Consider the following 42,907-nt stretch of genomic DNA (forward strand, 5'->3'; position numbering starts at 1 on the left):
AGCAGCTGATTTGTAATCAGCAGGTCGTGGGTTCGAGTCCCTCCATCGGCTCAAAAGTCTCCCCTTAAAGGGAGACTTTTTTGTTTTCAAATACTTTGTGTACTAAATGCTCTTCTAACTGCTTTTTATTTTTTACTTTTAGATAACCTAAATCTAACTTATATAGAAAGGTTATTATTAAAAATACGCTGAAGTATGTTTTTGAGAGTTCAAGCAGATTGGTTTATCTATTTGGAGATAGTATATTTTATTATAGCTATTGCTGTGGCTGTACGCATTATCTATGATACAGACTCTATCTCGAAGACATTAGCTTATCTGTTGTTAGTTTTCTTTGTGCCTATCTTTGGTATTTTATTTTATTTTTCTTTTGGGATCAATTATCGACGAAGAAAGATGTATTCTAAGAAGCTTAAGGTAAATGATGAGTATAGCACTAAATTAACAAAACGTCTAAATGACATTCACCTAGATCAGAGACAACAAGGAAACCCTATTGTACAAAGGAATCGTTCTTTCATTAAGATGTTGTCTAGTGCGACTATGGGAGAAGGTCCATTATTAGTGGATAATAAAGCCGAAATATTAGAGAATGGAGAAGAGTTCTTTCCAAGACTAATAGAAGACTTAAAAGCAGCTAAAAGTACGATTCATATCGAGTATTATATTTATGAGAATAATGATATCGGTAAGGAGATAGAAAGTATCCTGATCAATAAAGTAAAGGAGGGGGTTAAGGTACGTTTTATCTATGATGACTTTGGGTGTAAAAGCATTCGAAAGAATATTGTCCGCAATCTTCGTGCGAATGGAGTCGAAGCCTATCCCTTTAATAAGATTATTCTATTAGCTTTTGCTAACCGTATGAATTATCGAAATCACCGCAAAATAGTGGTGATAGATGGAACGATAGCTTATACAGGAGGGATAAATATCTCTGATCGCTACGATAACCGTAAGAAAGATTCTAATCAGTATTTTTGGAGGGATACGCATATTAGAATAAAAGGTTCGGGAGCTTATGGGTTACAATATATCTTTTTGGCAGATTGGAATTTCTGTAGTAAGCAAGACTTAGCCTTTGATGAGAAGTATTTCCCTATTCATGATAATGATGAGATAGGAGTGCCGTTACAGGTTATTTCGTCTGGACCTGACTCAGATGTACCTTCTATTCTATATAGTGTCTTAAAAGCGATACAAACTGCTGAAAAAGAGATCTGCATCACTACGCCATATTATATACCTGACGAATCATTACAACTAGCTATTAAAATGGCTGCATTAAGTGGTAAGCGCGTTAGAATGATACTGCCTGGAATTACAGATTCTAATATCGTGAAATGGGCTTCGGAGTCTTATTTTCAAGAGTTATTAGAGTTTGGTGTAGAGATTTATTTATATAAGAAAGGATTTATCCACGCGAAGACCTTTGTTACAGATGCAGGAGTGAGTTCTATAGGTACATGTAATTTAGATCACCGTAGCTTTGATTTGAATTTCGAGGTGAATGTTGTGGTTTATGACGAGGCTTTTGCACGTAAAATGAAAACAATGTTTGATAGAGACTGTAGAGATTCTATTAAACTAGAGTTACACAGGTGGAATAAAAGATCTTGGAAACAACGTCTTAAAAACAGTTTTATTCGTTTGTTCTCTCCTTTATTATAGCATGTGTAGACATCAAATAAAGTGAGTAATGAAGGATAAGTAAACTTTAAATAAGGATACTATGAATTTACATTTGACATTTGATAAATATATAACACATCAACATCCCTTTGAGAATGATTATGAAGGGAAGGTAATCACCACATTAATAGAATCAAGAGGAAATAAGAAAGAGCATAAGCAGACTATTCTGTATATACACGGATTTTGTGATTACTTCTTTCAGATACACTTGATGGATTATTTTAATGAGCATGGAGTAAACTTCTATGCAATAGATTTGCGCAAGTATGGTCGTTCGTTATTGCCTCATCAGCATCCGAATTATTGTAAGTCGATGCGAGAGTACTTTCCTGATATCGATTATGGAATAGAGTATATTCTAAAGGAAAAGAGAGATACCCAACTATTTTTATTAGGGCATAGTACAGGAGGATTATTAGCAACGTATTATGCTATGTTTGGGTTGTTAAAAGAAAGGTTGTCAGGACTAATATTAAATTCTCCTTTCTTTGATTTTAATGTACCTTTTTATGTAAAGCCTTTTATGGGGAGTGTTGCTAGGAGTAAAGTGAGTAAGGATATCTTTGCTAATGCAGAGCAGATGCCTGAGTTATATGGTAAGACATTGCATAAAGATCATGAAGGAGAATGGGAGTACAAGAAAGAGTGGAAACCAATAAATCCTTTTGCTGTATACTATAGTTGGATATTAGCAGTGCAACATACACAGGAGTTAATTCAGGAGGTAGTATTGCATGAAGACTTTCCTATTCTACTAATGTATAGCGATAAGTCTGGAAGTACTTCAAAATGGACTGCTACTTCTATGACATCAGATATCGTCTTGAATGTAAAAGATATTGAGAAGATAGGTAGTAAGATAGGACATCGTGTAGAGAAAGCTGTAATAGAGGATGGAATGCATGACTTATTTCTCTCGAAGAAAGAAGTTAGAAATAAAGCAATGTTTAGTGTATTACAGTTCTTAGAGAAGCACAGATAGATATTAAAAGTAAAAAGCTGTTACCATTTAAGGTAACAGCTTTTTTAGCAATAATTGAAAAAAGTTGTTGTTGATTGGTTGGTAGGGGAGCTTTTTAGAATAATCCTCCAGCACCTCCACTTTCTTTTGTATTCGAATCTCTGTTCTTTCTTTGTAATGCACGTCCTTTTCCTCCTCCGAACATATAGTTTACTCCGATGTAAACTGATCTACTTTCCCATGTAAATTGTCCATTAGAAGCATAAGGGTACTGAGAACTGTATTTGAACTTCATAGTATTGAAGATATCATTGAATCTTGCACTGATACTTAATTTGTTTTCAAGTAAAGAGTATCTAGCTCCAGCATCTATTTTATACATCTCTTTAGAGTCCATTGTGATACCATCTACGGGACCTCTATAGAATCCGAATAAGTTAAATCTTAAGTTTTTAGTCGCTTTGAAGTTACTGTTTAAACGAGCATTGAATGCACTAGCAGTAATATCGCGTTCGATAAAATCCATTTGATTTGTCGTACTGTTTAACTGAGATACAAAACCAGTCTGTTTAATACTAGAGAAATCAATACCAGGTTGCATATCCCACCATGGAGTTAATTTGATATTAGCAGAAAGTTCAAATCCATAAGCATCATTAGACTTATAGTTATCAAAAGTCATTAATAAAGCATTTGGGTTATCATTGTCTGGGTCATCGTAGATAACGTGGTTGATTTCTTTATTGATCTTTCTATAGTACACTCCAGCAGTCACACTACTTTTGTTATTAAACATTCTTGTGTAATTTAATTCTACAGAGTTCGTAAACTGTGGTTTTAATTCAGGATTACCTACCATTGTCATTAATGGAGTAGAGAATTGTCTAACAGGGTTAGTCTGAGAAATACTAGGTCTATCTACACGTCTACTATAACTTAAGTTAAACATATCGTTATCTGTCATAGAATACCCTAAGTATACAGACGGATATAAGGTAACGTAGTCATCTTTAAAAGTAGTTGTTCCTCCTAATTTAGATTCTACTTTATAGCTTTCTAATCTTGTTCCTACTTGGTAGTTAAACTTACCATAAGTTTGACCAAAGGTTACATAAGCAGAGAAGATATCTTGGTTGTATTCATTGTTAATCTTTTTATTCTTCTCAGGAATCAAAGGATTGTTAGAATCAAAGTTGTTATCTGCTCTAGAAATTCTAGCTTCTGCTCCTACTTCTAATTTAGTATGATCGTTTAAAGGATTTACATAATCAATGTTGATTGTTGTTAAATCACTTTTATCATTGTTTCTATCTTGATATAATTGGTTAGGATTTTTACCTATAATCGTATTGTAATCTCCGTCATTTGTAGATTTGTTACGACTAAAGTTTCCTTCGATATCTAAAGTATGACCTTTTTTCTCAAATAGATGTTTATAAGCTAAGTTATACGCACTATATCTATTATCTCCATCATAAACAGTTTTTTGGAAGATATCTTCGAATAAGTTCTTAGGATATGTAGTCGCGTTATCCATATCTGTTGTTCTATCATTTGTACTTTGGTTAGTATAGAATGACAATGTATTGTTATCGTTGATATAATAATCCATACCTACTTTATAGAAGTAGTTCTTGTTCTTATTATTCATACGAATCTCTGTAGGAGACATAATATCCGTACGTAGCATATCCCCGTCATTTTTATATTTTCCATACGAGTAGCTACCATTAGCGAAGAAGTTTAACTTACCTTGTCTATAGTTAGCATTGATAGAGTTAGTATTCTTAACAGTATGAGCAAATGTAACTCCTGTGTCTACAGAACCATTAAAGCCGTCCATTGTATTTTTGTGTAACACGATATTGATAATACCTGACATTCCTTCAGGATTATACTTAGCACTTGGGTTAGTGATTAACTCAATGCTCTTAATAGAAGTAGAAGGAATTTGTTTTAATACTTGTTCAGAAGACATATTAGTAGGACGCCCATCGATAAGGATACGTACATTCTCATTTCCTCTTAGAGATATCTTACCATCTTTATCCACATTTACAGATGGGATATTATTCATAATCTCACCAGCAGTAGCACCAGCAGTAGTTAAGTCTTTACCTACATTGATTACTTTTCTATCTATCTTTTGTTCTATCGTAGATGATTCAGCGATAATATTAACTCCTTCTAAAGTTGTCGCCTCAGGAGATAAGTTAATCGTACCGAAGTTATAAGTAGCCTCAGTTAACTCAAATTCTTTAGTATATGTTTGGTAACCGATAAACTGTACTTCTAGTGTATATTTTTTTTGAGGAACAGTTAATTCGAATTTTCCATTGTCATCAGACATAGCACCTGTTACAATAGTCTCTCCATCTTTAATAGAGACAGTTGCATAAGGAACGGATTGATTAATTGATTTGTCAAAAATCGCTCCTGTGATTTTTCCTTTTTGTTGCGCATAAATAGAGCAAACCATGGTAAGGAAAAGGATAACACTTAATTTGAATTTCATAATAGTTCTTTCGTTAAGTTTATTTCTAATAATTGATTAAGGTTTATATAATAGTCATACTTTTGAGTAAAATGTTACAACAAAAAATGTTTTATTTTATATAAAATATTTATTTTTATTTGTAATTTATTGATATTCAGTTTTTTATTTTACTATTTAAAATTATTATAAATGAGATATACAGTGTTTTGTGGTTCTAGTTCAGGTACTAAGGATATTTATTATGAACAAGCTTTTACATTAGGAGAACAATTAGCTAAACATCATATCGGGCTTGTATACGGAGGCGCTAAAGTGGGATTAATGGGAGCAGTAGCTGATGGTGTTCTTAAGGAGAATGGTGAAGTTATCGGTGTATTACCTAGTTTTTTGGCAGATGTAGAGTTAGGCCATAAGGGATTAACAGAGTTAATTATGGTTGAAACTATGCATGAACGCAAAGCTAAAATGGACGAATTATCTGATGGTGTAATCACAATGCCTGGTGGATATGGTACCTTAGAAGAATTCTTTGAAATGCTAACATGGGCTCAATTAGGATTACACAAAAAGCCTATAGCCTTATTAAACATAGATGGATTCTATAATCCTCTATTAGAAATGATAGATACGATGGTAGTTATGGGGTTCTTAAAAGAGATTAATAAAGATATGATTGTGGTAGCTGATGAGGTAGAAGAGCTTTTAGAAAAGATGAAAGCTTACGAAGCGCCTAAAGAAGGTAAATGGATTCAAAAATAAATAATATGAATAAAGCCTCATTAATAGATAATTTTGAACGCAAAGGCGTTACATTAACACAACAAGAGAAGGAATTAATACTTTCTTCTTTTCAGACTGTTTATGTAAAGAAGAAAGACTATCTATTAACAGCGGGTGCTGTATGTGACTTCGAAGCCTTTGTAGTACAAGGATGTTTTAAAGAATACTGTTTGGACGAAAAAGGAGAAGAACACATCATACATTTTTCTATAGAAGATTGGTGGTTAGCAGATCTAGAAAGTTATAATTATGAACGACCATCTAAGATATTTATACAAGCTTTAGAAGATAGCGAAGTATTACTCATAAAGAAAGAACGCAAAGAAGCGCTCTATGATGAAATACCTATCTTAGAAAAGATCTATAGAAGGATGACTCAGCAGGAGTGTATCGCTCTTCAACGTCGCATTGTAAATAAGTTATCAATGGATGCTACTGCAGAGTATGAAGATTTCTGTAAGCGTTATCCGTCCTTGGTACAGCGTTTAACTAATATTCAGATAGCTTCTTATCTTGGTATTTCCCAAGAGTTTTTGAGTAAAATACGCAGTAAGAAAAAATAATAATTATTGAACTAGTTCAATGTTTTTGATCTTAGAGCAATTTAATTTTGCTTTAAAATTATAGAACAATGAACAACAAAATAATAATAGCTTCATTGGCAATAGCGTTGTCAGTAGGAGCATGTCAGTCAAAGACAGAGAAAGAATCTATTCCATCAGAAATAGCAGAAAGTACTAGTGCTAGCCACACTAGTACCTTAATTGGGCATAAAGCAGAAATACAGTTCCCAGAGATGAAAGCTACTATTGAGTACACGAGTACAGATACCTTGCATTGGAGCACAGTAGGTGAGAATGGAGCAGTAAATGAAGGCGATGAGAAAATGAGCTACAAAGCACTTGGCGAGGACTTACACTTTCTGAACTGGATAGAACAAGATGGCTTTACAGTTAGTCAAATCATCAATACGAAGACAGGAGAAGTAACTGCTTTTTGGTCTTATAACGGAGCTGATCAGAAACGTGAAAGTCAGTTCGTAACAGGAACTTTTAGATTAATTGATTAAAGAAATCAATTATTAACAGATGTTTTGGACATCAATGCCCTTTACGTAGTTCTATTTTTTGTATTTTAGAGCTTTCGAAAAGGAAAATATGATGGAAAAACAAAATAACAACATTGCAATCTTAGTGGATGGGGACAATGCTCAAGCTAAGTTGTTGGATAAGATTTTAGAAGAAGTTTCTAAATATGGGAAGGTGACTGTCCGTCGTATTTATGGAGATTGGACAACACCACAAATGAATAGCTGGAAGGAATTACTAAATGACTTGTCATTTTCGCCTATACAGAAGTTTAATTATACTAGTGGCAAGAACTCTACAGATAGTTCACTCATCATAGATGCTATGGATATTCTCCATGCTAAGATGGTAGATGGATTCTGTATCGTATCTAGTGACAGTGACTATACTGGTTTAGCTAAGCGTATCAGAGAAGAAGGTATCTTTGTGATGGGAGTAGGAGAGAAGAAGACTCCGAATGCTTTCGTTCAGTCATGTGAGATATTTACCTACTGTGAAACCTTAATGCCTAAAGTAACTACAGCAGTGAAAGAAGCGAATGGCAATGCTAAAAAGGTAGAAGTCACAGATGATGACGATACTAAATCATTGACTAAGAAAGAGTATAGACTGATAGATAAAGCATTCGATATGTCTGTAGATGAAGAGGTAGAAGCTTATATCGCTACAGTAGGAGGTAACCTTCGTAAGCTTAATCCTAGTTTTGATGCCAGAGACTATGGTTTTAGAAACTTGACAGAGCTTTTTAAACATCTAAAGACATACGATGTAATTAACAATAATGTTAAGGGGTTAAATCATCCCTTAGTAAAGAAAAAATAACCTTCGGGTTATTTTTTTTTGCTTAAAAACGAATGGTATGGTCTATAAACTTTAAATTGCAAATGGTTACATATTGACAACAATAAAAAATATCAACTCAATACAATTTATATTATGACTATACAAGAATTAGAGGGTATTCGCAAGCAATTCGAATACTATAGAATGATCGTAGATAAAACAGTTTTAGTTCTATCTCAAGATGAATTAAATCAAAAGGTCAATGTAGAGAGTAACTCTATAGCGATGTTAATGCGCCATATCACAGGTAATCTGCTTTCTCGTTTTACTAACTTTTTTACAGAAGATGGAGAGAAGCCATGGAGAAACAGAGATGATGAGTTCGCAGATGGGATTTATGACAGACATGAACTTATAACGAATTGGGACAAGGCATGGAATGTTCTCTTCAGTACCATAGATAGTATTAATGAAGAGAACATTAATACAGTAGTAAAAATCAGAAACCAAGACCATACGGTAGCAGAAGCTTTATATCGACAGTTAGCACATTACCCTTACCATATAGGGCAGATCGTATTTATCGGAAAGATGATACGCAATGAAGAGTGGAAGTCTTTAACCATTCCTAAAAATAAATCAAAAGAATACAATCAAGACAAATTTGAAAATCCTAATTCAGAGACTCATTTTGTAGATGATTATCTAAAGAAGTAAGAGATAATTTTTTAGATTCCTAATTTTGAATGAGAATTAGTAGAGTCGTTCAGTGCAATATTTTATATATTTGTCAAAAGACGGTAAAAAACTACAATATGAAATTAAATACAATGGCCTGTATCGTATTGGCTTCCGCTATGTTATTATCATGTGGAGACAAGAAAGAGACAGAAAAAGGAGTAAGCGAAGTGACTACAACAGAAAAGTTTGATTACAGTGTGGATCAGTTTGGAGATATCGAAGTATTGAGATATCAAGTACCTGGATGGGACGATCTAACATTAAAAGAAAAAGAATTAGTGTATTATCTAAGTCAGGCAGGGTATGCTGGACGTGATATCATCTGGGATCAGAACTATAAACACAATTTGACTATTCGTAAAGCATTAGAGAATATTTACGAAAACTATAAAGGAGACAAAGAATCAGAGGATTGGAAAGAGTTCGTGACGTATGTGAAGAGAGTATGGTTCTCTAATGGTATTCACCACCATTATTCTAACGAAAAGATAAAACCTGGATTCTCTCAAGCTTATTTCTCTATTTTATTAAAAGAGACTAACACTACATTAGATCAGAATGTAGCGAATGTACTATTTAATAATGTAGATAGTAAAAAAGTAAATCTTGATTTAGCGAAAGGTCTTGTAAAAGGATCTGCAGTTAACTTCTATGGAGAAGGGATTACAGAAGATGAGATAGAGGCATTCTATAATGCGATGAAGAGTCCAGACCCACACCGTCCATTATCTACAGGACTAAACTCTAAAGTAGTAAAAGAGAATGGTAAGTTAGTAGAGAAAGTATGGAAGAGTGGTGGAATGTATGGAGCAGCTATTGATCAAATCATCTTTTGGTTAGAAAAAGCTGTTACAGTTGCAGAGAACCAAGAGCAAGCAGATGCACTTAAGTTATTAATCAAATATTACCAAACAGGAGATCTTCAACTTTGGGATGATTATAACGTTGCATGGGTGAAAGCTACTAAAGGAAACATTGATTACAACAGTGGATTTATCGAAGTATATGCAGACCCATTAGGACATAAAGGATCTTACGAAAGCGTTGTTCAAATCAACGACTTTGATATGTCTAAGAAGATGGCTGTTCTTTCTAAAGAAGCACAGTGGTTCGAGGATAACTCTCCATTAATGGCAGAGCATAAAAAGAAAAATGTAACAGGAGTATCGTATAAGACAGTGATCGTAGCGTCTGAGTCTGGTGATGCATCTCCAAGTACACCTATCGGAGTGAACTTACCGAATGCAGATTGGATTAGAGCAGAGCACGGTTCTAAGTCTATCTCTTTAGGTAATATTATCGATGCATATAATCATGCAGGTGGTTCGGATAAGTTAAAAGAGTTCGTTCACGATGAGGAAGAATTACAATTAGAGGAGAAATATGGTGAGTTAGCAGATAAGCTACACACAGCTCTTCACGAGGTAATCGGACATGCATCTGGACAAATCAACAAAGGAGTAGGACAACCAAAAGAAACACTGAAGAGCTATGCTTCTACATTAGAAGAAGGACGTGCTGACTTAGTGGGGTTATTCTATTTATACAATCCTAAGTTACAAGAGTTAGGATTAGTTGACGATTGGAAGTCAGTAGGTAAAGCAGCTTATGATGGATATATCCGTAACGGATTAATGACGCAGTTAGTGCGCTTAGAGCCAGGTGCTGATATCGAAGAAGCTCACATGCGTAACCGCCAATGGGTGAGTGCTTGGGTATTTGAAAAAGGAAAGAAAGATAATGTAATTGAGAAAGTAGTTCGCGATGGTAAGACATATTATAATATTACGGATTATGATAAGTTACACGATCTATTCGGACAGCTTTTAAAAGAGACTCAACGTATCAAATCTGAAGGTGATTATAAAGCAGGACAAGCGTTAGTAGAGACTTATGGTGTGAAAGTAGATCAAGCTATCCACAAAGAAGTTTTAGAGCGTAATGCTAAGTTTAACTCTGCTCCATATAGAGGATTTGTAAACCCATACATTGTACCAGTGAAGAATGATAAAGGAGAGGTGACTGATTATGTAATCGAACAACCTAAATCATTTGAAGAGCAAATGTTGCGTTATGCTAAAGAATATGGTTTCTTACCACTTGTAAACTAATTACAAGAAGATTATACAAGAAAGTCGGTTTATTATAAACCGACTTTTTTTATTTTTTTACTATAATGATATCTCCCATGCACATCTCTATAGGACGATTATGAGGAGTATATTCTACCCAATCTACAGGATCACTACTTTCACAGTCTATCATCAGGTGATAATAAGACATACCATGAGTAGTATCAGGTAGAGCATGTACATCATAGTGATTAACCGTGTCTAACTGATGATCTTCTACCATCGTTAGCCAAGAGATAGACTTGTCTAATTGGGCTATTAGGTATTGATTAGTGGTATCACCATGTTTTAGCTCTATGATTATGTCTTGTTTCTGTTTTTGTAGTAGAGAGATAATATCTTTCATATACGATAGGATATAAGTTATAGCGTGAATGTATGTTGTATAAACTCAGTCGGGCGTTGTCCCATCAGTTTAGTGAATACATTACTGTAAGACTGAGCACTGTTATACCCTACGAGTAACGCTATCTCATTGATAGTATATTGTCCTTCACTCAGCAGTTCTATAGACTTGATGATACGTGCCATCTGTATATATTTAGCGATACTGATACCCGTTTCTTTCTTAAACTGACGTTCTAAGGTACGAATACTCATAAAGGACAGTTGAGCTAACTCATCTATAGTGATAGTAGATTGATAATGTTTATGTATATAAGCAGTTACTTCTAGTAGTGCATTGGTACGTGGTACGGGAGTGATAAGAGGTACAGCATTCTGTACAAAAGAAGGCAATTCTAATAAGATAGCTCTTAAGAACGTCTGTTCACTCTCCTCATATTCCATATTCATAGACCACTTCTCAGTGTACATAATCATTTCTCTTAATACACTAGGTATAGAGAATAGGTATAACTCATCATAAAACGGAGGTAAGTCATCCACATCGAAGTATAGTGTATGTAGAGAGATATGCTCAGACGCATGCGTAGTCTTATGCGGCATATTGGATGGGATATAGGCCACATGATTTTGAGGTAATAAGAATTGGCACGACTCTACGTGTAGATGTTGATATCCTGATTCTACATATACGAGTTGAGCTTTCTTATGATGGTGAAACTCATTGTTGTGCTTCCAAAGCTCAGCATGCCAAGAAAAACCTTTCTTTCCAACTTGATCGACTAATTGTGATGTATTCATTCTTGTCGTTTTAGTTATGATTTATGGCGAATATAAACATTTATAATCATTTAATTTTGCACCTAGAAATAACAATGTGTAAATAATAAATTAAATAACAATGGAAAATAAGATAGAAGAGATATCTAAAATGAAGAAATTACTGATGTTGTTAGGTATCATATTTATTGCTTCTAATCTAAGAGCTCCACTTACATCTGTAGGTCCTGTTATATCAGAGATAAGTAAATCACTAGCTCTGTCTAACACTACAGCAGGATTAGTAACGACGATACCCTTAATGGCATTCGGATTCTTATCTAGTATGGTGCCAAAGATCTCACGTAGATACGGTATGGAGCTTGTATTATTAGGATCATTAATTCTATTGAGTATAGGATTAGTCATTAGACCTTATGGTAGTTTAGTTACTTTGTTTTTAGGAGCTGCCTTAGTAGGGATAGCGATTACAGTAGGTAATGTATTGATGCCAGCTTATATCAAAAGTAATTATCAGAAGAATGTAGGGACCATGATGGGAATATATTCAGTAGCTATGAACCTAACAGCAGCGTTAGCAGCAGGGTTTAGTATTAGCTTGGGTAAATTCACAGAGATGGGATGGAAAGGTTCGATAGGAGTATGGTTAGTACTGAGTATCGCGACTATATTGATTTGGCTTCCTCAAGTAAAAAAGAAACAAGCAATCGAAGGAAGTAATAGAGGCTTCACAGAAGAGAAAAAAGTAAATATGTACTCATCTAAGCTAGCATGGGCAGTTACAGTATTTATGGGAGTACAGTCTCTACTGTTCTACTGTTTAGCAGCATGGTTACCTAAAGTGGCTATCACATGGGGTATACCTAAAGAGGATGCAGGATGGTTATTGTCTTATATGCAGTTCGCACAGTTGCCTATGACATTCATTGGAGCTATTATAGCGAGTAAGTTATCTAATCAAAAACTGCTAGCTATCGGTACAGGAGTATTGTTTGCCATAGGGATAGCAGGTTTATTGATCTTTAAGGTAAATATGATCGCGCTATGGTGTGTATTAATCGGTACAGCGAGCGGATTAGCCTTTAGTTTATCGATGCTATTCTTCGTATTGCGTACAAGTAGCACTACCCAAGCAGCAGAATTATCAGGTATGGCACAGTCTATCGGATACCTAATCGCAGCATGTGGGCCTCCTGTATTTGGAGCATTATTCGATGTGACACAGTCTTGGTCTATGTCCTTGATGTTTTTATTAGTGATGTCTATTACTTTGATTGTATCAGGAGGTATCGCAGGTAAGAACGACTGGGTCAAGTAATCCTTTATCAACTAAAGAACTTTCTGTATAACCATAGTAATCCTGTGCCTACTACAGATACGATAATCATAGAGGTAATCGGCATAAAGAATGAAAAACCTGGGCGCTGGATACGGATATCACCAGGCAATTTGCCAAACCAATCCAGATTAAACGAAGTGAATTGTATCAATAGACCTATGATGACGATGATACAACCGATAAATATGATTGTTTTTCCCATAAGAGTAAAGGTATAAAAATACATGCACTTCCCTTTAGGAAACTATTTAATTATTGTTAAGGAGACAGGTATTAGGGTGTTTTAATAGTATCTTTGAGTATAGAGTTATTTAGGTAACTCCTCATTTAAAAAGATAAGATATGAAAGTAGAGATATGGTCGGACATTATGTGTCCGTTTTGTTACGTCGGAAAGAAGAATTTTGAGAATGCATTGGTACAGTTGCCTTTCGCAGATAAGATAGAAGTAGAGTGGAAGAGCTTTCAGCTAGATCCAGACTTACCTGTAGAAGGGTTGGATATGTCTACTAAGGAGTACCTAGCTAAGCGCAAAGGTATGCCAGAGCAACAGATACAAGGGATGCTAGAGAACTTAAAACAAGCAGGTAAAGCAGTAGGTATCGAGTTTAACCAAGACCAATCTATTCCTGTGAATACGATTAGAGCTCATCGCTTTGTACACTTTGCACAGTTACAAGGAAAAGGGAATGAGGCTAAAGAAGTAGTGTTTAAAGCTTATTTTACAGATGGAAAAAATGTAGGTGATATTGAGGTTTTAGCTGCTTTAGGTACTGAAATAGGACTGAGTGCTGAGGAAATCAAAACATTTTTAGCTACTGATGGACAACTAGAAGAAGTGAATGCAGATATTACAGAAGCACGTGCTCTAGGGATATCAGGAGTGCCATTCTTCGTATTAGATAGAAAATACGGTGTATCAGGAGCTCAACCTACAGAGTCTTTTGTAGAAGCACTGACACAAGCATTCCAAGAAAGCCAACCTAAATTCGAAATGAAAGGTGGTAGTGATGCGGCAGCATGTGGCCCAGAAGGATGCGAGATATAAGTACCTATAGTTGATTTATAAATACGAACAGCCCATTTATACAGTGTATGAATGGGCTGTTTTATTATTAGATATATTTTAATCAAAGTCTATATAAACAAAGTAATCATACTTGTTTTTAGGTTTTTCGTTTTTCTCTAAACCGTCTAAGTATAGCTTTGCAGGAGTGCCTTTATTGAGAAATTGCTCATGAAGTTTATATAACAACTCTAAGGCAGGAAAATTTTGGTTATTATCTGCTTTTAAAGTTGCGTGAATAGTACTATAAAATTCGGGTCTATCTGATCCTGCCTCTTTCCAATGTGGTAGTAATTCGAATTTGATAATTTCTTCATTATTGTATTTGTCGTCTTTAGAATACATGATTGCATCGTAACAAATCACTACCTCTGGCTGATCTATTATAATCTCAGTAGGATCCCAATTGTCGGAGTTTCCGAAGTTTCTAATTTGCTTAGCAATTACTTCTTGGTTTAGTTCTTCTCGGGTTTCAGGTAATTCTTCTGAGAAGTCCCATATCACATTGTGAAATATTCTCTTTTCCATCTTTTTATTTTAAAGATAGTAAAATAGTAACCTCTATTAAATTGAAGGAGAATAATGTTTGAATAGTGTAAGGAATTTATTCTACTCTAATAAGAGCATTCTATTGAGGAAGTCTTCGATCCTTGGTAGGTGTGTCATTGTATTGCATATACGCCCATTCTCCTCGGTATAGATTGTTGAACACAAGATCTTTGTACTTATTGTTGATACTGAACAGTCTTACTTGTACACGAGAAGGAGTGTAAACTTCTTGTTCTTCAGCAGAGATATGTTCTGCTATAAAGGGAGGTTCAGTTATCTCGTGGTAGCGCACTACTAAGGCTAATACCCTGTCCTCTTTTTGCCAAGTATAGACGATACAGTCATACACCATAAAAGCGATTTTCTCTACAGGTTCTCCTTCTTTAGAGATGATATAGTCACGGAGTTGTATAACCTTGTTTTCGTCACCTTTTAGGTCAGAGCAGGCTACCCCGATTAGGTCTTTATTTAGACTCTGTAGCATATCTACCTTATCGAAGTAATAGTCCCCATACTTCGCCACACTGTCAGACTCTATCCACATCCTCATACTATACTCTTTGCCGATTATGTCTCTAAGAGAATCATTATATCTCTTAGGAGCTACTCTATAGTGTGTGATCTCTATAGGTTTAAGTTCTTTAACTACTGTCATCACACTAGCATCTGCATCAGCTGTGATACTCCCATCGTTATTGCCATTAAAAGCATAAAAGTCCTCTACTGGGAAGTTATAATCAAATGTCTCAATATCCATCTTAATGTCTCCAAATTTCTTAGGCTCTTGACAAGAGAGTAGAACTATAGGAAGTATGAGGTATAGTAAGCTTCTTTTTATCATAGTGGTTTAAGTAAAGTTGTTAGATAAGCGAATAGGTATTAGAATCAATATTAAATTGAAAACGAATTGTTTAATTTAAAATTGTGTGTGAGTATGAATGTCTTTTTACTGCCATTTTAGACAGGGTGGTCGGCATGTGGTCGGCTAGTGATGGGCATTTGGTCGGCTTAAAAGTGCCAAAAATAGCCTATCACTATCCTATCACAAGGGTAGCAGTATGGAATCACGTGGAAGAAAGTCGCTATAATTCTTTTGTATCATCGGTTTTGATACAAAAAAATGAGGAAGCTAATCCTAAAATAGACTGAGAAACCTCTATATAGTTAGTATCTTTGAGGCACTAGAAAACAAAGAAAGATACATGGGATTGAAGATTCTACATACAGCCGACTGGCACTTAGGGAAGAGATTAGATAACTTTAGCCGTCTAGACGAACAGCGTATAGTACTAGACGAAATCTGCGAGATAGCAGAGCGCGAAGCAGTGGATGTAGTCTTAGTAGCAGGAGATTTATTTGATACGTTTAACCCTCCAGTAGAAGCTGTAGAATTATTTTATAAAACACTTAAACGCTTAGCGAAGAACGGAGAGAGACCTGTCATCGCTATAGCTGGTAATCACGATAGCCCTGAGCGTATAGATGCGCCAGATCCATTAGCACGAGAGTGCGGGATTATCTTAGTCGGACTGCCTCATGCTGAGGTTACTCCTTTTGAGATCGAAAATCAGTTTAAAATATCGAAGTCAACAAATGGTTTTTTTGAATTGAGATTAGATCGATTTAAACAACCGATACGTATACTACACACTCCTTATGCGAATGAGGTAAGGCTAAAGAAAGCACTAGACACAGAAGATAAAGGAGCAGCTCTTAATGAGGTGTTAGGCGAGAGTTGGCAAGCTTTAGCAGATAAGTATTGTAAGACTAAAGGGGTGAATCTATTGATCTCGCATCTGTATATGATGAACCGAAATGGAGAGTTATTAGAAGAACCTGATGGAGAGAAGCCTCTGAAGGTAGGTAATGCAGATATTGTATACAGTGACATTATTCCAGAGCAAGTGCAGTACACGGCACTTGGGCATTTACATAGAGCACATCAGGTGGGGGTAGAAGATAGACCTGTGGTTTATTCGGGGAGCCCATTGAGTTATAGTTTTAGTGAAGCAGGTCAGCAGAAGTATGTGATGATCTTAGAGGCAGAAGCTGGCAAACCTATTACCTATACGAAGGTGGCACTAGAGAGTGGAAGACAACTGTCACGAGTGAAGTTTAATAGTGTAGATGATGCTGTGGAGTGGTTAGTAGCAAATCCGTATCATCTAGTGGAGTTAACCATAGTAAGTGATACCTTCTTAAATGGAGATGATATCAAGAGGTTATACACTGCGCATGATGGTATTATTACGATTATTCCACAAGTAACATTGGGGGATAAAGGAGAACAAGCGAATGTAAAACAGGTGAACTTAGAGCAAGATATGCAAGGATTGTTTAGAGATTACTTTAAACAGCGCAATAAAGGGCAAGAGCCTAATGAGGAGTTGATGGATTTATTTAACGAGATATTAGATTAGACCAGTATGATACCAATTAAGTTAACTATAGAAGGACTGTATTCTTATCAAGAAAAACAAGTTATTGATTTCACCAGTCTTATAGAAGCAGGGTTATTCGGTATATTCGGTAAGGTAGGATCGGGAAAGTCTTCTATTTTAGAAGCTATTTCTTTTGGGCTTTACGGAGAGACAGAGCGTATGAACTCTCGCGATAACCGTGCATATAATATGATGAACCTAAAGTCTGACCGTTCGGTAATAGACTTTGAGTTTTATAATTTTAAGGATGAGAAATACCGCATCTATAGAGAGTTTAGAAGAAACTCTAAGCGCTTCGAAGATGTAAAGAGAGGTGAGGCAACACTGTATAAGGATGAAGATGGTATCTGGATACCTCAGAAAGAGTTGAATATACAGGAAGTAGTGGGGCTGAGCTATGAGAACTTTAAGCGTACTATCATTATCCCACAAGGGAAGTTCAGAGAGTTTATAGAATTAGGTGGGAAGGACAGAACGAAGATGATGCAAGAGATATTCGGCTTAGACCGTTTTGATCTCGCTGATAAGACTAAACGATTATATAGCTCGACTAAGGAGAGTCTGAATTTAATAGAAGGAGAGCTAAAGAGCTTTAGCCAAGTCACAACGGAGCAGATAGCAGAGCAGAAGGCGTTACACCTACAGGAGACGGAGAAGTTTAACCTACTGAATAAGACTTTTAAGGAAGAGAACGACAGTTATCAAAAGGTCAAAGCAGTGAAGGATGACTTCGAAGCCTTGGCGATAAAGAAAGCAGAGTTAGGTTTATTAGAAGTAAAGTTGCCTGAGATAACTGCTCAAAAGAACGAATTGTCTCAGTATGAGCAATTAGATAAAGCATTCTCTGCTGTACTGTTAGACCAACAAAAGACAGCTGATAAGGCAGTGAATCGAGAGACTCGATTAGCTATATTAACAAAAGAAACTACAGAGCTACAAAGTCAGTTTAAGAAAGTGACAGATGAGCTTAAGGTAGCAGAACAACAGTATGCAGGTTTAGAACACCTCAAAGCAGAGTTGTATGAGTTGAATTTGATCAAAGAAATCAAGAAAGCTAATCTCGCTAAGGAGGCCTTATTAGAGCGTTATCACAAAGGGAAGTCTTTTGTGGTAGATGCTGAGAAGGCATTAGAAGGGAGCAAACTTGCTTTAGCACAAAAGGAGATAGAACTAAATACTGCCAAAACAGCTAGAGTAGATACAACGATGCTGATGGCTATAGAGGCATGGTTCGGTCAGCAATCTTTTATTCACAAAGGGATTCAGGATGTGCAACAGCATATGAATGCCCTGCAGACTGAGTTGCAAATAGTAGAAAAGGATATCATAAGTCTAAAGTTAAAGGATATCAATCATTGGGAACAAGAGATTGAGAAGTACAGAAACCACTTTGAACAAGAGATTAATACGATAGAAGTAGAGTTGCGCAATCACAGAGTAGCACAACAGTTAGCACAGTATGCTAATGAGCTTCACGAGGGGCAACCTTGTCCTTTATGTGGTTCTGCACAGCACCCTCATATTCTTCAGGGAGACGATGTGTCTTCTGCTATACAGCAGTGTGAACTTCGTCTAAGTGATATAAAGGATAAACAAGGGCGACTAAAGAAATACGAAAGGAAAGCAGCTGGTCTTTTTGATAAAAAGAAACTCTTAACAACACAGTGGCAAGAAAGCCAACAGAGAGAACAACACTTCCAACAGGAGTTAGTCTCTCATCAGCAGAACTTTGTTTGGACAGTGATAGAAAAGGGGAATGAAGCACAGTTTATCGAGTTAAAACAAAGAGCTGAGTTAGCGAATAAGCAAGTAGAAGCTCTGGAAGCACAGTTTACTACAGTAGGAAAAGAAGTAGAACAGCACAGAGGACATGTAGATAAGTTTACCAAAGAACTAAATGCAATAGAGGTAGAAGGTGCAAGTCTAGAGAGTGAGATCAAGTCTAAGAGTACACAGATTATAAGGTTGCAGATAGAGACTTATCTAAGTTTAGAGGAGACTTTATTAGCGCAACAAGTACAGCAACGAGAAGCTAATGTAACCTTAGTAGAACAACGCTATAAAGATCTAACGAATCAATATCAGATGATGTCTCCTAAGTTGGCAAGCTTACAGACAGAGAGCAATAGTGTACTGGTAGAGTTAAATGAACTGAAAGTAGCTGTTGATCAGTTTAACGAACAGATTAAGGCTTTATTAGTCACTCATCAAATACAATCTGTAGAGGAAGTACGTAATGTGTTAGATAAACAGATTAATGTAGTAGAACGCAGAGAACAGATACAAGCATTCGAAGTACAACTAGAGGTGGTTCGCAATGCAGTGAGTACTTTACAAGTGAAGTTAGAAGGTATCTCTTTTGATCAAGAGAAGTTCGCTAAACAGCAAGAAGTAATAACGAAGTTAGAACTACAGGTCAAAGAAGCGACAGAGGCTGTAGCTAAGTTGGCAGGGGAGATAGATCGTTTAGAAAAAGACTATGCGAAGAAGCAGAACTTACAGAAGCAGTATGATGCAATAGAAAAACGGGTGAAGAATCTGAATACGCTATTGACTATGTTTAGTGGAGCTGGTTTTGTAAATTATGTGTCAGCTATCTATTTAAAGAACTTATGCGATATGGCGAATGCTCGTTTCCATCGATTGACGAATAACCAATTGAGCTTACAGTTAAACGAAGCGAATGAGTTTGAGATCATAGATTATTTAAATAATGGAAAGGCGAGAAGTGTGAAGACCTTATCTGGAGGACAGAGCTTTCAGGTGTCTTTATCTCTAGCGTTAGCGTTAGCAGAGAGTGTACAGAGTCTGTCTAAGTCAGATAGAAATTTCTTCTTTATAGATGAGGGGTTCGGTACGCAGGATAGTGAGTCAGTTAATATTGTATTCGAGACGTTGAGCAATCTACATAAAGAGAATAGAATAGTAGGTATTATCTCTCACGTAGATGAACTACAAGAGCGCATCCCTATGTCTCTATCCGTTGTAAAAGATGAAGAACGAGGTAGTGAGGTAGTAATAAATTATTAGTAAATCTTATTAGATACTACAGTCCAATCAGTGATGATTGGGCTTTTTTTATGGTATAGTTTTAGTGGCTTAATACGTTGATTTATAGTTTGTATTGTTTTTAAGTAACTTTTAAATTACCTTTGAAGTGTTAAAATAAATTAATAGCACCATGAAAGAAAATAGAGATGTGAAGACTTGGTCACAATTAAAAGATGAGGTGTTTGGTGTAGTTGGCGAACCAAAAAGAGATGAGATAGAGAGAGAAGTAGAGACTTTTAAAGTAGGATTATTGCTTAGAAAGGCAAGAGAAGAGAAAAAACTAACTCAAGCAGAATTAGCTAGTTTAGTGAATAAGAAGAGAGAATATATCTCTCGAGTAGAAAATAATGGAAGTAATATGACATTAAAGACGTTATATGATATTGTAGAAAAAGGATTAGGAGGAAAGGTGACTATATCCATTGAACTATAAATATACAGCCCAGTCAGTGATGATTGGGCTTTTTGTTTATTTTGATGAGGTAGATTCGATAACTATAAATCTACTCAGTAGAGAGATAGCTAACCCAAAAAAGGCTACTATAGCAAAGGCGGTCTTAAGAGAAGAGTGCTGTGCAATAAACCCTATAACTGGTGGCCCTAAAAAGAAACCGATAAAACCGATACTAGTAATTAACGTTAAGGCCTGCTGAGGTGGCATTGTTTTAGTATGTCCTGCTAAGTTATAACACATGGGTACTACTGCGGATACACCTAAACCTACAATCATAAAAGAGATAATAGTAGTATATACTCCAGGAAATAATACTGAGGCTCCTAATCCTATAAAAAGGAGGATACCACAGAAGAGTAAAGTTCTCTGCTCTCCAAATCGCCTTACTGTGAAGTCTGATATAAAACGACCACTAGCCATCGCAAACATATAAGCGGTCAGCCCATACCCGATAAGCTGTATAGGAGCATGCGTAACATGCTTCATATATTCACTTGACCAATCTGTCATCATTCCTTCTGCTACCATAGCGAAGAAAGCTAATAGCCCTAAAAGGACTAAGTTCTTATCAGGTAATTGAAAGCCTTTCTTTTCTGTTAGTATAGGATTATCACTAGTAGTGTCGTTCGTCTCAGGAATAAGGTATTTAAAAAGTAGAAGAGAAATAATAATCCCTACGGTAGAGTAATAGATAAAATGTTCTAAAGGTGGGACATAGCTACTGATCATTTCTGCGCCTAACCATGAAGCAACAAAGCCTCCTATACTCCAAGTGCCATGTAAAGAGCCTATGATTTGCCCTTTATATAGTTTAGAGACCTTAATAGCCTGTGTATTGATAGAAATATTAGTGATATTACTAATCGCTCCAAATAAGACTAAGTTTACTTTTAATTGCCATAATACCTCCCAATATCCAATACCTACTAACAGTACTAAATAAGTTAATAGAAAGAGTAGAGTTGCTTTTTTACTGCCTAATTTCTCTATTATTCTACCAGCTATAGGAAGAGTTATTAAAGTTCCTATAGAGATGTATAATAAGACAAATCCCCAAGCAGAGTCATTTACTCCGAAAGCTTCTTTAATAGTAGGAATACGCGATGCCCATGAGGCAGATATCCCTCCAAAGATGAAGAATAGTGCAGTAACGGCTATGCGGGCTAAGTGTTTTGACATAAGGTTTTAGATTGAAGGCAGTAAATGTATAAATAAAAAAACGGTCTGTTGTTTAGACAGACCGTTTAGGTGATTATTATTTTTTGATTGCTTTAGCAATGCTTTCTAAGTTTTGGTTGAAGTCCATCAGCTGACCTAATACTTGAGCCACTTGATTGTCTTTACCTGCCATACCTAATTTGTTTTGTTTAACAAAGATATCTTTAATATCCTCCCAACGTTTGCGCTCTACATCTGTCAGTCGGTTAGCCAGTTCTTTTAGTTTAAGTAAGTTTGCTTCTGTATCAGATGTCAAGGTCTGTGATTCGTTCTCATAGTGTGTTAAGATTAACTCATCTATTTCACTATCGTTCATCAGTGGAACTATCCTACTCATCATCTTATTCATATCACGGTAAGAACCTTGTAGCTTAAAGGCAGGCTCTGTTCTATAAGCATTGTCCATACTTGCACTTAAGATATATTGCTGATTTACCTTTAGTACAATATCTCTTACTGTGATTGATTTCTTTAATACAGCAGTAAACTCTTCTATCTCCTGCCCACTAAAGTTCCCTTCTAATGATAAAGATTCTTCTGATTTTGTTTCGATGTGGTTAATCAGTTTATAGAAATCATCTAAAGAGTTACTACTTAATTTTTGTAAATAGGTATTCTCAGCAATAGCGTTTTCTAATAAACTTAGCTTAAACAAATGCTCTGTACTACCAATCACATCTCCTAAGTTATAGGTATCAGCACGGTTAGCTAACATATCAGGTATCTGAAACTTCTCTCCTGATTCTGTGTATGGGTTACCTGCCATAATGATACAGAATCGCTTACCTCTTAGGTCATAAGTCTTACTCTCTCCTTCGAAGATACCATCCATCTTACGCTGTCCATCGGCTAGAGATATAAACTTCTGTAGAAATTCAGAACTACAGTGCTGTATATCGTCTAAGTACAGCATTACGTTGTCCGCCATCTCAAAAGATAAGTTTATTTTCTTTAGTTCTTCTCTTGCACCAGAAGTCTTAGCTTCTGTAGGGTCAATAGAGGTAATAGAGTGTCCAATAGTAGGTCCGTTAATCTTAACGAAGTGAAGACCTAAAGCATTGGCTAAGTATTCCATTAGAGTAGTCTTACCATATCCAGGAGGAGATACTAATAATAACATTCCCATACGTGCTGTACGTTTGTTATCACCATAAACTCCTATCTGTTTGGCTAAGTTATTTCCAATTAATGGAAAGTAAACTTCATTAATCAGTTTATTACGAACAAAAGAAGTCAGTACACGAGGTTTCAGTTCGTTTACTTTTAATGATTTCTTGTATTCGCTTAACAACATATCTTTAGTAGCAATAAAGTCTGTAAACATAGGGACACGCTCAGTCTCGAATACTTCAAGCTTGTGCATATATTCGTGATAGTCTAATGTATAAGTATCTTGTACTATTAAAGTGTGGTTTCCTTTTAAGTTGTTTAAGACTATAGTGTCAGTACTCTCTTTTAAAGTATAGTTATATTGCTTTTCAAATAACAATAAACAACATGCTTCATCAATATACTTTTTATATATAGCAGCTTTAGGTTCATTATCTATATAAGAATACAACCAGTTCTGTATTAAATAAAAAGCATCTAATGTAGATAAGGTAGTATCGTTAATATCATTCTCAAAGGTTACACTAGCATTCTTTTGTTGTAAGAAAGTAACAAACTGTTTCTTTAATAGAGAAGCTTGTTCTGCTTTTGTAAAGAATACTCCTGATGAGAACTCTTCAAAAATATAATGTGCTATGTCTTTCTTGTATGTTAATTCACGCAATGGAGATTGCCATTGTGCATATAACTCCTCTAATTGACTAATTATATATTGATAATTAGCACTGTTAGGGAATACCTTTTGTACAGCGGCAGCACTATTGATATTCTTCAATAAAGACTCTCTTACTTCCGTTTCTAATTTATACCAGAATACTTGTGCCGAAACACGGATAGCAGGAGCATACGTCAATATCCCTAATTCTGCTTTTAGCTTCAGTAAGGCTTGTGTAATCTCTAATCCGTCAAAGTCGTGTACTCCTTTTAGATACCCTTCAGAATAGTTCTGTTCTGTTCTAAACTTAACTGCTTCATTAATATCTAATGAAGGATTAGTACGTAGTTCTTGTATTATTTGATAAGCTAAGTATTCTGCTCTATATACTTCGTTGTTTTCAGAGATGATGTCTTGATTCCATATCTCCTTATAGGCATAGATCTTATCATTATGAATAGGATAAGTAAAGCTAGTACCTGTTAAGTGATAGTATAGAATATCGTTACGCCTAACGATAGTAAGATCTAATGGCTGTTTGTTGACTAAGAATTTATGAGTACCTAAACTGATTACATTTTCTCCATCAGCGAATAGATCTTGTTTATCTCTCAGTGTACGCAGTGCATCTTCTTGACTCGTCTTAACGCTGTTCTCTAAATTTTCTGCTTTAGATACATCTCCTAAGTCATTTAACTCAATAACTAATTGACGTACCTTATCGACCATAAGGTCAGTAGAGAAAAATGCAAGTATCTCCTCTTTCGTTTTGAAAGAAGAAGACTTATTCTCTATATTCTTTAATATACGTAGACCTATCTGTTCTAACGAACTCGTACGTCTATTGATTTGTTCTACTAATTGAGTCTTACGCGTATCAAAAGCTTTAGACACTTCCTCTCGCTTATCGGCTATCTTTAGAATAAAATCATCAAAGTCAGCAAACTTACTTTCTAACTCTTCTACTTGAACACTTACCTTAGAATGGTATTCGTCACACTTCTCAGGAGAATTAGATAATTCTAAGAAGTTGATAATACTTTGATCAAGTAAGGTTAATTGAGCATGAAACTCAGCTATAGACTCATTCGTACGTAGAGAGTCTATCTTTCTCTTCAGTTGAGAACGCACCTCATTCAACGAAGCAAATATTACAGATATCTTCTCTATAATCTTTGTCGCTTGAGTAGTGTCTTCTATTTTTAAACTGTTTAGAATATCGATTAGCAATTCTAATTCAGCTGATATTGCTTTACAGTTTTCATCTATTGCATTAGCATCGATTACCTTGACTACCCCATTTACTTTAGCCTTTTGATCTACTACTTTTTGTTCATAAGGAACTAGAGCTTGCTCTTGTAGTAAGAAAGCAATTGTTTTATCAGATAGGGATTCATTGGTTTTACCCAATTGTTCTTGATAATTCTCTAAGATAATTAAGTCAACATATTTAGTCTGACGAGCACTGATGACTTCACCTAATAGCTTTCTGTTTTCAGCTAATAGATGTACTAATCCTTCCAGCGTATCACCTTTAGCATTCTTAACATTAAAGAGCTGTTTATCTACTTTTGCTTTTAAGTCAGTTAATAGACCAGCGGCTCTCTTGCGTTGCTCTTGTACTTTTTCAAACTCATCTATAGCAGTATTAGCAATACTTCTAATCTGCTCTAATGGTTCGTCTAAGCTTTTAGTTTCTTTGGTTCTTATCCAGAAGTAGGAATCTATAATGTCATTTGCTTTCTTAGCTATATCACCGTACAGCCCTTCATACGAATCTTCTTTATCGATGAGATGGATGATCTCTTGACATTCAGCCATCGCTTTAACGATGTCCTTATTCCCTATTTTGTATAAGTGATTCTCTTTTTGCTCCTTATTCTCTATTAATGTAGCAGCATAAGGAGTTTCCCATATTTGTACTACGTGATGTCTTACTGCTTCGTTTTCTGAGCGGAAGTAGATTAACTTACCATCGTTAAACAAGGTGAAACCACTACATACGATAGGAGTTTCTACTTGTTGTTTGATGATGTTATAAGACATCAAGGTATAGATATTGTTCTCAGCTTGATAGAATAGGTATAAGTAGTCCTCTCCATTGTGAGAAGGAATAGTTCTTACAAACTCTAAGTTGTGAACACTGTTATCAAAGATTTTATAATCTCCATTCTGCAAGTAGTATCCATTAGAGAATAAGATACCTTGGCCATCAGGGAGAAGTATACCTGTCTCGTTTAAAGCAGGTACATTGATAACTTGTTTTGTTCTATTATTAAAGATAAAAGCACGGAAATCCTCTTGGTAAGGTTTAATGCGTATAGCAATAAAGTTGCCTAAGTCAGCGTAGAAGTAATCAGCATCATCTAACTGCTGATCGGCATTCTTTACAGGTTCAGAGTATATCCCTTGACCATTATCTGTGTTGTCTTCTATTTTAAAAGTAATATCCCCACCTACAGCTTCTATAAACACTTTGTCTTGTATAGATACGTGAGGGTGTACTCCTAAGCGTCTGTTCTCAAGATTAGTCTTAATCCAGTTGAACTCAAACTGAGGACTCTTTACTACTTCGTGAATGCTACGGTCATCCTGATAGATCAATTGATTATTTTTGATTAACCACTTAAATGCTTTTAAGTTATCTGCATTCTTACTTGTTTGGAATACCATATAGAGGTAATTCTCTGTCTTCTTAAATCTGCTGAAGATAGAGTCTCTATAGTATTTATATAAGTTTTTATAATCACTGATGAAGTTCTCATCATAGATAAAATCTAAAGGTTGAGGTAAGAACTGATCATTTTCAAAGCGGTATATACTAAATACATCACTTAACTGAATATCAGTCTTTAGCCCAAAGTGTACGTTATAGGCAAAAATACAAGTTGTATCAAAGGCAATAATACCTCTAGCAGTACAGTTGTTTTCTGTCGTAATACGTTGATTAGCGATAAGTTTTAGATCAACAGAAGTAAAGATTTCTTTACGATCGTCATTCAGTGCATTTAATCGTTGGATTAAATCGCTCTTCTGACTTTGTAGTCTCTTCTGTATAATCTCATAAGTGTTAGAATCTAATGATTCTATATTTTGGTTTTCTAATTCAGCCATATATAAAGGATACTTTGTATTAGAACGATAAGACTAATACGTAGGTAAATTAAAAATAGAGTAGGGGATAAATAGGAGAAAATCACTCTTCTCTACAGAGAAGAGTGATTAGTATACATTAAGATAACTTCTTATTCCCTATACCGAAACTCTGAACAGCATCAGCTATATTGCTTAATAAGCCCATATTGTCCTCAGTTGCGTTTTGTTGCATTTTAAGTACTAATGATGCAATACTAAGATTCTTTAAGTCTTCAGTTGTGATATTAAACTGACTTGCATAGTGCTTAATATTATTAAATAACTCACCTTGACTGATAGTAGAACCATCACCTAATAAAGCAAGTTTAATATCTTGAGCATTCTGACTCTTATCGATTAATTGGTCAAATCCTTTTGCACGACTTACTTGGTTGATAATGTTTTCGAAGAACATTGTTTCTCCACCTACGATATCAATCTTAGCAGTTTGAAGCGCAGAAGATAATACATTAGCTTGTGACTGAGCAATATCTTTTTGGATTGTGATAGCAGCCAATTCCACTTCTTTTTCTTTCTGAAGTTGAAGTTTGAACTCTTCGTGTTCTTTACCAACACCATCCATTTGTTTCATAGCATTTGCTTTCTCTTTTAATCCTTCTGCATCTGCTATTGCTTTTTCTTTCATTACTTCTGCTTCAGCTAATCCTTCTTTTCTCTTCGCTTCTGCTTTCGCTTCGATACCAGCTGCTTCAGCAGTAGCTATACGTTGTATTTTAGCAGCATCTACGATACTTTGTTGTTCTACAGCCTCTGCTTTTGCTTTGATTACTTCTGCCTCAGCTAATCCAATAGTAGCATCTTCACGAGCTTTTGCATCTGCAAGTATCTTACGTGCCTCAGCTTGTTTAATAGAAGCTTCTTTCTCTGCTTCTGCTTCGATTAGCATTTGTTGAGAGATTTGCTCTTGAGCAGATTTTTTAGCTTCTGCTTCTTTCACTGTTCTGATTAAGTTCTCTTCTGCTTGTCTACTTGCTTGAGTGATACCTACTTGTTTCTCTCTTTCTACAGCGCGAAGTGCCTCAACGTCTTTGATATTTTGTTGTTCTTCCACAACTCCTTTTTCAAGCTGTACTCTTTCGCGAATAACATCTTGTATTGTCTTTTTCTCTTCCTCTACAGCGCGTTCTTTGTTGATTTGAGCCAATGTTACGATACGCTCTCTTTCAGTTTGTTCTAACGCTCTGTCTTTTTCTACTCTTTCTGTTTCCACAGCATCAGTACGCTCTTTATTTTTAGCAGCGATGATTACTTGACGTAGTTTATTCTCTTCTAATACAGCTAGACTTTCTTCAGTAGAGATGCGTACACTCTCAGATTTAAGACGTTCTTCCTCACGTACCTTTTGAATCTCAGCTTCTTCACGAGCACGGATATTATCCACTTCTCTGCGTTGTTTCTCTTCTTTTTCTGATAACTGTCTTTCAAGTTCTAAGATAGCTTCACGAGCTTCTACGTCTTGCTTTTTGATTACCTTTTGCTCATCTCTACGGATAAGGTTAGCATTGATGTTTTGTAATGCGGTAAGTTCAGTAATCTTTTTGATACCTTCAGAGTCAAGAATGTTCTGTGGATCTAAGTAAGAGATATTTGTTTGTTCTAAGTAGTCGATAGCACAGTCATCTAAGATGTACCCGTTTAAATCTCTACCAATGATATTAATAATCTCTTCTCTAAACTCTCTACGAGCTTCGTATAATTCGATAAATTCAAATTTCTTACCTACTGTTTTTAAAGCTTCAGAAAACTTCGCTTCGAATATGTTTCTTAGCGTTTCTACATCACTTGCACGCTCACAACCTAATGTTTGTGCCACATTAATTACGTCTTCTATAGACTTGTTAACTCTGATAAAGAAAGCTACTTTAATATCTGCACGAATATTGTCTTTACAGATAAGACCTTCGTTTTGCATTCTATCGATTTGTAGTTTTTTTACAGAGATATCCATAATCTCCATTTTATGGAATACAGGGATTACATAAATACCTTTGTTGAAAGCTACTTTAGTTCCTCCAACCCCAGTTCTTACTATAGATTTACCTTGTGGTATCTTCTTATAGAAAGATGCAAGTATTGCAAAAAATAATAATACTAATAGAAAAAGTGCGCCTATAATAATAGCTATTAATGTCCCTAGACCAAACTCACCCATAGATTTTAGTGTTTATAGTTAATAATTAATGTATTCTTCTTACTTGGAAGATATTTTCTTTATCACATTTTTTAATGATAATGACTTTCTCTCCATATTTTATTTGGTTACCATCTGTACTCTGTACCAATATCTTGATTGGATCTTGATCGATGACTACCTCCATATTTCCTTGTTTATCTGCAGTGATACTTGATAACATAACACCTTCTTTTCCGATAAAGTCTATTGCCTTCTCACCGTGATAACCAGTGTTCTTTAAAAACTTAACTAGTGGAAGTGTAGCATAGTGTGTTAAGATAATCGCTATAAAAGAAAGTGGAATTAAAATAACAACAGACCAAAAGCCTAGATTCACTACTTTAGGAATTGTAGTAGTTAATAATGTACCTGCCCAAGTAAAGAATTTAAAGATGGTTAATACAATCATGAAAGGGATCTTCCCTACATTCATAAACTCAAGTATCTGCATAAAGATACTTGGCTGACGTACATCTACATGATCTGCTACATCCACCTCTTTATCATGAGTAATGTCTAGATGACTTTGTTGCAAATCAAAGTCTGTATCTACATCTGCATCTATGTCTATGTCAACATCTATTTCAGGGTTGACATCCATATCAATATCAAAACCATCAAAACCTCCTAATAAAGCCGAGAATATCCAATAGATAAAGGTTATCCCCATTAATACGCTCATAATAGCGTTCGGAAGCGGATTGAATAAATGATGAATTATTTCTGTCATTTATGAATAGCGTATTATATTAATATGTGTTTAAAATTTACCAAATATAACTTAATTTTAAGAAAGTGTTCTGCTTTATTTTGACAATATTATAACATGAACGAACAATTTATCCTTTTAGGATACCTCTTTTGAGAAATAGGACTGGGATATACTTATTTCTATGATACCAAATAGAATAATTGCAATCTTATGAGTGATTATTTATCTGTTTTATTAAAAGGAATAAGTTGCATGGATTGACATTGTAGTTCCAACTCCTCTAGTATAGTCAGCGTGAATACCTCTGTATTGACTTACTGGCGGATAGTAGGTTTTATTGAATAAATTGTCAATGCCAAGTGAGAGTGACCAATGGTTATTAGGTTTATAATTTGCACTAAGGTTAAATAGATTGACTTCACTTATGGGACCTTGTCCGTTTTTATATTTTCCATTGATGTTGGGGCTAAAGTGTTTTCTATTTCCTGTATTTATCCAAAATAAGGATAGAGTAGCCTTATTGAATGGAGTATATGTAATAAATGCAGTTGCTTTATTAGGCGGTATTCTATCTCCTCCTAGATATTCTAAGATGCCTTTTTTATTCTCTGTTTTTCCTTCTATAGTGGTGAAAGTACCACCCATTTTTAAGCTCTTCATTACTCTAGCCTCTAAAGCTATTTCGAAACCTTTAATCTTTTCAGGTTCTCTACTAGGCATCAGATATCCTCCGACATCTATAAGGTTAATACCATATTTAGAAGTGCTGATATAATATGAGGTTTGTAGTGAGAAAATGCTGTATTTACTAGAGAAACCTATTTCGTAATTATTAGTAATCACAGGGGAAGTCTCTAAATTATTCAGCGTATTAGCATCTGCTCTTCTCAATATTTTTCCTACTTCATTGAGAGAAAAACCTTGTGAGTAACTGATAAATGGATTGAAGTAATCATATTTATCGTATCGGATACCTGCGTTAAATACAGTCGCTCTATAAGTTAGCTTACCTCCATTGACAGCTATAGAACCTTCGTTATTAGGGCCTGTTGCTATAGTGGTATAGTCATTGATTCTTACATTCGAATTCTCATAGCGAACCCCTCCTTTAAAGATAATATTATCTAATATATCTATCTTTAACTGTGCATAAGGGGCTATGCTTAGCATTTTCATTTGGGGAGTTAATATTCTACCATCTGTGAGGTCTTGCATAGTCATATCACTGAGTAGATCAAAACCATAAGTAATTTCAATAGGAGTATTATAAAGCGTAAAAGGAGTATTAAAGTTAGTTCTCATTCCTTTCTTTTTTGATATTATCCTAGTTTGACCTGGACCATACCAGACGGTTCCTTTCGGTACATAGCGATTCATCGATTGGAAGGAGGTGAGGTAAGCACTAATGTCTAATCGGGTATTAGCATAAAGAGCATTATTAGTATAGGTCAGCATAGCATTGTGATTGTATGGTGTGCCTACAGGCTTTCCGCCTTCATTACCTCTTATGCCTATAGCAGGCTCCTGTCCATAATGACCCGGTTTAGTTTTGTACTTCTCATCTTGTACGGTAGTGTAATAATTGTAGAGTAGTTGTAATGAGGAGGAATCATTGAGCTGATAAGATAGTTTTGTAAAGATGTTTCGCTCATAAGAATTAGATAGACCACCTAGTTGTCCTAATGGTAAGCCTTCACCATCTCTTTGTAAGCCATTGTATTTAAGATGCCCACCTATAGCGTAGCTGAAGTTATTTATTCTACCTGAGAAATATTGTCCTATTTGATAGCCTAAGGTTCCACTACTGTGATAAGGGGTAAAGGTAGTACCTATTTTAGTTTGTCCACTTAGTGGTTTGTTGGCTACATCTTTTCTAGTAATATAATTGATAATACCACCCGCAGATCCATTGCCATAGATAGACGTTGCTCCTTTTATTACTTCTATTTTTTCGATAACATAAGGATCTAGAGAACGTATACTCCGGGCTCCATTCATTAAAGGAAGAGATTGAGGGATACCATCTATTAAGACTAGAAGAGGTCTTCCTCTCAGTGTCTGTCCTGTATTGGCTACTTTATTAGTAGCTGTAGCGAGTCCAGGTACTGTATTTCCTAAAATATAGCTGATGTTACTATTAATATCACTCTGTGTTTCTATTTCTTGTTTTGTAAGTATCGTTACAGAAGAGGGGACTGTAGAGATGTGTTCTGGTTTTCGACCAGCAGTAACGATAATTTCATTTATAGTCTCAGGATTAGGAGTAAGTGTAATTGTAAAGTTGTTAATCGTATCTTTTTGTAACTCAAGAGTCGTATGGTAATCAGCGTAATCAAAGGCTTTTAACTTTAAGTCAACAGTAGAAGAATGAGTATCTGTTAGGGTGAATCTACCAGTATCATCAGTGATACCTACATTTTGATTATTTATCTCTATCACTGTATTAGGAATGGCTTGACCAGAAGAGTTTTTTACTCGAAGATTTAAATGCTGTGCCTGTGAGAGCATTGATAATAAAGATAATAGTGTGATGTACAGTTTCTCTTTTCGGGAGGATAGTAATTTCATAGTATATTTATTTAGAATTATTCTAAACAAATTTATGTAAAAGCATCACTTTATTTAAAAAAACAGATCGTAAATTGAGAGGGATATGTGGTTAAAGTTTTGAATAGTAGCTATTTAATTTTGATTATTTCACAGTTATTATAAAATGAATAGGGTCACCTTATAAAGATGACCCTACTATTATAGTATATGATATCAGCGATTAGCTCAATCCTTCTATTAATCCATCTACTAAGTCAATTCTTAGCGCTTGTGGTGATTTTGGCAATCCAGGCATACGCATAATATCTCCTGCTATAGCCACGATGAACTCAGAACCTCTATTGATCACTAAGTCATTGATTATAATGTCAAAATCTTTAGCTACACCGTATGCTGTTGCGTCTGCAGAGAATGAATATTGTGTTTTGGCAATACATACAGGATATTGATCCATATCTGTGTTTTTTAGTTGGGCTAATTTCTTTTTAGCAGCAGAGGAGAATTCTACTTTATTAGCTCCATATATCTTCTTAGCGATATTCTCTATTTTTACAGCTATTGTTTCACTGTCTTGATAAGGGAACTGAAGAGGTTTACTTGGGTTGTTTGCTATTGTGTTTACAACTACTTCAGCTAGGGCTTTAGCGCCTTCACCACCTTCTACGAATGCATTGTTAATCGCAAATCCAATGTGGTTATCCTTACAGTATTGCTCCACTATTTGTAGTTCTTCTGCATCATCAGTTGCATATTTATTGAAGGCAACTACTATGCTTTGCCCATAAGATTTAATATTCTCTACATGCTTAGCTAAGTTCTCTAAGCCTTTGTGGATGCCATCTGTATTTTTAGCTTTAATATCTTCGATAGCTACACCACCATGCATTTTTAATCCTTGCGCAGTAGCTACTACCACTGTCAGTTTTGGTTGTAAACCAGATTTACGACACTTGATATCAAAGAATTTTTCGGCACCTAAGTCTGCACCAAAACCTGCTTCAGTGATGACATAGTCTCCATAACTCATAGCCATTTTAGTAGCGATAACAGAGTTACAACCATGTGCAATATTAGCGAATGGTCCACCGTGAATAAAGGCTGCGGTGTTTTCCGTAGTTTGTACTAAGTTAGGATTAAGTGCATCTTTTAATAGTACCGTAATAGCTCCAGATACACCTAGATCTTTAACTGTAAACATACTTCCGTCATAGCGATATCCTAATAAGATATTTTCGATTCTGCGTCTAAGGTCTTCTATATCTGTCGCCAGACACATAATAGCCATAATCTCAGAGGCTGGAGTAATGTCAAATCCTGATTCTTGTGGTACTCCATTAGCACTACCTCTTAGCCCAGTGTTGATATAACGCAAGCTACGGTCATTCACATCTAGTACTCGTTTCCACAATATTTCTTTAATTCCGTTTTCATTAGCTCTATTCTGATAGATATAGTTATCAAATAAAGCACTTATCGTATTATGAGCTGATGTGATAGCATGAAAATCTCCTGTGAAGTGTAGGTTGATATTCTCCATAGGCAATACCTGAGCATATCCACCTCCTGCAGCTCCACCTTTCATCCCAAAGCATGGACCTAATGAAGGCTCGCGTAGAGCTACTACAGCTTTCTTACCTATTTTATTTAACCCCAACGCTAGACCTATAGACACAGTAGTCTTACCGATACCTGCTTTAGTAGGAGTGATTGAAGTAACTAATATTAAATTTGACTTATTGATGTTCTCTGTATTCATAGCATCTAGAGGAACCTTAGCCATATACTTTCCGTAAGGGATAAGCTCTTCTTCATTTACACCGATAGAGTGTGCTACATCTTGTATTCTCTTTAACTCACATTCACGAGCAATTTCGATATCTGTTTTCATTTATAATGATAGTTTGTGTTATTGAAGAGTAAAGATAAGGTTTTTTGTAAGGGCAATTATCGCTATTGTACTTAATTAAAGAAGGTATAAGTATTATGGCGAATTGTGTAATGAAAACCAAGATATATAAGTCGAAACCATAATTCTAGGATTCAATTTTTAGAAGCAATCTAAAAAATTAAGTGTTTTGTTAAATTCATATCTGTGTAGTGCAAATGGTTTAATTACTGAAGTGTTTTATTATTTTTTATATCTAAATAATAACATATATCTTTACAACTTTAATAATATATTGTTTTATAAATGAAGACTGAAGCACAATTAATAGAAAGAAGTGGTAATAAATGCGAACTATGTGAGGCAACTGGACATTTAAATGTATATGAAGTACCACCTGCAGCAGCTAATGAAGCAGATAGAGAAATCTATATTTGTGATACTTGTTTAGAGCAAGTAGAGAAGAAAGCTGAATTAGATGCTAATCACTGGCAATGTCTTACTACATCAATGTGGAGTGAATTTCCAGCTGTACAAGTAGTAGCTTGGCGTATGCTGAACCGCTTCCGTAACGAAAGTTGGGCAGCAGATAGTTTAGAGATGATGTATTTAGACGATGAACTTTTAGAGTTTGCTAAACTTACAGGAGATCATACAGGGGATGGAAGTGTAGACCTTCACAAGGACTGTAATGGTAATGTATTAGTAGGAGGAGATACTGTGACATTAATTAAAGACCTTGATGTAAAAGGATCTACTATTAATGCTAAGATCGGTACTGCTGTTAGAAATATCCGTTTAGTACACGATAATACAGAACAAATCGAAGGAAAGATAGATGGTCAACAAATCGTTATCTTAACCAAGTTCGTAAAGAAACAAGCATAATTAGCATATACTGATATAACAGCCTCTTTGTTTTAGACTTAGAGGCTTTTTTATTGGCTTTTGGTAGCGGTGAGTCCGTAGTGAGTCCGTTATGAGTCCATAGTGACTCCGTTAATTCTCGATAAATAACGCAGTCATTACTTAGGTGTTATAGTAAGGTAATGCTGATATTGCAAAGGAAATAGGTACGGTACTAGATGAAACTAGAAGCCTGAGAGGGGTTTGGTAATTATGTTGAGAGTATATTTTAGTAGCATGAGAGGATTAGAATAAACTTAACCAAATAGGAACACTAAATTCTTCTAATAGATGTGCAAGTTTAGTTTCTTTATAAGTTTCTCTTGTGAGCCACTTGGCTTCCGCTATTTCTGAAGCTACTTCTAGCGTTTGATGATTGATTATAATATGATAGATATGAGCTTTCACTATAGTATTCTTTTCATTCACAGCTTCTGTACTATGTGTACCCAGTAGGGTTAGTTCATTTGTGTTTACTGTTAAGTTTAGCTCTTCTTTTAACTCTCTTACTAAGGCTTGTTCAGGAGTTTCTCCTTTTTCGATTTTACCACCTGCCATCATATAATAGGTAGACGTTTTTTTGCGTACAGTCAGTAATCGGTTATCTTGATCTGTTATTAATGCTGATGCTAAATATAGAATAGTAGGAGTTGTCATATTAGACAGTTTTTTAAAATGTAAAGATAGTATTATTAAAAATAACTGTTCAATCATGTTTTGCGAAACTTTATCTTGAGTAAAACAGTACAAAAAGGTTAATTAAAGAAGAATAAGTACTAAAATTAAATGGTTAATATTTAAATAATTAGTCGTCCATTTAGTAAAGTTTATTACTTTTACCAACGAAATAAATGAATTACATATATCAATCGACTTAAATGATAAAAAAAATATAAGTTTGTTGTGGAAATATGTTTTTCAATAAAAAAATATTTTATCTTTATTCTATCAAAGTAATTACTAATATAGAATAAGATTTAGTGTATTACATTAGTTTTAATTTTTAAAATCCGTAAGCCTGATAAGAGGCGAAAATGAACATCACAATGGTAAAAGAAGAATTTACTGCATTATTTAAAGGGTATAAAGTACCTAATGAAATTAAAAGTTTATTGGAATTTCAGACATCTGAGAATATTCCATCTTATTATTCTAACGCTATCTATTTAATAGACGAGGATCCAGGAATCATCGAATCTATTTCAGAAGAAGAAGAATTTGTAAATTCGTTTGTTCCTTTTGCAGAGGCTAATAGTACTGGTAGTATTTTTGCTTTTTGGGTACAGGATAAAGCGGTAAAAAGTTTAGATAACTGTCCTATCGTTGTTTTTGGTGATGAAGGTGGAGTTTTTATCGTTGCTAAGAATATCAAAGAGCTATTACAGATATCAGCTTATGATGTGGAAGCAGTTGTGTTTATGGAAGAATTCTATTTCCCTGATAAAGAGGAACTGATAGAAGAAGGAGAATTCGATGCTGCAGAGTTCAATAAAGAATTCTTAGATTGGCTTCGTACTGATGCGAAATTAAAACCGATTCTTACGATAGAAGCTATAGATGAAGTGATTGCAAATGCACAAGATCAATTTGCTGATGAGTTAGAGCAATTTATAGCAAAGTTTGCATAAGTATAAAAGAAATAAAATAAGTATAATGAAAAGAGAGGAATTTCCTCTCTTTTTTGTTATAGATATGTTAATAAAAATAACTATCTTGCTCAACAAAATAAAAAAATATGGAATTTAATCAATTTGAAAATCAAGTTACAGAACAACGTGAGAAGCCTAATAACTATATGGGGCTGTCTATTACTTCTACAGTATTAGGTATGTGTTCTTTCTGGTGTATTGGGTTAATATTAGGTATTATCGCTATCGTAATGTCTAGTCAGTCTACTAGTAAATATAATAATGGTGAGTATGAGGCTTCTGTTAAAGCAGCTAGTACAGCGAAGAAATTAGCTTTAGTAGCTATTTTATTATTTGTAATCGCTATTGGTAAAGCTGTTTTTGATATTGTGAGTGCAGGAGGTATTAATGCATACTTCGAAACAATTATGGAGCAAGTGAGAGCAGCTCAAAATATGTAATAGACTATAATGAAGAATTGGATACTTAGAATCATATTTCTAATAATTCCTCTTTTTGGATTATATTATTACTATCAGTTTTTTGGGAGTGGTGATAATGGTGGTCTATCGTGTATGTTCTATCGTGAGACAGGATGGTTATGCCCTGGATGTGGAGGACAGCGTGCCTTGCATGCATTACTACATGGACATTTTAGAGAGGCTATAGAATATAATGTAATGATATTAGTATACTTTCCTCTACTTGCTTTTTTATATATAGCATTAGTGGAAGTGTATATTGTAAAGAATGATAAGTTTTTGCAGAAATATGCTATTCCGAATTGGTTTGCCTATTCTTTTCTAGCACTTATTATTGTATTCTTTATAGTCAGAAATATATGGTAAAGTAAAAAGCCCCTTAGTTAATCTAAGGGGCTTTTGTATTTATAAGAAGATTAGGTTCTTATTTATCTTTAAAAGTGCGTAGTTCATTTTTATATACATAGTATATACTACTTGTGATAGGGTCTATTTCGTATAGAGGTCTATTGTTATCAATAGCTATTTTATCTACTTCTTTACCGTCTTTCTTTCTCACTTTGACTAGTTGTGTAGTTTCTCCTTCAGTACCTCTAGCGAATACATAAGCGTATTCAGCAGTTTGTTTAAGAGCATTAAATCTACTTTGTACCAATGGAGTAATAGTACTATTCAGGTCATTCATAAGGGACTGTTGAGTATTTAGTGTTTTTTGTGCTTTAGCACGATCTTTCTCACTGAATACATAGTCTTTGCTTTCTATTACTTGACCATTAGCATTGCGATAAGATACAGAATAGGTCGCACTTGTTATGGCTTGGTTTTTAGTATTCATAGCCCCCATATAAGCATTACCAGCTATAGACGCTGATTTTAATAAACGTCTTCCTGCTTCTCCTGGTTCTTTATACGTGTTGTGGTATATAACATTTCCATCTTGACCAACTCCGATAACATCGTTTTGCCCAATGATACAGATTACACCATCGATGACTTCTAGACTAGTAGTTAAATTGTCGTTATATATAGTTAATAGACGTTGTCATTAAAAGTGTATGGAGTAAAGTTTTATTGTGTTTTTTTTAACAGAATTGATTCAGAAAAATGATTGTATTATTTTTTATCTAAAATTTTACTATTTATCGAATAAAAGAGACGAAATAATAAGCTCTTATAGCTGCAGTTTTTTTTATTATATTGAAATATGTTTAAAAAAAAGCTGTAGTTTGGAATATTATTGCTGAATATTTATTTATTCTTTTTTACTTTTACTTATTTGATATTGTTAATTATTGTCGTAGTTTTATATATTATTTAGATCAGTGTTGTGTTAAAGTGACTTTATTTGACATTTTTTTGATTATATTTTTCTGTTTTAAAACAATGACAAAATAAAAAATATAGAAGTTTAGTGCTCTGAGGTAAAAGTGTGAAAAAATAAAGTGATGTAGGGTATTGATATATTTTTAAGAGAAATTATTTTTAGGAAATAGGAGATTTTATTATTCGTTTTTTAAAAAAAATAAGAAAAGGGAATGAAAGTTGTGGTGTGTAGTTTAGAACGATATGAGTTATCTATCTCTGATATAGAATAGAAGATTGGTTTAAAAAAGTAGAAGTTGATTAATTATAATTATAGTAACCATGAAAAAGGTATTTAGTTTAATGTTCGGTGTATTGTTAGCATTTCAAATGCAAGCTCAGACTAAAGGAGCTTCAAATACATCAAAGGATGAACCTCGTGTGATTATCCTTGCAACAGGAGGAACAATAGCAGGGTCAGGAGAGTCGGCAACGAAGGCAGCTTATACTGCAGGTAAAATTCCGATTGAGAATCTTCTAAATGCTGTACCTGAGATGCATAAGTTTGGCAAAGTTAAAGGGGAACAGATTGCTCAGATTGGTAGTCAAGATATGAATATTGAAACTTGGTTGAAATTAAGTAATCGTATTAATGAGATATTCGAGAAAGACGAGGCTGATGGAGTAGTGATCACTCATGGAACGGATACCCAAGAGGAGACTGCTTATTTTTTAGAATTGACTATTAATTCTAATAAGCCTGTGGTATTAGTGGGAGCGATGAGACCTGCGACAGCGATGAGTCAAGATGGGAATAGAAACTTATTAGATGCTGTGATGGTGGCTGCATCTCCTGAAAGTAAAGAAGCAGGGGTGGTGATTGCAATGAATGAAGCAGTATTTGCAGCTAGAGATGTCACAAAAACAGTGACAACTAATATGGCTACATTTCAATCTAGAAATTTTGGACCAATAGGATTGATCTTTGATGGGAAAGTGAGTTACTACTATAAAACATTGAGATCTCCAGAGAAGAAGTTTAATGTAAAGGGATTAACTAAACTTCCTCAGGTAGAAATCGTTTACGGTTATGCTGATGCTAGTCCTAGAGCAGTGACTGCTGCCAAAGAAGAAGGTGTAGCTGGTATAGTATACGCTGGTATGGGGAATGGTAACTTTAATGCTCCTGTAGGAGATGCTTTAATAGCAGCTGCAAAATCAGGTATTATAGTTTGTCGTTCAGCAAGAGCTGGAGCAGGTAGAGTGACTTTATTTAATGAGGTGGATGATAATGCGCTTGGTTTTGTGGTAGCAGATGATTTAAGTCCTCAGAAAGCTAGAATCTTATTAATGTTAGCACTTACTGAGACCAAAGATAGAGCTGTGATTCAAGATATGTTCTTCAAATATTAAAAGAGATAAGTTATAACCATTAATATAAGAGGAGCGCCTACTGAATGTATATACAGTGTAGCGCTCCTTTTATATAGAATCTATACTAAAGGTATAATTAAAATTTTGTGGCTATGTTACTATTACAGTTCTGCATCTTGATAGGAATGATTCTTATCGGATCGCAAATGAAAGGAATTGGTCTTGGTGTTATGGGAATGGTTGGCTTAAGTATATTCGTATTTGTATTCGGTATGCGTCCTGGTGACCCTCCTATAGATGTAATGCTTGTGATTATGGCAATTGTGTCTACAGCTGCTACACTTCAAGCCTGTGGTGGACTTGATTACTTAGTACAATTAGCGGAAAAAGTGATTCGAAGTAACCCTTCTAATATTGTGTTTATCGCACCATTTACGGTTTATTTCTTTTGCCTTTTTGCTGGTACAGCGCACTTACTATATTCTTTATTACCTATTATTTCTGAGGTAGCAGCTAAAAAGAGAATTAGACCTGAGCGCCCTTTAAGTATATCAGTTATCGCTTCTCACTTAGCTATAACAGGAAGTCCGATGAGTGCCGCGACAGCTGCTTTTGCAGGAGCTAGTATTTTAGCTTATCAAGGAGCTTTGATAGATATTATGAAGGTGTGTATACCAGCTTGTCTTATTGGTATTTTAATAGGTTGTTTATCTGTTCTTAAGAAAGGGAAAGAGTTAGAAGATGATCCTATATTTATTGAGAAGATGAGAGACCCTGAGTTTGCTAAAAGTCTTGATGCAGACGAGGTAGGAGAGAAAAAAGAGTTAAAAAAAGGAGCGAAGAGTTCTGTTGTTATATTTTCTATAGCAGTGTTATTAATTGTTCTAGCGGGTGCTTTTCCTCAATTACTTCCTGTGTTTGAACCTGGGGCTGCAAGCTTAGTGCTTAAGGCTAATGGAGAACTACAGATGGTAGCAGTGATAAGTATGATTACATTGACTGCGTCTGCTCTAATGATGATTACGACCAAGACAAGTGCTATAGCAGTGACAAAGGTTAGTCTCTTTAGTTCTATGGCTACTGCGGTAGTCTCTGTGTTTGGGGTAGTATGGATGAGCTCTACTTTTATGGCGCATAATGAGGTGGTGATAAAAGCATTTATGACCGATGTGGTTTCTGCATATCCGTGGACTTTTGCTATTGCTGTATTTATTTTAGGTGCCTTGATGTTTAGTCAAGCAGCTACAACTAAAACGATGATGCCTCTAGGGGTGTCTTTAGGATTGTCTAATCCAGCGTTGATTGCAATTTTCCCAGCAGTAAATGCGGATTTCGTATTACCAGGTTATCCAACATTGCTAGCAGCAATTAATTTTGATAGAACAGGAAGTACTAAAATCGGGAAGTTTGTAGTGAATCACAGTTTTATGATTCCAGGGTTAGTTGCTATAGGTGTTGCAGTAACAGCCGGTTTCTTATTAGGAGCTATATTATTATAAAAAATGAAGAATTAAATAAAAAAAATGAAAATGAAAAAGGCATTATTATTAATGACGATGTTTGTAAGTGCGGGAGCAATGGCTCAGGAACCGCAATCTTCTACAGACACAATTGTAAAACCTATTATCCCCGTCGAGAAAGTAGGATTGTTAAAAAATATAGACGTTCTATTTCATACTAGAGTAGGGTTTGAGAGTTATTTTGATAACGGAACTTTTACAAACTCTGAGTTTGATAATAATCAAGCACGTATTGAGATAAAGGGGAAAATACATGATCGAGTGTATTTTAGATTTAGGAATAGATATACTCAGAAATCTGAAATAGGAACTAAAGATCATATCGAAAGAGGGGTTGATATGGCATTTGTTGGAATTTACCTTGATCCTAAGACTAGATTAGACATTGGTAAGATGAGTACTGACTGGGGAGGATTTGAGTTTGATTTAAATCCAATCGAGATTTTACAGTATAATGATATATTGCAACATGCTGATAATTTCTTGACAGGAGTTGGGGTTACACATACTCTGGATAATGGGCATTCTTTTGGATTGCAAGTGCTAAATTCTAGAACACAGCATTTTGAAGACCAGTATCAGGATTTTGATATTACTAATATAGAAAAAGCAAAAATGCCTTTGGCTTTTGTTACGAATTGGAGAGGTAATTTCTTTGGTGGTAAGTTCCAAACAAATTATAGTTATAGTTACTTTCAAGAAGCCAAAAGTAAAGTGATGAACTATGTGTCCCTTGGTCATAAGTATCAAGATGATAAATTAACCATTATGTATGACTTCCAGTATAGCAAGGAAGATCTAGATCGTAAAGGGATGGTTAGTTATATGGTGAATAATACCTTAGCAGATGGTGTTAAAGGACATGTGAGTGAAAATGTAGCTTATATGGATAACTGGATTAAGGCAGATTACTTAGTTACTCCTAAGTTAAATTTATCATTAACATTGATGACTAGTAACGCTTATGGTAAGAATATAGAGAGTACTACAAGTGGTACAGATCGCTTGAGAACAAGTTATGGTTTTATACCAACAGTACAGTATATACCATTTAAGGATATTAATGTGAGGTTCTTTGTGTCTTATGTAGGAAGATATTACAATTACTCATCTTATGCTAAGAATAATTTAGGATTAGAAAATTATAATACAGGAAGATTGACAATAGGATTTGTTGCTCCTTTATTGATACTATAATAAATATGTCATAATAATAAGTATAAGCTCTAAGTCTACTGACTTAGAGCTTATCTTTTTTATAGGAGTAGGTCAATAGTGCCTTACTATATATACTATAGTACAATATTAAATATATTTCGCCCTCTAGCGTTACGTATATATAGTATAGATATGCCTAAAGGCTATAACCTTTAAAAAAAGATAAAAAAAACTTTTGCTCGTAAAAGGTAATATAATAGAGAGTTATGAAATAGTTTTCAAAAACCTTTAAAAAAAGGCAAAGATAAGTTTGGAAGTAAGGGAAAAGATACTACTTTTGCATCCGCATTAGAGAAGTGATAACGACTCTAGAGGCA

General features: G+C 35.0%; 34 protein-coding genes. 20 read left to right on the forward strand and 14 right to left on the reverse strand.

Going from position 1 to position 42,907, the window contains the following annotated elements:
- The first annotated feature begins 195 nt into the window (after window positions 1-195).
- Both cls and AABL87_RS15010 read left to right on the forward strand, forming a co-directional pair.
- The gene (gene cls, locus AABL87_RS15005) at window positions 196-1,671 is read left to right on the forward strand and encodes a cardiolipin synthase (RefSeq protein WP_006261950.1); all 1,476 of its coding nucleotides are present in this window, start codon (window positions 196-198) and stop codon (window positions 1,669-1,671) included.
- A gap of 61 nt (window positions 1,672-1,732) precedes the next feature.
- Complete coding sequence (locus AABL87_RS15010) at window positions 1,733-2,677, forward strand: alpha/beta hydrolase (protein ID WP_006264405.1); 945 nt, start codon at window positions 1,733-1,735, stop codon at window positions 2,675-2,677.
- 94 nt (window positions 2,678-2,771) lie between these two features.
- Here the strand turns inward: AABL87_RS15010 and AABL87_RS15015 are convergent, their stop codons facing one another.
- Window positions 2,772-5,171 carry an outer membrane beta-barrel family protein gene (locus AABL87_RS15015; protein ID WP_039328434.1) on the reverse strand — a complete coding sequence of 800 codons (2,400 nt, stop codon included), beginning with the start codon at window positions 5,169-5,171 and terminating at the stop codon, window positions 2,772-2,774.
- Window positions 5,172-5,342: 171 nt separating this feature from the next.
- Here AABL87_RS15015 and AABL87_RS15020 point away from each other — a divergent pair, with 171 nt between their 5' ends.
- The 6 genes from AABL87_RS15020 (at window position 5,343) to AABL87_RS15045 (ending at window position 10,656) form a co-directional block, all read left to right on the forward strand.
- A complete protein-coding gene (locus tag AABL87_RS15020; RefSeq protein WP_039328432.1) occupies window positions 5,343-5,912 on the forward strand; it encodes an LOG family protein in 570 nt (189 codons plus the stop codon).
- A gap of 5 nt (window positions 5,913-5,917) precedes the next feature.
- On the forward strand, window positions 5,918-6,496 hold the full coding sequence (locus AABL87_RS15025; protein ID WP_039330379.1) for a Crp/Fnr family transcriptional regulator: 579 nt from the start codon (window positions 5,918-5,920) through the stop codon (window positions 6,494-6,496).
- 68 nt (window positions 6,497-6,564) lie between these two features.
- A complete protein-coding gene (locus tag AABL87_RS15030; RefSeq protein WP_341277553.1) occupies window positions 6,565-7,002 on the forward strand; it encodes a MoaF-related domain-containing protein in 438 nt (145 codons plus the stop codon).
- A gap of 88 nt (window positions 7,003-7,090) precedes the next feature.
- Window positions 7,091-7,843, forward strand: coding sequence for an NYN domain-containing protein (locus AABL87_RS15035; protein WP_341277554.1), 753 nt, complete (start codon window positions 7,091-7,093; stop codon window positions 7,841-7,843).
- A gap of 114 nt (window positions 7,844-7,957) precedes the next feature.
- A complete protein-coding gene (locus AABL87_RS15040) occupies window positions 7,958-8,521 on the forward strand; it encodes a DUF1572 family protein (RefSeq protein ID WP_341277555.1) in 564 nt (187 codons plus the stop codon).
- Between the two features lie 98 nt (window positions 8,522-8,619).
- On the forward strand, window positions 8,620-10,656 hold the full coding sequence (locus AABL87_RS15045) for a dipeptidyl-peptidase 3 family protein (RefSeq protein ID WP_341277556.1): 2,037 nt from the start codon (window positions 8,620-8,622) through the stop codon (window positions 10,654-10,656).
- Window positions 10,657-10,705: 49 nt separating this feature from the next.
- Here AABL87_RS15045 and AABL87_RS15050 read toward each other — a convergent pair whose 3' ends face one another.
- The gene (locus AABL87_RS15050; RefSeq protein WP_006264401.1) at window positions 10,706-11,023 is read right to left on the reverse strand and encodes a hypothetical protein; all 318 of its coding nucleotides are present in this window, start codon (window positions 11,021-11,023) and stop codon (window positions 10,706-10,708) included.
- 17 nt (window positions 11,024-11,040) lie between these two features.
- A complete protein-coding gene (locus AABL87_RS15055) occupies window positions 11,041-11,823 on the reverse strand; it encodes an AraC family transcriptional regulator (RefSeq protein WP_006264400.1) in 783 nt (260 codons plus the stop codon).
- Window positions 11,824-11,923: 100 nt separating this feature from the next.
- Here AABL87_RS15055 and AABL87_RS15060 point away from each other — a divergent pair, with 100 nt between their 5' ends.
- Complete coding sequence (locus AABL87_RS15060; protein ID WP_006264399.1) at window positions 11,924-13,120, forward strand: CynX/NimT family MFS transporter; 1,197 nt, start codon at window positions 11,924-11,926, stop codon at window positions 13,118-13,120.
- Between the two features lie 7 nt (window positions 13,121-13,127).
- Here AABL87_RS15060 and AABL87_RS15065 read toward each other — a convergent pair whose 3' ends face one another.
- Entirely contained in the window at window positions 13,128-13,343 is a 216-nt protein-coding gene (locus AABL87_RS15065) for a DUF2905 domain-containing protein (RefSeq protein ID WP_232234329.1), read from the reverse strand.
- 140 nt (window positions 13,344-13,483) lie between these two features.
- Between AABL87_RS15065 and AABL87_RS15070 the strand changes: the two genes are divergently transcribed.
- On the forward strand, window positions 13,484-14,188 hold the full coding sequence (locus AABL87_RS15070; protein WP_006264397.1) for a DsbA family oxidoreductase: 705 nt from the start codon (window positions 13,484-13,486) through the stop codon (window positions 14,186-14,188).
- A gap of 78 nt (window positions 14,189-14,266) precedes the next feature.
- Here AABL87_RS15070 and AABL87_RS15075 read toward each other — a convergent pair whose 3' ends face one another.
- A complete protein-coding gene (locus AABL87_RS15075; protein WP_006264396.1) occupies window positions 14,267-14,734 on the reverse strand; it encodes a hypothetical protein in 468 nt (155 codons plus the stop codon).
- Window positions 14,735-14,834: 100 nt separating this feature from the next.
- Window positions 14,835-15,596 (reverse strand): hypothetical protein, encoded by a 762-nt coding sequence (locus AABL87_RS15080; RefSeq protein ID WP_341277557.1) that lies wholly within the window; start codon window positions 15,594-15,596, stop codon window positions 14,835-14,837.
- Between the two features lie 361 nt (window positions 15,597-15,957).
- On the opposite strand from AABL87_RS15080, the gene AABL87_RS15085 reads away from it, so the two are divergent.
- The 3 genes from AABL87_RS15085 (at window position 15,958) to AABL87_RS15095 (ending at window position 20,680) form a co-directional block, all read left to right on the forward strand.
- Window positions 15,958-17,175: a metallophosphoesterase family protein gene (locus AABL87_RS15085; RefSeq protein WP_341277558.1), complete on the forward strand. Its 1,218-nt coding sequence runs from the start codon at window positions 15,958-15,960 to the stop codon at window positions 17,173-17,175.
- A 6-nt stretch (window positions 17,176-17,181) separates the two neighbouring features.
- Window positions 17,182-20,226 carry an AAA family ATPase gene (locus tag AABL87_RS15090; protein ID WP_341277559.1) on the forward strand — a complete coding sequence of 1,015 codons (3,045 nt, stop codon included), beginning with the start codon at window positions 17,182-17,184 and terminating at the stop codon, window positions 20,224-20,226.
- A 151-nt stretch (window positions 20,227-20,377) separates the two neighbouring features.
- On the forward strand, window positions 20,378-20,680 hold the full coding sequence (locus tag AABL87_RS15095) for a helix-turn-helix transcriptional regulator (RefSeq protein WP_073145253.1): 303 nt from the start codon (window positions 20,378-20,380) through the stop codon (window positions 20,678-20,680).
- A gap of 36 nt (window positions 20,681-20,716) precedes the next feature.
- Here AABL87_RS15095 and AABL87_RS15100 read toward each other — a convergent pair whose 3' ends face one another.
- The 6 genes from AABL87_RS15100 to AABL87_RS15125 form a co-directional block, all read right to left on the reverse strand.
- Complete coding sequence (locus AABL87_RS15100; RefSeq protein WP_006260185.1) at window positions 20,717-21,880, reverse strand: MFS transporter; 1,164 nt, start codon at window positions 21,878-21,880, stop codon at window positions 20,717-20,719.
- A gap of 76 nt (window positions 21,881-21,956) precedes the next feature.
- Window positions 21,957-26,798: a DNA repair ATPase gene (locus AABL87_RS15105; RefSeq protein WP_341277560.1), complete on the reverse strand. Its 4,842-nt coding sequence runs from the start codon at window positions 26,796-26,798 to the stop codon at window positions 21,957-21,959.
- 118 nt (window positions 26,799-26,916) lie between these two features.
- Window positions 26,917-28,992 (reverse strand): hypothetical protein, encoded by a 2,076-nt coding sequence (locus AABL87_RS15110; RefSeq protein WP_006267068.1) that lies wholly within the window; start codon window positions 28,990-28,992, stop codon window positions 26,917-26,919.
- Window positions 28,993-29,017: 25 nt separating this feature from the next.
- Window positions 29,018-29,743 (reverse strand): hypothetical protein, encoded by a 726-nt coding sequence (locus AABL87_RS15115; RefSeq protein ID WP_341277561.1) that lies wholly within the window; start codon window positions 29,741-29,743, stop codon window positions 29,018-29,020.
- A gap of 216 nt (window positions 29,744-29,959) precedes the next feature.
- A complete protein-coding gene (locus AABL87_RS15120) occupies window positions 29,960-32,293 on the reverse strand; it encodes a TonB-dependent receptor (protein WP_341277562.1) in 2,334 nt (777 codons plus the stop codon).
- 202 nt (window positions 32,294-32,495) lie between these two features.
- The gene (locus AABL87_RS15125; RefSeq protein WP_341277563.1) at window positions 32,496-34,163 is read right to left on the reverse strand and encodes a formate--tetrahydrofolate ligase; all 1,668 of its coding nucleotides are present in this window, start codon (window positions 34,161-34,163) and stop codon (window positions 32,496-32,498) included.
- A gap of 303 nt (window positions 34,164-34,466) precedes the next feature.
- On the opposite strand from AABL87_RS15125, the gene AABL87_RS15130 reads away from it, so the two are divergent.
- Window positions 34,467-35,048, forward strand: a complete 582-nt coding sequence (locus AABL87_RS15130) for a PhnA domain-containing protein (protein WP_006260179.1) — start codon at window positions 34,467-34,469, stop codon at window positions 35,046-35,048.
- Between the two features lie 264 nt (window positions 35,049-35,312).
- Here AABL87_RS15130 and AABL87_RS15135 read toward each other — a convergent pair whose 3' ends face one another.
- Entirely contained in the window at window positions 35,313-35,723 is a 411-nt protein-coding gene (locus tag AABL87_RS15135; RefSeq protein ID WP_006260178.1) for an NUDIX hydrolase, read from the reverse strand.
- Between the two features lie 389 nt (window positions 35,724-36,112).
- Between AABL87_RS15135 and AABL87_RS15140 the strand changes: the two genes are divergently transcribed.
- From AABL87_RS15140 to AABL87_RS15150, 3 genes are all read left to right on the forward strand, one after another.
- A complete protein-coding gene (locus AABL87_RS15140; RefSeq protein ID WP_006260177.1) occupies window positions 36,113-36,694 on the forward strand; it encodes a hypothetical protein in 582 nt (193 codons plus the stop codon).
- Window positions 36,695-36,801: 107 nt separating this feature from the next.
- Window positions 36,802-37,155: a CD225/dispanin family protein gene (locus AABL87_RS15145; RefSeq protein ID WP_006261922.1), complete on the forward strand. Its 354-nt coding sequence runs from the start codon at window positions 36,802-36,804 to the stop codon at window positions 37,153-37,155.
- Between the two features lie 9 nt (window positions 37,156-37,164).
- A complete protein-coding gene (locus AABL87_RS15150; protein WP_006260175.1) occupies window positions 37,165-37,542 on the forward strand; it encodes a DUF2752 domain-containing protein in 378 nt (125 codons plus the stop codon).
- 58 nt (window positions 37,543-37,600) lie between these two features.
- On the opposite strand, the gene AABL87_RS15155 is transcribed toward AABL87_RS15150, so the two are convergent.
- Window positions 37,601-38,011 (reverse strand): hypothetical protein, encoded by a 411-nt coding sequence (locus AABL87_RS15155; RefSeq protein ID WP_232234328.1) that lies wholly within the window; start codon window positions 38,009-38,011, stop codon window positions 37,601-37,603.
- Between the two features lie 809 nt (window positions 38,012-38,820).
- On the opposite strand from AABL87_RS15155, the gene AABL87_RS15160 reads away from it, so the two are divergent.
- The 3 genes from AABL87_RS15160 to AABL87_RS15170 all read left to right on the forward strand — a co-directional run bounded on the left by AABL87_RS15160 (window position 38,821) and on the right by AABL87_RS15170 (window position 42,569).
- Window positions 38,821-39,891 carry a type II asparaginase gene (locus AABL87_RS15160; protein WP_006260173.1) on the forward strand — a complete coding sequence of 357 codons (1,071 nt, stop codon included), beginning with the start codon at window positions 38,821-38,823 and terminating at the stop codon, window positions 39,889-39,891.
- A gap of 113 nt (window positions 39,892-40,004) precedes the next feature.
- Window positions 40,005-41,351, forward strand: coding sequence for an anaerobic C4-dicarboxylate transporter family protein (locus tag AABL87_RS15165; RefSeq protein ID WP_006264384.1), 1,347 nt, complete (start codon window positions 40,005-40,007; stop codon window positions 41,349-41,351).
- 30 nt (window positions 41,352-41,381) lie between these two features.
- Window positions 41,382-42,569 carry a porin gene (locus AABL87_RS15170; RefSeq protein ID WP_006260171.1) on the forward strand — a complete coding sequence of 396 codons (1,188 nt, stop codon included), beginning with the start codon at window positions 41,382-41,384 and terminating at the stop codon, window positions 42,567-42,569.
- The last annotated feature ends 338 nt before the right edge of the window (window positions 42,570-42,907 follow it).

Origin of the sequence: Myroides sp. C4067, from assembly GCF_038039665.1 — a bacterium.
GTDB lineage: Bacteria > Bacteroidota > Bacteroidia > Flavobacteriales > Flavobacteriaceae > Flavobacterium > Flavobacterium odoratimimum.

What these genes read in the sequence shown, in the direction of transcription:
- cls (WP_006261950.1), top strand. Translation starts at nt 196, where the DNA reads ATGTTTTTGAGAGTTCAAGCAGATTGGTTTATCTATTTGGAGATAGTA.
- AABL87_RS15010 (WP_006264405.1), top strand. Translation starts at nt 1,733, where the DNA reads ATGAATTTACATTTGACATTTGATAAATATATAACACATCAACATCCC.
- AABL87_RS15015 (WP_039328434.1), bottom strand. Translation starts at nt 5,171, where the DNA reads ATGAAATTCAAATTAAGTGTTATCCTTTTCCTTACCATGGTTTGCTCT.
- AABL87_RS15020 (WP_039328432.1), top strand. Translation starts at nt 5,343, where the DNA reads ATGAGATATACAGTGTTTTGTGGTTCTAGTTCAGGTACTAAGGATATT.
- AABL87_RS15025 (WP_039330379.1), top strand. Translation starts at nt 5,918, where the DNA reads ATGAATAAAGCCTCATTAATAGATAATTTTGAACGCAAAGGCGTTACA.
- AABL87_RS15030 (WP_341277553.1), top strand. Translation starts at nt 6,565, where the DNA reads ATGAACAACAAAATAATAATAGCTTCATTGGCAATAGCGTTGTCAGTA.
- AABL87_RS15035 (WP_341277554.1), top strand. Translation starts at nt 7,091, where the DNA reads ATGATGGAAAAACAAAATAACAACATTGCAATCTTAGTGGATGGGGAC.
- AABL87_RS15040 (WP_341277555.1), top strand. Translation starts at nt 7,958, where the DNA reads ATGACTATACAAGAATTAGAGGGTATTCGCAAGCAATTCGAATACTAT.
- AABL87_RS15045 (WP_341277556.1), top strand. Translation starts at nt 8,620, where the DNA reads ATGAAATTAAATACAATGGCCTGTATCGTATTGGCTTCCGCTATGTTA.
- AABL87_RS15050 (WP_006264401.1), bottom strand. Translation starts at nt 11,023, where the DNA reads ATGAAAGATATTATCTCTCTACTACAAAAACAGAAACAAGACATAATC.
- AABL87_RS15055 (WP_006264400.1), bottom strand. Translation starts at nt 11,823, where the DNA reads ATGAATACATCACAATTAGTCGATCAAGTTGGAAAGAAAGGTTTTTCT.
- AABL87_RS15060 (WP_006264399.1), top strand. Translation starts at nt 11,924, where the DNA reads ATGGAAAATAAGATAGAAGAGATATCTAAAATGAAGAAATTACTGATG.
- AABL87_RS15065 (WP_232234329.1), bottom strand. Translation starts at nt 13,343, where the DNA reads ATGGGAAAAACAATCATATTTATCGGTTGTATCATCGTCATCATAGGT.
- AABL87_RS15070 (WP_006264397.1), top strand. Translation starts at nt 13,484, where the DNA reads ATGAAAGTAGAGATATGGTCGGACATTATGTGTCCGTTTTGTTACGTC.
- AABL87_RS15075 (WP_006264396.1), bottom strand. Translation starts at nt 14,734, where the DNA reads ATGGAAAAGAGAATATTTCACAATGTGATATGGGACTTCTCAGAAGAA.
- AABL87_RS15080 (WP_341277557.1), bottom strand. Translation starts at nt 15,596, where the DNA reads ATGATAAAAAGAAGCTTACTATACCTCATACTTCCTATAGTTCTACTC.
- AABL87_RS15085 (WP_341277558.1), top strand. Translation starts at nt 15,958, where the DNA reads ATGGGATTGAAGATTCTACATACAGCCGACTGGCACTTAGGGAAGAGA.
- AABL87_RS15090 (WP_341277559.1), top strand. Translation starts at nt 17,182, where the DNA reads ATGATACCAATTAAGTTAACTATAGAAGGACTGTATTCTTATCAAGAA.
- AABL87_RS15095 (WP_073145253.1), top strand. Translation starts at nt 20,378, where the DNA reads ATGAAAGAAAATAGAGATGTGAAGACTTGGTCACAATTAAAAGATGAG.
- AABL87_RS15100 (WP_006260185.1), bottom strand. Translation starts at nt 21,880, where the DNA reads ATGTCAAAACACTTAGCCCGCATAGCCGTTACTGCACTATTCTTCATC.
- AABL87_RS15105 (WP_341277560.1), bottom strand. Translation starts at nt 26,798, where the DNA reads ATGGCTGAATTAGAAAACCAAAATATAGAATCATTAGATTCTAACACT.
- AABL87_RS15110 (WP_006267068.1), bottom strand. Translation starts at nt 28,992, where the DNA reads ATGGGTGAGTTTGGTCTAGGGACATTAATAGCTATTATTATAGGCGCA.
- AABL87_RS15115 (WP_341277561.1), bottom strand. Translation starts at nt 29,743, where the DNA reads ATGACAGAAATAATTCATCATTTATTCAATCCGCTTCCGAACGCTATT.
- AABL87_RS15120 (WP_341277562.1), bottom strand. Translation starts at nt 32,293, where the DNA reads ATGAAATTACTATCCTCCCGAAAAGAGAAACTGTACATCACACTATTA.
- AABL87_RS15125 (WP_341277563.1), bottom strand. Translation starts at nt 34,163, where the DNA reads ATGAAAACAGATATCGAAATTGCTCGTGAATGTGAGTTAAAGAGAATA.
- AABL87_RS15130 (WP_006260179.1), top strand. Translation starts at nt 34,467, where the DNA reads ATGAAGACTGAAGCACAATTAATAGAAAGAAGTGGTAATAAATGCGAA.
- AABL87_RS15135 (WP_006260178.1), bottom strand. Translation starts at nt 35,723, where the DNA reads ATGACAACTCCTACTATTCTATATTTAGCATCAGCATTAATAACAGAT.
- AABL87_RS15140 (WP_006260177.1), top strand. Translation starts at nt 36,113, where the DNA reads ATGGTAAAAGAAGAATTTACTGCATTATTTAAAGGGTATAAAGTACCT.
- AABL87_RS15145 (WP_006261922.1), top strand. Translation starts at nt 36,802, where the DNA reads ATGGAATTTAATCAATTTGAAAATCAAGTTACAGAACAACGTGAGAAG.
- AABL87_RS15150 (WP_006260175.1), top strand. Translation starts at nt 37,165, where the DNA reads ATGAAGAATTGGATACTTAGAATCATATTTCTAATAATTCCTCTTTTT.
- AABL87_RS15155 (WP_232234328.1), bottom strand. Translation starts at nt 38,011, where the DNA reads ATGAATACTAAAAACCAAGCCATAACAAGTGCGACCTATTCTGTATCT.
- AABL87_RS15160 (WP_006260173.1), top strand. Translation starts at nt 38,821, where the DNA reads ATGAAAAAGGTATTTAGTTTAATGTTCGGTGTATTGTTAGCATTTCAA.
- AABL87_RS15165 (WP_006264384.1), top strand. Translation starts at nt 40,005, where the DNA reads ATGTTACTATTACAGTTCTGCATCTTGATAGGAATGATTCTTATCGGA.
- AABL87_RS15170 (WP_006260171.1), top strand. Translation starts at nt 41,382, where the DNA reads ATGAAAAAGGCATTATTATTAATGACGATGTTTGTAAGTGCGGGAGCA.